The following is a 56536-nucleotide window of genomic DNA, read 5'->3' as shown; positions in this document are numbered from 1 at the left end:
CGCGCGCGTAAAGCTGCGGCTGGGTGCGGACGAGCTCGCGGTTCAGGTCGGTCACGATCACCGTCGCGCCGAGCGTGTTCACAGTGACGCCCGCCCCGCCGAACTCGAAGGCGCAGGCCGCGCCGAGATTGGCGAGCCCGGCCTTCGACGCACAATAGGCGCCCCGGTTCGCCATGCCGCGACCCGACAGGATCGAGCCCATGTTGATGATCCGCCCATAACCACGCTCGATCATCTTCGGAGCCACCGCGCGGATCGCGTGGAAAGCACCCATCACATTGACCTCCACGACGCGCGCGAAATCCTCGGGCGCGACGTCGAGCAGAGATTGCGGGTTGGTGATGCCCGCATTGTTGAACAGGATGTCGATGCGGCCCATGTCGCTGGCGATCTGCGCCGCAGCCTCGACCATCGCTGCGGGATCGGAGACGTCGGCCTCGACGATCATGGCCCGGCGCCCGGTCGCCTCTACCGCTGCAGCGGCCGCTTCGAGCTTGACGCGATTGCGGGCAACGAGCGCGATGTCCGCGCCCGCCTCGGCCATCGCCAGAGCGCCCGCTGCACCAAGGCCGCCGCCGCCGCCGGTGACGACCGCAACCTGGCCGGTCAGGGCGAAGCGCTCGATTCCTTTCACGCCGCCCGATCCATATCGCCGCCGCGAAGTTCGATCAGCGCAGCGATACGCGCTCGCAGATAGGCATATTGGCCGGCCATAAGGGCGTCATCGGTCGCCGTAAGCTGGTCGGCCAGCGCCAGCATCTCGGCCAGCAGCGCGTCCTCGTCCATCGCAGGCGCCATCTTGTCTCTCCTACAGCCGGTAACCGTCCTGCCGCTCGTCGCTCCAGCGCCGCGCCTTGTAGGCGAAGCCCTGAAACTCAGCGCGCGGGACCTCGCACACGTCCATCCAGACGTTGCTGCGTTCCTTGATCGCGGCGCGGACCGACTGGACCAGTCGACCGCGTTCGTCGGCCGACAGGCCGGCATGATGTTCGGCCACAGCGATCTTCACCTCGATCTCGGTCTTGCCGTCGCGCGTGTAGACCCGGCCCTTATATTCGCCGACCTGGGGGTGCGCGAAGACGGCGGCATCGATCATCGACGGCCAGACATTGTTGCCGCGGATCTTCATCATGTCGTCGAAGCGGCCGATCGTGCCGCACTCGATCGCGTTCCAGGCGCCGCCACCGGCTTCCTGCCACGGCACGAAGCGCGCTGCGTCGCCGGTACGGAACCGAACCGTGGGGCTGCCCTGAACCGACAGGTTCGTGACCACCATCTCGCCCTGCTCGCCCGGCGCCACGGGCTCGCCGGTCGTCGGGTCGACGATCTCGATCAGATGCTCCCACTCGAACAGCCGGATCAGCCCGCGTGCGCCCTTTTCGTCGACCACGCCCGCCGAACAGGTGGAACCGCCGAACCCGTTGAGCTGGGTGCTGCCATAGCCTTCCTGCAGCCGGCAGCCCCAATAGTCCTCGATCTTGGCGGCCCATTCGGTGGGGTAGCCCTCGGCTGCGATGAACAGGCCGTGCATGTCGGGAAAGGCTTCGCGCGGCACGATGCCGCGTGCGACCAGCGCCTCGGTCAACGTGTGGAGATAGTTGGTCGACGCATAGATGAAGTGGACCCCGCCCAGCTTCAGCATCAGGTCGATCTTGGCATCGGTCGACAGATTGCCGCCGACATGAAAGCCCGTCGCGCCGACGATGCGCAAGGCCTCGCCCGGCCCCCAACCGCCGGTCGTCATGCCGCCGGCAGGCACGCAATTCAGCGCGGTGTCGCCCTTGCGCAGGCCCGCCATGAACCAGGGCAGCGCATGAAGATAGCCGAGCATATGGATGTCGCGCTGGGTGCGGCCATAGATTTCCTGACCCTGCCCCGACGTTCCGCTGGTCATGCTGATGTGGACGACCTCGTCGCGGTCCACGCCCAGGCGCGTTCCGAACGGCGGCGCCGACTGCTGGTCCTTGAGGAAGTCGGCCTTGGCGGAGGTCGGGAAGGCCTTGCGGAAATGGTCGAGGCTGGAAATCCGGCCGTCGACGATCCCGCCTTCCGCCATCTTAGCGCGGTAGAAATCGCTCTTCGCGTGGAGCCTTTCACAGAGCGCCCGAACCTTGCGCAGCTGAAAGGCTTCCAACTCTTCGCGTGACATGCCCACGAAGCGCTTCAGCAGCGGGGACGCGGCGAAGGGATCGGCGATGGCAGGCGACGCCATGGCTCAGCCTCCGACGGGACGGAAGGCCGGGAGTGTGATCTCCGCCGTCGCCCGATTGAAGACGATCTCCACCGGGAGATCGGCGCACATCTCCTCCGGTGCGATGCCGAAGATGTTGCCAGTCATCCGGCAACCTTCGTCGAGCGTCACCAGGGCGACGATATAGGGGACCTCATCGGCATAGATGTCGCGCGGGACCGGGTGGCGCACGACGATCCAGCTGAACACCTTCCCCTTGCCGCTCACCTCGACCCATTCGGGCCGCTCGAGCGAGCCGGGGCAGAAGGTGACGGGCGGGAACAGATGCTCGCCGGTCGAGGCGCAGCGTTGCAGCATCAGGCGCCCCTCGCGCATGCCGTCCCAGAAGGGCGTGCTTTCGGGATCGGGAACCGGCAGGGGCTTGGCATAGGCGGTGTCGGACATGTCAGTTCCTCAGGATCATGGCGCTGCCGCAGGTCATCGCGCCCGCGGTGGTGAGGGCGATCTCCGCCCCCTCGATCTGGCGTTCGCCGGCGGTGCCGCGCAGTTGCTCGACCGCCTCGATCACATGGTTGAAGCCGTGGATATAGGCTTCGGACAGGAGGCCTCCATGAGTGTTCACGGGGAGTTCGCCATCGCGCGCGATGCGCCCACCCATGACGAAGGGACCGCCCTCGCCTTCCTTGCAGAAGCCGAGCCCTTCGAGCGCCATCAACACGCTGTAGGTGAAGCAGTCGTAGATCTCGGCGACGTCGACGTCCTTCGGGCCGATGCCCGCGCTGGCCCACAGATCGTCGGCCAGATATTTGAAGCAATTGTGCGAGTGGCTCGGCCAGCGGATCGCATCGAACAGGTCGTCGCCCTGGCTAGGCCCGCCGCCATAGGCGCCGCCCATGATATAGACCGGCTTCTGCGGCAGATCGCGGGCATGCTCCGCCGAGGTGATCACGACCGCGCAGGCGCCGTCGCTTTCGAGGCAGATATCGTACATGCGGAACGGATCGACGATCATCCGCGAGTTGAAATAATCGTCCTTGGTCATCGGCGTGCGCTGCATCGCGCGCTCATTGAGCAGCGCGTTGGCGCGAAAGGTGGTCGCGATCTCGGCCCAATGCTCTTCGGTCGTGCCGTAATCGATCATGTGGCGACGCGCCCACATCGCCATCGCCTGCGGATAGGTGATCCAGCCGAGCGGCGCGGTATATTGGGTCACGCCATAGGCCGACATGTCGCGCCCGCCGCCCAGGCGGAAGCCCGAACGGCCGTTCATCGCGCGGAAGCACACGACATTCTTCGCGAGCCCAGCCTCGATCGCGGCGGTTGCCGCGAGGGTGATGAGGTTCGCGCCATTGCCGCCAGCGGCATAGTCGACCGCATAGCCGGCATTGACGATGCCCATCTCGGTTGCGACGCCAATCGCCGGGGCGCTGTCATTGAAGTTGAAGCTGACGATCCCGTCGATGTCGCCGACGGTCAGCCCCGCATCCTCGATCGCCTTCAGGCAGGCCTCGGTGGCGAGGCTGCGCACGGTGCGGCCGGAGAATTTGCTGTATTCGGTGTTGCCGATACCGGCGATCGCATATTTGTCGCGCAGCTTGTACATGGTCAGCTTTCCTTGGGCGCGCCGAACCGCGGCGCGCGCTTTTCCTTGAAGGCGATGAGGCCTTCGGTGGCGTCGGGCTCGGTCGTCGCATAGCGATGGACGAAGGCGATCTCCTCGCGCAGCCCCTCCTCATAGGGCGTGTCGAGCGTCATGTTCGCGAGCCGCTTGGCGCCGGCCAGGCCGACCGGGCTCTTCTTTTCCATGCCCGCAATCCACTGCCTTGCCTCGGCGATAAGATCGGCGTCGGCCACGACCTTGGTGACGAGCCCCCAGGCCATTGAGGTCGGAGCGTCGAGCAATTCGCCCGTCAGCATCAGATGCTTGGCGCGGAGCAGGCCGATCGCGCGCGGCAGCCGTTGCGAGCCGCCCGCACCCGGCAGCTGACCGAAGTTGAGATGGCCGTCACCGATCCGCGCGCTCTCGCCCGCGATCGCCATGTCGCAGGCAAGCAGCAACTCGATCCCGCCGGCGACGCAGACGCCGTTGACCGCCGCGATCCAGATCGCGCGCGCTTTTTCGATGCCGACGAGCATGTCGTAGAAATCGTCGAGAAAGGCCTGGAATTCGGCGGGCTCGCGATAAAGGCGGATATAGCCATCAAGGTCGCCCCCGGCCGAGAAGCTGCGACCGGCACCCGTCAACAGAACGAAGTCGATGCCCTCGCGGGTCTCGATCTCGGCGACGGCGCGTTTCAGCTCCTTCACCGTCGACCAGTCGAGCGGATTGAGCTTCTCCGCCCGCGACAGCGTCAGCAGCGCGGTGCGGCCTTCATAGGCGAGCGTCAGATTATCGTAGCTCATGCCGGCACCGCCCAGCGCTTCTTCGCATCATCGGTCAGCGCGCCCTTGGCGACCTTGCCGCCCGAGGAGCGGGGCAGCTCGTCCATCAGGACGAGATATTCGGGAAACCACTCGCGCGACACGCCGCGCTCGGCGAGATGCGCGGTCAACTGATCGAGCGTCAGTTCCTGACCTGCCCTCGGGACCACATAGACGCAGACGCGCTCGCCGAAGACGGGATCGGGGGCGGGCACTGCGGCAACGAGCGCCACGGCGGGATGGGTCGCGACCTCCGCCTCGATTGCGGGCGCCGACAGATTCTTGCCGCCCCGGATGATGAACTCGGACGTACGGCCGATGACCCGGAGATAGCCGTCCGCATCGACGTCGACGATGTCACCCATCAGCATCCACCCATCAGCGGTGAACAGCTTGGCATTGGCCTCGTCATCGTCCCAATAGCCGAGGCAGGTGGCAGGCCCCCGGCAGGCGGGCTGGCCGCTGCCTTCGACCTCTGCGCCCGTGGCCGGGTCGAACAGGCGCACCTCCATCTCGTCGATGATGCGGCCTGCCGTCTTCAGGCGATGCTCGCGACTGTCGCTTGCGGTCGTGCGGCTGAGAGCGCCGGTCTCGTTCGAGCCGTAGAATTGCAGGACGGCCGCGCCGGTCACCTCCTCGAACTCGGCGGCTCGCTTATAGGGCACCGCCTCGCCCCCGGTGAACATCGAGCGCAGCGACGACAGATCGCGTGGGCGCTCGGCCTGTTCGTTGAGCAGCATGATGAACTGGGTCGACACGCAGCACAGCACCGTGACGCGCTCGCGCTCGATCAGGTCGAGTGCCAGCCCAGCATCGAAGCGGGGCAGCACCACCGTCGGCACGCCCAGCGCCGTCGGAGAAAAATGCGCGGTCCACAGGCCGAAACCGAAGGGCGCCGGCACCGCACCCATGAAGACCTCGTCCTCGCCGAAGCGCCCGGCCTCGGCGGCCAGCTTGTGGAAATAGAACCAGCGATTCTGCGTGTGCATCACGCATTTGGGCATCCCGGTGGTGCCCGAGGTCGAGTTGATCAGGAACAGCGCATCGGGATCGCCTTCAGGGAATGCCGCGCTGTCAACCGGAGCCACCCCGCTCCATTCGGGATGGGCGATCAGCTCTGGCACCACCAGCCATTGCGACAGAGGCGCTCCCTGCCCGCGCACCGCCGCGACCAGATCGGCGATCGACTGATCGCGCATCCGATCATGCGCGATCAGCAGACCGGCACCGGTACGCTTGAGCAGATGCGCGATTTCCGCAACGCCTGCGCGGGCACCGATCCCGACCGCGACCATGCCGGCGCGCTCGACGCCGAGCAAAGCAGCGTGGACCGCCGGGCCATCGGGCAGAATGACGGCGATGCGGGAACCAGGCAGCAGGCCGCGCGCCAGGATCTCGGCCGCGATGCGGTTGCCCGCCTGATGATAGTGGAACCAGCTGAAGCGGCCCTCGGGCGTGACATAGGCGTCGGCGTCGGGCTTCGCCTGCGCCAGCTCGGCGACCCGGCGCGACAGGGTCAGGTCGCCCCACCAGCCAGCGGCGCGATAGCGCGCAGCGGCCTCCGGATCGGCGCGCCCGCTGCGGGCGACCTCAAGCGGCTTCACAGCAATCCCTCCTGCCCCTCGTCGACTTTAAATTAGGTATCATTGCCATGATGCGGGCCGTCAACCGGCCAGATTCGCTCCTGTCCATCGACCCTGGGCGCGCAATCTCCGTCGCGCTGGCCGGGCGGGTTCCGGGAACGAACGATGCTTTGCGATCGGCCGGTCCGGCGGAGGGTACAACCCCCGCCAGGCCCAGCCGAACATCGTCAGGCAGCCGCCAGCTTCGGGCGGGTCTCGACCTTCTCTGCAGCCGGAAATTTGTACAGCTTCTCGGCATTGCCATGCAGGATCGCGGCCTTGGTCGGCCCCGGCACGCCGGCCATCGAGGCCTGGATCGTGCGCCAGCTATAGGGATAATCCGCGCTGATGTGCGGATAGTCGGTCGACCACAGCACCCGCTCCGGGTTCATGTAGCTGAGATTGTCGAGACCGAAGCTGTCGGTCATGTAGCCGAAGTAGAAATGCTCATCGATATATTCGGACGGCAGGCGCTTCAGGCCGAACTGGCTGACCTTCTCGAGACGCTGGTAGTTGTTGTCGATCTGCTCCTTCACATAGGGCACCCAGCCGAAGTCGACCTCGGCAAAGGCGACCTTCAGGTTCGGGAAGCGATCGAACACGCCGTTGAAGATGAACTCGATGCAGCGGTTGGGCGCGTCGAAGAAGCGGCCATAGCCCGGCAGCTTCGCCTTGTGCGGCGACGGCTTGTAGATGCCCAGCGCAACGTGAATGTTGAAGCAGACGTCACGCTCGTGGATCGCCGCCCAGAGATAGTCATGCTCGTCGGTCATGACGGTGGTGCCGGTCGGATAGGCCTGCGACATCACCGAGCGCATGCCAGGACGACCCAGCACCCGGTCCATCTCCTCGACCGCGACCTTCACGCCACCGCGGTTTGGGATATAGACCAGACCGCAGAAGCGGCTCGGGTCATAGGCCACATATTCGGAGACCCAGTCATTATAGGCGCGGACAAGGGCGAGGTGGAATTCCTCGTCCTCGACCAGCGCGATCGCGGCCTGGATCGAGGGGGTCGGGTACATCACTTCGGCGGTAACGCCGTCGCGATCCTGCTCCTTGATGCGCTCGGCCGGATCCCAGCCGCCCTTGCGCATATCCTCGAAGCGCATCCACGCCTTCACTTCCTCGGGCGGCAGGCCGGCACAGGCGTTCCAGCCGAAATTGCGCGGGCCGTCCAGCCCTTCGAAAATCCAGCCGTCACCTTCCGGAAAACTCTCCATACGAGGCGCGCGGTCTTTGAATTTCGAGGCCACGCGCTTCGTGAACAGGTCGCCCGGCTCATTGAAGTGACTGTCCGCCGAAATCAGCCTGCTGCTACCCAAAGGCATCGATTCATCTCCTGTATTAGCTATCTTATATAAGATAGAAAAAATTGATCTGAGTCAACCGCGCCCGCCCTTCGCGTATCGGCATCGCAGCGAGCTAGATTCCGCGCGCGCTCCCCCGGAAAGCGAGCGTCCAGGCGCCGATGAAGGCAGCCACCAGGATGAGCGCCGCCCCCACCGCGACGAAGGTCGCATGGATCCCCAGATTGAGACGGATCGGTGCGGTGAGGATCGGGTTGAGAAAATGGCCGAGGAACAGCGAGGACTGCACCAGCCCGATCGCCGAACTGCGTTGCGAGGGGCTGACCTTGTCGAGGAAACGGTTGAGGAAGAAGGGCATCGTCCAGCCCGCACCGATCCCCTCGATCACCACGCAGAGCAGGATCAGCTCATAGGTCGGAACCAGCCCCGCCCCGATGAAACCGCTGCCCATCAGGATCGCGGCCGCGACCAGCGTCCAGGCGCCGAGCCGCGCATAGACGAAGCCGAAACCGAAGGCGGCGACGATCGACACCGCTGAGCTGAGCGCCGGCACCCGCGACACCAGCACCGCGCTGGTGATGCCATTGTCGCGCAGCAGGAATGGCATCTGGAAGGAGGGCATGGTGTGGCCGATCGACATGACGAGCGACAGCAGCAGGAGCGGCCAGAGCTGCCAGACCGAAAAGCTCTCCCCGCCCTTCGGCGCGCGCTCGAGGTGGATCGGGCGGTCGAAAGCCACGAAGGCGAGCAGCAGCATGAAGCCGGGAAGCAGGAACATGATGCCGGGCGCGCGCCAGCCATAATGCTGTGCCAGCCAGCCGCCGAGCAGCATGGTCGACACCGTACCGATCGAGGAGATTGCCTGGCGATAGCCGATCAGCTTCGACCGCAGCGCACCGCCGAACTGGGCGGCAAGAATGCTCGTCATCGCGACATCGGCGACGACCGCGCTGAAGCCCAGGACGAAGCGGCTGGCGAGCAGCAGATAATAATCCTGCACCACCAGCTGCATCAGGCCGGCGACGGTGCAGATGCCGAGCGAAAGGAACATCGTGTTGCGCAGATTGCGGTTCGATACGACGAGGCCTGCGAGCAGGCCGGAGAGGGCCATGCCGACCGGGGCCAGCGTCACGACGAACTGCGCGCTCAGCACATCGTCGCCCTGCCCGCCGAATTCCTTGGCGATCAGCTGGAGCGCGGGGACGACGGTGGTGAAGGCCAGGGCGGACTTGATGCCCCCCGTCAGCAGGATGAAGATGACGAGCGCACGTCGCCACGCCGGCAATTCGGTCGCGGGCGCCGTCGCCGGCGTATCACTCACTATGCCCCCGACCGCGGCCATGGCATCCCTCCTCATCCTCTATTTTCAGACGATAGCATCGCCGCATCCGGCGAGGCTTCGCTTTGGAGCATTCCTCCATTGCCGAGCCTGCATCATTGGCGAGCGGGCCGGCAAGCGGTTCGGCTTTGCCGGAAGCGTCAGCCCAGCGTCAGACCGCCATCGACGGTCCACACGGCGCCGGTCACGAACGATGCGGCGGGGCTGGCGAGGAAATGGACGACGCGCGCGATCTCGTCGACTTCGCCCGGCCGCATCAGCCCCTTGGTGAGCGGCCGGACATTCAGCGCGCCCGGCGGCATCAGCGCGATCTGCGCCTTGGCGGCCGGGGTCAGCACCGGGCCGGCCGCGATGGCGTTGACCCGGATTCCGACCGGCGCCAGCTCGATCGCCATGACGCGCGTCAGCGCCTCCAGCCCCGCCTTGGACGACGCATAGGCCGCCTTGCCGGCGGTCGAGTGGATCGCCTGCACCGACCCGATGCTGACGATCGCCCCGCCCCTGCCCGACGCCTGCATCCGCCGTGCCGCGAGCTGCGACAGCCGCGCGACGCCCTTCAGATTGACGTCGAGCAGCATGTCCCAATGGGCCTCTTCGAGATCGAGGATTCCGCCCGAGGGGAAGAGGCCCGCCGCATTGATCAATATGTCGATCGGCACTTCGCCGAGAGCGGTCGCGATGGCTGCCTCGACCCCCTGCCAGTCTGTGACGTCGGCAACGACACATCGGGCACCGTCGATCGCCGAAGCGGCAGTCGCGAGGGCATCGGCATTGCGGTCGAGCAAGACGACGCTCGCTCCCGCCTCCGCGAGGTGCATGGCGACGCCATGGCCGATGCCGGATGCGCCGCCCGTCACCAGTGCCGTCTTTCCGTCGAGGCGGCTTGCCTCCGCCAGCGACGCCGGAACGGCGCCCGATGAAGCCGTCAACTCATCCATCGCGCCCCGCTCCTCGCCATTGGGATCAGAATTCTATGCCGAGCGCCGCACCGAAATAGCGCGGGCGGCTATAGGTGCCGGCCATGATCGCGCCGAAATCCGACGCGAAGGTGATGAACCGGTTGTTCGACAGATTCTCGCCGAAAACCTGCGCCCGCATCTTCCGGCCGGCGGCCAGGAACTCCCAGATGATCCGGGCGCTGTAATTGGATTCCTTGCCGTACAGCGGAACCTGCGCGGTGTTCGGCGCCTGCGCGATCAGTGTGTAGGTCGGCGAATTGCTCTTCCCGTCATAGTCGCCCCGGATCGTAAAGGTGCCCGCATCGCCTGCGTCGACCTTGTACTGGCCGCCGACATGGTAGGTCCAGTGCGGGACATTGGCGAACTCGGCCTGCGACGCGACGTTGGTCGGCACGCCTGCGACGGCGAGGATGTAGCGCTTATATTTCGGCCGGACATGGCCGAGATTGGCGTCGAAGCGGAAATCGCCCAGCGCCACCACCGTTTCGACCTCGAAACCGCGATATTGCGCCTTGCCGGCATTGGTCAGCTGGTTGGTGTTGGTCTGGATGTTGTAGCCGTTGACCTGCAGGTCGTCATAATCGGTCTGAAAGGCCGACAGGTTGAGGCGCAGGCGGCGGTCGAACAGGTCGCTCTTGAGGCCTGCTTCATAGCTGATCGCCGTTTCGGGATCGAAGGGCAGCGCGCCGACTGTCGGGGCATTATAGCCGCCAGAGCGATAGGCGGACGAAGCGCGCCCATAGACCATGATCTGGGGCGTCAGCTGATAGCTGGCCGAGCCCAGCCAGCCGACATTGTCCCATTTGTCCTTGCGCGACTGAGACAGGGTCGTCGTCGTGGTCGTCGTCTGCACTGAACCCGAGTTGAGCGTCTTCTTGTCCTCGGTGTAGCGGATGCCGCCGACGATCTCGAGCCGGCCATCGGCGAAGGAGGGCTTCCAGCCGACCTGCGCGAAGCCCGCATAGGATTTGGAGTCGATCGAATAGCTGGTCGAGCGGTTGAGGCGAACCGCCACCGTCGGCGAGATTGGCGAGTTCAGGATCGTGGTGATCGTCTCGTCGACCTTCTCGTCATAATAATAGAAGCCGACCAGATAGTTGAACTCGCCGAGCGTACCGAGGAACTGCAGTTCCTGGGTGAACTGCTTCTGGTCGCCCGGATTGTTGGGGGTGACGTGTGCGGTCACGGGCTCCGGATTCTGGCCGGGCACCACCGGATTGGCGACGATACCGCGCGTCGAACCGCCGCCGATATTGCCGCGCAGATTCTGGTCGATGCGCTGATAGCCGGTGATCGACTTGATCGAGAGCGCGTCGCTCACGTCATAGTCGAGGGTGAAGGCGCCGCCATAGGTCTCGACCGCCGACTTGCCGTCGGTGCGCGGGTCGCGGACCGAGAAATCGCGCGGACCGACGCCGATCGGATAGGCCGGGCCGAAATTCTGCCCCGCATTGCCGAAATAGGCGCGGCCCACCGTCGATGCCGCCAGCGCCTCCCAGCCGGTGTAGGAGACGATCCTGTTGTAACGGCCGCGCAGATCGAGCGTCAGCGCGCCCATCTCGCCCCGGATCGCGCCACCGAAGCCATAGCTGTCGAGCGCCCCGCCCCACTTCGCCTTGGAATAGCCGGGCGCCTCGACCCAGCCGTCGCGGCTGTGCGTCTGGGCGGACAGCTTCACCGCGAAGGGCGAACTGCCGATGCGGCCCAGCTGGGCGATCGCCGAGGCGACGATCTCGTTGCGCGAACCATAGGAGAAGTCCGCCTTGAGCCCAGCTTCCTCGGTCGGGTTGCGGGTGTTGAGGACGATCGCGCCGCCGGTCGTGTTACGGCCGAACAAGGTGCCCTGCGGCCCGCGCAGCACCTCGACGCTCGCAACGTCGGGCAGATCGAAGGTGTTGCCGCTCGGGCGCGGGGTATAGACGCCGTCGACATAGACGCCCACCGCCGGCTCGACATAGAGCGCGGTCGACAGCGTGCCGATGCCGCGAATGTAGATCGCCGGCGCATTGCCGCTGCCGCTCGCCTGGGTAACGCGCAGGCTGGGCGCCAGCTGCGTCAGCCCCTCGATCCGGACGATGTTGAGCGTCTGCAGCTGCTGCGAGGAGATCGCGCTGACCGACAGCGGCGTCTTCTGCGCACTTTCGGAGACACGCCGAGCGGTAACGATGATGTCCTCGATCTGACCCGCCGTCAGCGGCTCGGCCACGTCGCCTGCGCTCTGTGCATAAGCCGGAACCGCCGCCACCAGCAGCGCCCCGACGGCCACACCCGCGCGAAAGAGATCGCGAGCCGCGATTTGCCTCAACATTCTGCATCCCCTCGGATTTATGATTTATGCGGGTTCTACGGCCACTTGCGATCAGAACAATTCTGAAACGGGCACGGCTGCCATGCAATATGGGCAAGTTTGGGCGGCAAAGCTCATTCTCCGGCTGCCGCCTCAAGCCCCCGCGCAATCAAATCCCCCACCCGGTCGATCTCCGCATTGGCCGCAGGCAGCAGATCTATCAGCGTCGCGAAGCCATGCGCCATGCCGTCATGGGTGCGCAGGCGGACACGGACGCCGGCCTGGCCGAGCGCCTCGGCATAGGCCCGACCTTCGTCGTGGAGCGGATCGCATTGGCCGAGGACGATGATCGCCTCGGGCAGTCCGGCGAAGGCCCCGGCCGTCAGGGGTGAGGCTTCGGGCTCTGCCCGGCGCCCAGCGGGCACATGATGGTCCCAGAACCAGGCCATGTCGGCCCGCGAGATGAAGTGGCCGCCTGCGCCGTAGAGCCCGTAAGATGGCCGGTCGAAATCGGGCGACAGGACCGGGTAGAGCAGCAGCTGCATCGCGATCGCCGGCCCGCCCCGCTCGCGGGCGCGCAGCGTCAGCGCCGCCGCGATATTGCCGCCCGCGCTGTCGCCCGCGACGACGATCGGCCGGCCCGTTTCGGCCAGAGCGGACAGAACCGTCCAGCCATCGTCGAGCGGCGCGGGATAAGGATGTTCGGGGGCCAGGCGGTAGTCGACGCTGACCACCTCCAGCCCGCTCGCCGCCGTGAGCTGCCGGCAGACCGGATCGAAGCCGTCGAGCGTGCCGAACACCCAGCCGCCGCCATGGAAATAGAGGATCATGCCGGGGCCGCGCGACGTCAGCGGCACATAGCGACGGGAAGCAACGCCCCCCAGCTCGACATTCTCGATCCGCGCGACCTTCGCGCCGCGATCCTTGGGCAGCGCCGCCTGCGACTGTGCGAAGGTCCGGCGTGCATCCTCGACGCTGCCTTCGGCGAAGCCCGGCAGGTTCAATGCCGCGCGGCGGTCGAGCATGGCCCGCATGTGCGGATGCAGCTCGGCTGGTGTGTCCCTCTCCATCGCGCAACAGGGCCTCGCCGGGCCGATCCGAGCAATTGCCGATTGGCGATGCCATTGATCGGGCTTTGATATTCGACGCTATGAAGGCACAGACCTATTCGCAACTGCAAAAGAATCCTGAGCGATTCCATGGGAGGGTGATGAGCGACCTATTGATCCAGCGCGAGGAAATGGACTTTCTTCTGTGGGAATGGCTCGGCCTCGGCGCCGTGCTGGCCCGCAGCGGCGCGGACGCGCTCGACCGGGAATCAGCCGATGCCATATTGGACTTGTCGGCCAAGCTCGCCGAAGACGCCTTCCTCAGCCATTACAAGCGGATCGACAGCGAGGAGCCGAGCCTCGGCCCTGATGGCGTGAAGGCGCACCCGGCGATCCGCGACGCGCTGCGGCAATATGCCGAACTGGGCCTCTTCTCCGCCAGCTTTCCGACCGAGCTGGGCGGGATGGCGCTGCCCAGCCTGCTCGCCAACGCCTCCTTCGCACAGTTCCTCGCGGCGAGCGTCTCGACCGCCGCCTATCCGATGCTGACCACGGCCAATGCCCGGCTGATCGCGGCCTTCGGATCGCCGTTGCAGATCGAGCAATTCGCCCTGCCGCAGATCGCCGGGCGCTGGTTCGGGACGATGTGCCTGTCCGAGCCGCAGGCCGGATCCAACCTGGCCGATGTCACGACGCGTGCCGTAGCCGATGGCGAGGACGGCTTCGGCCGCCGCTTCCGCCTGTCGGGACGGAAGATGTGGATTTCGGGCGGCGACCATGATCTGGCGGAGAATATCGTCCATCTGGTGCTGGCGAAGGTGCCCGACGAGGACGGCCGGCTGATCCCCGGCACGCGCGGCATATCGCTGTTCATTGTGCCCAAGATCCTGCCCTTGGGCGCCCGCAACGACATCGCCGTCGCCGGCCTCAACCACAAGATGGGCTATCGCGGCACCACCAACTGCCTGCTCAATTTCGGCGAGAATGAGGGCGCGATCGGCTGGATGGTCGGCGAGCCGGGCCAGGGCCTCCCGCAGATGTTCAAGATGATGAACGAGGCGCGCATCGGCGTCGGCCTGGGTGCTGCGGCACTCGGCTATCGCGGCTATCGCCATGCGCTGCGCTATGCGCAGGAGCGGGTGCAGGGACGTTCTCCCAGCGCCGGCAAGGGACATGAATCGCGCCCGATCGTCGAGCATCCCGACGTCCGCGACATGCTGCTCGCGGCCAAATGCTTCGGCGAGGGCGCGGTCGCCCTCACCCTCTATTGCTCTCGGCTCGTCGACGATGCCGAGCATGATCCGGCGGCCGACACGCTGCTCGGCCTGCTCACCCCGATCGCCAAGACCTGGGCCTCCGAATATGGGCTAATCGCCGACGACATCGCGATCCAGGTCCATGGCGGCTATGGCTATACGCGCGACTTCGACGTCGAGCAGCTGTGGCGCGACAACCGCCTGAACCCGATCCACGAGGGCACGACCGGCATCCAGGCGCTCGACCTGGTCAACCGCAAACTGCTGCGCGACCGCACCGCCTTCGGCCTGCTGCGCGAGCGGGTGACCGACTGCTGCGCCCGCGCCGCCTCCACGTCGCTGGCAGCGGAAAGCGAGATTCTGGCCGACGTTTTCGAACGGCTGGCGGAGACCCTCGACCTGATCGAGCCATGGGACGCGAGCCGCATCGCGGCGCATGCGACGCCGCTGCTGCGCGCCTTCGGCCATGCCGTCTCGGGCTGGCTGTGGCTCGACCGCGCACTGCTGTGCGAGGGCGACACCGGAACGCCATTCCGCGCGGGCAAGCTGTGGGCGTGCCGCTATTATTTCGAACGAGAGATACCGCGCATCGACGCCTGGCTTCGGCCGGTCGAGGCCGGCAGCGATCTGGTCGCCGTCGTGCCCGTCGAATGCCTTTGAGACAATAAGAAGAAGGGGGAGAGGATGAGCATCGATCTGAGCGGCCGCGTGGCCATTGTTACGGGGGCCGGCGGTGGCCTTGGCCGCGCCCATGCGCTGCTGCTGGCGAAGCGCGGCGCGCGCGTCGTCGTCAATGATCTCGGCGGTTCGCGCGACGGATCGGGCGGCGGCAACGCGATGGCCGAGGCCGTGGTCGAGGAGATCCGCGCCGCCGGCGGCGAGGCCTTCGCCAATGGCGCGAGCGTTACCGATGTCGATCAGGTCCAGGCGATGGTCGCCGAAACCGTGGAGCGCTGGGGCCGGGTCGATATTCTCGTCAACAATGCGGGCATCCTGCGCGACCGCACCTTTGCCAAGCTCGACCTCGCCGATTTCCGCGCCGTCGTCGAAGTCCACCTGATGGGATCGATCAACTGCACCAAGGCGGTGTGGGACCAGATGCGCAGCCAGGGCTATGGCCGCATCATGATGACGACCTCGTCGTCGGGTCTGTGGGGCAATTTCGGCCAGTCGCATTATGGCGCGGCCAAGCTGGGCCTCGTCGGCGCGATGAAGACGCTGTCGGAGGAAGGCGCGAAATACGACATCCGGGTCAACTGCCTCGCGCCCTCTGCCGCGACGCGGATGACCGCCGATATCATGGATGAGGCCGAACTGGCAGCGCTCGCCCCCGAGGCCGTCTCTCCCGCAATGCTCGTGCTGGTGTCGGAGCAGGCGCCCAACGGGATGATCCTGTGCGCAGGCGCCGGCAGCTTCGAATGCGCGCATATCACGATGACGCAAGGCGAATATATCGGGACCGGCGACGATGCGGCGGAACGCCTGCTGGCGAGCCTCGACCGGATCGCCGACCGGACCGACGAAATGGTGCCGCACACCGGTCTCGAACAGCCCCGCTTCGAACTCGCCCGCGCACTCGCCCAGACCGAACCGGCGCTGGCCAATGGCTGATCGCGGTCTCGGCGCGGTCCGCGAGGCGCATCGGTTCGACGAGGCGGCGCTGGCCGGATGGCTGGAAGACAATGTCCCCGGCTATGCGGGACCGCTGACGGTCAGCCAGTTTTCCGGCGGGCAGTCCAACCCGACCTACAAGCTGCACACACCGACGCGCGACTATGTGCTGCGCCGCAAGCCGCCCGGCACGCTGCTGAAGGGGGCCCATGCGGTCGAGCGCGAGCATCGCGTCATCAGCGCGCTGCATGCCGCCGGCTTCCCGACGCCGCAGACCCATGGCCTGTGCGAAGACCAGGCGGTGATCGGCACCGCCTTCTACGTGATGGACTTGGTCGAGGGCCGCAACTTCTGGGACACCGCCTTCCCCGGCGTATCCCGCGAGGAGCGCTCGGCGCTGTTCGATGCGATGAACGCGACGATCGCCGGCCTGCACAGCATCGACCCCGCAGCGGTCGGGCTAGACGACTATGGCCGGCCCGGCAATTATTTCGAGCGGCAGATCGGCCGCTGGTCGAAGCAATATCTCGACGACGCCGATGCCGGCCGCGTTCCGGCGATGGACCGGCTGATCGACTGGCTGCCGGCGAACATCCCGCCGGGCGACGAAGCGAGCATCGTCCATGGCGATTTCCGCTGCGACAATATGCTGTTCCACCTGACCGAACCGCGCGTCGTCGCGGTGCTCGACTGGGAATTGTCGACGCTCGGCCATCCGCTCGCCGACTTCGCCTATCATCTGATGGTCTATCGGATGCCCCCCGGCTTTTCGACCGGTCTGGCGGGCCTCAACCTGCCCGCGCTCAACATTCCGTCCGAGGCCGATTATGTCGCCGCCTATTGCCGCCGCACCGGGCGCGAGGGGATCGACCGGCTCGACTTCTATCTGGCGTTCAGCCTGTTCCGGCTCGCCGCCATCATCCACGGCATCAAGGGCCGGCTGATCCGGGGCACCGCGTCGTCCCCACAGGCAGCCGAGGCCGCCGCGCAACTCGACGACATCGCGGCGCTCGCGCTCGCCCAGACAGGACGCTGAGACATGGATTTCACCTTTTCCGAACGGCAGGTCGAGTGGCGCGACCGGGTGCGCACCTTCATGGCCGAGCATGTTCTGCCCGCCCAGCAACGCTATCACGCCGAGATCGCCGAGGGCCCGACGCGGTGGAAGCCCGTGCCCGTCATCGAGGAGCTCAAGCAGAAGGCGCGCGCGGCGGGCCTCTGGAACCTGTTCCTGCCGCCAGCGGACCATGACGAGGGCGACTATCGCGGCGCCGGGCTCTCCAATCTCGAATATGCACCCTGCGCCGAGGAGATGGGCCGCGTCACCTGGGCATCCGAAGTGTTCAACTGCTCGGCACCCGACACCGGCAATATGGAAGTGCTGCACCGCTACGGGACGCCCGAGCAGAAGCAGCGCTGGCTGCGGCCCTTGCTCGACGGCGAGATCCGCTCCGCCTTCGCGATGACCGAGCCCGCCGTCGCCAGTTCGGATGCGACCAACATCGCGACCCGGATCGAACGCGATGGCGATGAGTATGTGATCAACGGCCGCAAATGGTGGATCTCCGGCGCTGGCGATCCGCGCTGCAAGCTGCTGATCGTCCTGGGCGTCAGCGATCCCGATGCCGAGCGCCACCAGCGCCACAGCCAGATCTTCGTGCCGGTCGACGCGCCGGGCGTGACGATCGGCCGCGCGCTGCCGGTCTTCGGCTATGACGACGCGCCCCACGGCCATTGCGAAGTGATCTTCGTCAATGTGCGCGTGCCCGCCGCGAATATCGTGCTGGGCGAGGGACGCGGCTTCGAGGTCGCGCAGGGCCGCCTCGGGCCGGGCCGCATCCACCATTGCATGCGCTCGATCGGCCTTGCCGAAATGGCGCTCGACGCGATGGTCGCGCGGCTGATGAGCCGCGAGGCGTTCGGCAAGCGCATCGCCGACCAGTCGGTCTGGGAACAGCGCGTCGCCGAGGCGCGCACCGCGATCGAGATGACGCGTCTGCTCTGCCTGAAGGCCGCCGACATGATGGACAAGGTCGGCAACAAGGTCGCGCAGCTCGAGATCGCGATGATCAAGGTCGCCGGACCGCGCCTCGCGCTGCAGGTGATCGACGATGCGATCCAGGCGCATGGCGGCGCAGGGGTGTGCGACGACTTTCCGCTCGCCGCCGCCTATGCGCTGGCGCGGACGCTGCGCCTTGCCGACGGTCCGGACGAGGTCCACAACCGGGCGATCGCCCGCCTCGAATATCGGCGGGCCAGCGCACGCTGACCCGTCGCGGGGTCAGCCGGCAACGTCCATCGTCACGACGACCTTGCCGAGGGCTTTGCGGTCCATCACCCAGCGGATCGCCGCCGCGCCGTCCTCAAAGGCGAAGCGGCGGCTGATCTCGGGACGGATCGCACCGGCGCGATACCAGGCGAACAGCTGCTCCATGTTCGCGGCTTGGGTTTCCGGATCGGCCTTCATGAAGGCGCCCCAGAACACGCCGACGATCGCCGCCGACTTGACCAGCGGCAGGTTGAGCGGGATCGCCGGGATGGTACCCGCGGCAAAGCCGACGACCAGATAGCGGCCATTGGGTGCGATCGAGCGGAAGGCCTGCTCGGCCAGATCGCCGCCGACCGGATCATAGACCACGTCGGGCCCCTTGCCGCCGGTTGCGGCGCGCAGCTGCTCGCGGAAGTCGGGCCGGCTATAGTCGATCAGCGCGTCGGCGCCGTGCGACCGGGCAAGTTCCAGCTTCTCCGGGCTCGATGCGGCAGCGACGACCCGTGCCCCCATCGCCTTGGCGATCTCGATCGCGGCGATGCCGACGCCGCCGGCAGCGCCCAGCACCAGCACCGTCTCCCCCGGCTGCAAGGCGGCACGCTGGACGAAGGCGTGGATGCCGGTTGCATAGACCATGGTGAAGCCCGAGGCTTCGTCGAAGGGCATCTCGTCGGGAATGCGCACCGCCGCATCGGCATCGACCACGACCTTCTCGGCGAAGGAGCCCCAGAGGGTCATGGCGCAGACGCGGTCGCCGGGCGCGAAGCCCGTCACGCCCTCGCCCACCGCCTCGACCACCCCGGCCGCCTCGCCGCCCGGAGCAAAGGGAAGCTCGGGCTTGATCTGGTACATGTTGCGGATGATCAGGCTGTCGGGGAAATTGACCCCGGCCGCGCGTACGCCGATCAGGATCTGGCCGGCACCGGGCACCGGATCAGCGGTCTCACGCAGCACCAGATCCTCGGGCGGGCCATGACGTTCGCAGAGAAGAGCGCGCAAATATCTGTCCTTTCGGCTGTTCGCTCCCTTCCCCTAACGCCTTGCCATTCGCGTGGGAACGCTCGCCACGGATGGCGGTTGGTCAATCACCATCATGAACGCTCCGGCAAGGGACATGCGCGGGAAACGTACCATGTCCAGCGCCCAATCCCGACCGGAGGAAAGATGCCGCCCGAAACGAACGACCGCAAGGAGACCAGCATCCTGATGACCCAACCGTCCGAACGCCTGCTTGGCGGAGCCATGTTGCCCTATTGGTCGCTCGTCATCCCGATAGCCGGCCTGCTCGCCATCGGCCTCGGTCTGCCTGCGCTCGAATGGGGTGGCTCAGCCGCTGCAGCGACGATCATGATCGGCTGCGTCCTCGCCGCCGTCCACCAGGCCGAGGTCGTAGCGCACCGCGTGGGGGAGCCTTTCGGAACGCTTGTCCTGGCCATAGCCGTCACGGTGATCGAAGTGTCGCTTATCGTGTCGTTGATGATCTCGGGCGGCGGCGAGGTTGCGACGCTTGCACGAGATACGGTGTTCGCGGCGATCATGATCATCCTCAACGGCATCGTGGGCGTCTGTCTGCTGAGCGGCGGCGTGCGCCATCATGAGCAGCAATTCGTCCTCCAGGGCGTCAATGCGGCGCTCTGCGTGCTGTCGGCCATGGCGGTGCTGGTGCTGGTGCTGCCCAATTTCACGTCGAGCGTCCCCGGCCCGGTCTATTCGCCATCGCAGCTCGCCTTCACCGCGATCGTGTCGCTCATTCTCTATTGCACGTTTGTCCTGATCCAGACGGTGCGCCACCGCGACTATTTCCTGCCGGCGGGCGCCGAGCATCTTCCCGAAGAGGTTCACGCCGCGCCGCCTGGCAATGTGCAGGCATGGCTCGCCTTCGCGCTGCTCGTCGTGGCGCTCGTCGGCGTGGTGCTGCTGGCCAAGCAGCTGTCGCCGACACTCGAAGCCGCGGTACTCGGCGCCGGCCTTCCCCTCACGCTGGTCGGCATCATGATCGCTGCACTGGTGCTGGGGCCGGAGAGCCTCGCGGCGGTCAAGGCCGCCCGGCGCAATCGGCTGCAGACGAGCCTCAACCTGGCGCTGGGCTCGGCGCTCGCGACCATCGGGCTCACCATCCCGACCGTAGCGGTTCTGTCGATCGTTATGGACTGGAAGCTGTCACTCGGGATCGATGCGAAATCGATGACCCTTCTCGGACTGTCGCTGATCGTGTCGGCGCTGTCGCTCGGCACCGGCCGGACCACCATCCTTCCCGGCATGGTCCATATCGTGATCTTCCTGGCCTATCTGTTCACGACGATCGTGCCTTGACCCCCGCGACCCGGCTGAGATCTCGCAGCCGGGCGGTGTTCAGCGGCCGCATGACCGACAGCGCGGTGAACCAGCGCTGGCCGAGCAGCGCCTGTTCGCGATCTTCCTTGGCCAATGCCAGCACCTCGTGCCGGTGGCGCTCGATCATCTCGGCCAGCCGCGCCGCGCCGGCGCGCGAGAGCTTGACCAGTTCGGCCGAGAAGCTCGTATCGGGATCGGCGAAGTCCAGCTCCATGAACTGGGGCTTCATATAGGTCTCGAACATGCCCCGCAGCGGCGTCTTCATGAAGCTCGCGGCCGGATCGACCCGCGACCGCACGCGCAGGCCAGGGCGTCGGTCGATCAGCGCCAGCCGCTCGAGCCGAACCAGCTTGGCCTCGACCAGCGCGGGATCGATCTCGAAATCCTCGGCGATCTCCTGTGGCGGAATGTCGGCGAGGATCGCTGAGAAGAAGAAGGCGAGCAGAACGTCGGAGGCGAGCTCGCGCTCCTGCGCGAGGGTGAGTTCGCGCACCAGCTCGGTCTGGCCCTGCTCGGCTTCGCGCGCCAGTTCGGCGAAGGTCAGGCCGCACAGGGCGAGCAATGCCTCGAGCCGGGGCAGCGTGAGGCCGCGCCCGGCCTTCCACCGCTTGACCGTTGCCTCGCCCACGCCGAGTTCGGCAGCGATGCGCGGCGCGGTCCAGCCGCCGGCCCGCAGCCTTTTGCGCAAAACCGCCAGTAGCGCGTCGCTTGCATGTCCGGATCGCATTTCGATCCGATAGGTGTCGTATATCGATCCGATCTGCAAGCTATGCCTTGCAACGACTCTCGATTGGAGGCTCCCTGCTCAGTCTGACGAGAGGCCGAAGACGCCCCGTCCGGCGCAAGCGAGGAGAGGCTTATGACCGACATGCTGATCAGGAACGGGACCGTGGTCGACGGAACCGGCGGCCCGTCCTATCCGGCCGACGTCCGCGTCCGCAACGGGCTGATCGCCGAGATCGGTTCAGACCTGCAACCGCAGGGCGAACGCGTGTTCGACGCGACAGGGTGCAAGGTCACGCCGGGCTTCATCGAGGCGCACACCCATTATGACGGCAGCATGTGGTGGCAGCCCGATCTTGATCCCCTGCCCGGCTACGGCACGACGACGATGATCATGGGCAATTGCGGCTTCAGCGCCGCCCCGCTCCATCCCGACAAGGCGATTCAGCGCGAAATGATCGGGATCTTCTCCTTCTTCGAGGACATTCCCGAGCAGCTGTTCCTCAAGCATATGCCGTGGGACTGGCTGAAATGGTCGGAATATAAGGCCGCGATGGAGCGGCAGGTCCGCGTTCCGATCAACTATGCCACCTATGTCGGCCATATCGCGCTGCGGCTCGCCGTGATGGGCATGGACGCGTGGACCCGAAAGGCCACCCCGCAAGAAATTGCCGCCATGGCGGACCTGCTCGACGACGCTCTCGCGGCCGGGGCGCTCGGCCTTTCGTGCAACCTGATGGACCATGACGGTTCGGACCGTCCGGTGCCGACCCTGTCGGCCTGCGACGACGAACTGACCGCGCTGTTCGACGTGATCGAACGCTATCCCGCCGCGACCTATCAGGTCATCGTCGACGTCTTCATGCGGATGACCGGCCCGCAGAGCATGGATCGGCTCGAACGGCTGCTGAAAGGCCGCTCGATCCGGTTGCAGGTCGCAGGCGGACTGCCTCTGCTCGAATTCCAGAAAAAGATCCGCGAGCCGATGGAGGCCCGGATGCTGGCGATGCAGGAAGCGGGAATCGACGTCTGGCCGACGGCCGCGCACGTCCCGATCACCAGCGTGATCGGCCTGATCAAGTCGCTGCTGTTCGCCCAGTCGAACGACTATGTCTGGCATGAGGTCGTCCTTGCCGAGACGCATGAGGAGAAGGCCCGGCTGCTCGCCGATCCGGACTGGCGCGCCCGCGCCCGCGACAGCTGGGACAACAAGATCTGGAAACAGTCGGCGCTGGCCAATCCGCAGAACCTGCTGCTGATCGACAGCGAGAACGGGACCGGACCGATCAATATCAGCCTCCAGGCCTATGCCGACGGACGCGGTCTTCACGCTTCCGACGCGCTGGCCGACTGGATGCTCGCCAACGGCACGCGTTCGACCATCCACATGGCGCCCTGGCCCAAGGATGAGGACCGGCTGATCGAGCTGCTCCACGACCCGCGTTCGGTCGGAAATATTTCGGATGCCGGTGCGCATCTCCAGATGCTGTGCGGCGGGGGCGAGAACGCCCTGCTGCTCACCCATTATGCGCGCGACGCCAAGCTGATCTCGCTCGAACAGGCGGTCCACGTCCTGACGGGCAAGCTCGCCGGCTATTTCAACCTGCACGACCGCGGCACGATCGAGGTGGGCAAGCGCGCCGATATCGTGGTTTTCGACCTCGACGAGATCCAGCGGCGGCAGATGGAGAAGGTCTATGACCTCGACGACGGCAAGGGCGGCCTGACCTGGCGCTTCAGCCGGAAGGCGATGCCCACCCGCCTGACGCTGGTCAATGGCGTACCGACCTTCGAGGGCGGCGCCTATACCGGCGCGGTGCCGGGCGAATTCGTGGCGCCGAGGGTCGAGGCGCGCGATTTGGTGGCCGAACCGGCCGAGTAAATGCAGACGAATTGGGGAGAGAGACCATGGAAGCGAAGATAAGCTCGGACGAGATGGCCTATTTCAATCAGGGCAATGTGACGCTGACCACCGCCAGTTCGGTGCTGATCAGTTCGTCGCCCTATCTGAACCACCCCATCCTGCCGCAGATGGTGGCGCAGGAGATGCTGCGCCGGAATGGCCCCGACGTTTCGCCGACCGCCTATATCCCCGAAGTCGCGCAGATCTTTCACCAGCTGGAGAATGTCGGGCGGATCGTCGAGCTGTTCGAGATGGAGAAGGCACGGCTGCCGAAGTTCCGCGAATGGCTGGAGAAGCGCAGCCTCGCCAATTTCCGCCTCGCCGACGTGGCGCATTGCGCGCCGGGCACGCTGGGCGCGGCCATCCACCATTTCATGGCGACGAGCGGCTATGAGCTGGAATTCATGTTCAAGGAGATCCCGGTCGTCAACGACTATACCTTCTATCTCCGCCAGACCGCCGTCACCCATGACATCGAGCATATCGTGACCGGTTTCGGCCCCAATCATGGCGGCGAGATCGCGCTGATCGAGGCCAATCTCCAGTCAAAGTCGCGCTATTTCTGCGCCGAACTGGCGGCCTTCTTCAACCGCTTCCCGATCTATCTGAAGGCGAAGACGATGCTGAAGGACGTGCTCTTCTACCCGGATGCGCATGTCCTGGTGCAGGAGGCGCAGGTCCAGGGCCAGCGCCAGGGGCTCAACTGGAAATATCCGCTGATGCTGGCCGACTGGCGCGCGATGATCGACATGCCGCTGACCGAGGTGCAGGCCGAACTGGGCATCACCCCCGTTCCGGAGCCGGGCCTGTGGCAGGACACCACCGATCTCGCGATCGACCCGCGCCAGGATCTGGCGCAGGCCGCCGAATAGCCCTCTCGCCGGGGAACGGAGCGGGACCCCGTTCCCCGGATTTTTTCAGAGCTGCTTCTCGCGCCTTTTGGTGCTGCCGCTGCTGCGCTGAAGGATCATGCTGAAACAGGCGCCTCCGCCCACCGTCGCATAGCTGGCCGTGCCGCCATGGACCTGCGCGATGGCAAGGACCACGGCGAGGCCGAGGCCGCTGCCCTTGGTCGGCCGGTCGACCTCCATATAGCGCCGAAACGGCTCGAACGCATAAGGAACGAAATCGTCGGGCAGGCCCGGCCCGTCGTCGATCACGTCGATCCGCGCGAGGGTGCGGTCGAGCGTCAGGCGGACCCGCACCGTGCAGGGCCGGGCATGGCGCTGCGCATTTTCCATCAGCGCCATCAGCGCCTGCCGGACTCGCGCGGCATCGACGTCGCACTGCCCCTCGTCCAGTTGCGTCTCGACGCGGAAGCCGACCGCTTCCATCCCCGGCAGCATCAGCCGGACGACACCGCGTATTTCCTCCGCCAGATCGGTCGGCAGCAGCCGCGCGTCGAGACGGCCGCCGTCGAACAGGCTCACCGTCCGCAGATCCTCGATCAGGCGGGTCAGCGCCTCGACCTGCGCGACCAGCGAGCGGAGCAGCGGCGGATTGGGATGGAAGACCCCGTCCGCCAGCCCCTGCAACCGCCCGCTCAATATCGTCACGGGTGTGCGCAGTTCGTGCGCGATCGCGGCGTTCCAGCGGGTGACTGCCTGCGACGCCGCATCGAGGCGCTCGGCGAGCAGGTTGAAGTCGTCGACCAGCATCGCCGCCTCGAGCAGCGAGCGGTCGCCCGCTTCGGCCCGCGCGACAAGATCACCGTCGGCGATGCGCCGGGCCGCACGCGCGACCGAGACGAGCGGGGCAACGATTCGGCGCGCCAGCCGCCGCGCGACGATCACCGTGATAATGCCGGCCGCTGTGCAGAGGCCTAAAATCACGGCCCATTCGAGCCGGGTGGGAAACCATTGGGTCGCTGTGGACAGAAGTTCTGGCGCCGTGCGGACGAGGATACCATAGAAGACGTAGAGGCCGACGATGGTCAGCACGACCGACGCAATGGTCGCCACCACCATCGACAGGACGATCTGTCCGCCGAGGCCAGTGAAGCGGAGCTTCACGCGAGGTCCGCCAGCCGGAAGCCGACGCCCCGCACATTGTTGACGAAACCCGGAGCCCCCGCATCTTCCAGCTTGCGCCGGAGCTTGCTGAGATGGGTGTCGACGGTGCGCTCGAGCGCTTCGCCACCCGGCAAGCAGGCATCGACCAGTTCGCCCCGCGAAAAGGCCCGCTTCGGGGCTCGCGCCATGTGCGACAATATGCGGAACTCGGTCAGCGTCAGGGGAAGAATGACGCCGTCATCGGAGCCGTCCGGGGTGACCGACGCAATATGGCTTTCCAGATCGACGGTGATGGCGCCGACCCGCAACAGGCTGCCGGCCGAACCGGCCGAACGGCGGAGAACCGCACGCGCACGCGCCGCCACTTCTACCGCGTTGAACGGCTTCACGACATAATCGTCGGCACCGATGCGTAGCGCCTGAAGCTTGTCGATGTCCTGATCGAGCGCGGTCAGCATGATCACTGGGGTGGTACCGCGCCGGCGCAATTCGGCAAGCACCTCCCATCCATCCATACGCGGCATCTGGACGTCGAGCATGACAAGATCAGGCTTGAGCGCCATATGGATATCGAGCGCCGTCCGCCCATCTCCGGCGCGCACCGTGCGAAAGCCTTCCCGTTCGAGATAGGCCGAAATGACCTCGGCGATTTCAGGCTCGTCCTCGGCCACCAGGATCAGCGCATTGTTCACGGTCTTACTCTCTCCCCTGCCGCCGTCCTACCCGAAAGGACAGGGGAACCGCCATGGCGCTCCACAGTTTCTCCACACTTCGCCCACACGGCATCGACGAAGCCGATGCATTGGCCGCTGTCATAACTGGATCACTGTGGATTTTATCGATGCACCACCTCTTCGGACGTCAACGCTCGCTCTTGGCTCTCGGCACCGCTTCGCTGCTCGTGCTGACCGCCTGCGGAGCCCAGCAGCCGCCTCCGCCGCCGACGCCTGAAGTCTCGGTCATCACGGTCGCGCCGGCGGCGGTGCAGATCGCCGACGAGCTGCCCGGCCGGGTCGTAGCCTATCGCGTCGCCGAAATCCGCCCGCAGGTGAGCGGGATCATCCAGCGGCGTCTGTTCGAGCAGGGCAGCGAGGTCCGCGAGGGCCAGCCGCTGTTCCAGATCAACCCGGCCCCCTTCCGCGCCGATGCCGGCAGCGCCGCCGCCGCCGTAAAGCGTGCGGAAGCGACCCTCGCCCGGGCGCGGACGCAGGAACAGCGCCTGGCAACGCTCGCCCGCAGCGATGCCATCAGCGGCCAGGACTATGACGACGCGGTGGCAGCCCGCGCTCAGGCGGCCGCCGACCTCGCCCAGACCCGCGCCGAACTCGACCGGCGGCGCGTGGATCTCGGCTTCGCCACGATCCGTTCGCCGATCAGCGGCCGCATCGACCAGGCGGTGCTGACCGAAGGCGGCCTCGCGAGCACCAGCGACACCAATCCGCTCGCCACCGTCCAGCAGATCGACCGCGTCTATGTCGACGTGCGCCAGCCGGCGACGCGCCTAGAAGCGCTGCGCGCGGCTGCCCGCAAGGGCGCGGCCAATCAGGGCGCGCCGGTCGACATCGTCATCGGCGAAGGCCGCGTCCATGGCGTGAAGGGACGGCTGCTCTTTTCCGGCATCAGCGTCGATCCCGGCACCGGCGAGGTGATCGCCCGCGTCGAGGTGCCCAATGCCGACCGCACCCTGCTGCCCGGCATGTTCGTCCGCGCGCGGCTGCCGCGCCTCGCCCAGTCCGACGCGATCATGGTCCCGCTCCAGGCGATCGCGCATATGGGCGACCAGACGTCGGTCAACATCGTCGACGCCAAGGGCAAGGTTCAGACCCGCAATGTCGTGCTCGGCGACGAGAAGGACGGCAAGGTCATCGTCGAAAGCGGGCTGAAACCCGGCGACGTCGTGATGGTCGAGGGACAGGACCGCGTCCAGCCGGGCGCGACGGTGAAACCGATGCCGTGGCGCAACGCCGCTCCGGCCCGCTGAGGTAGAGCCCCATGTCCCGCTTCTTCATCGACCGCCCGGTCTTCGCCTGGGTGCTTGCGATCGGCATCATCCTGATGGGCCTGATCGCCGTCCCGAACCTGCCGATCGAGCGCTATCCCTCGATCGCTCCGCCCAGCATCAGCATCTACGCTTCCTATCCGGGCGCCACCCCGAAGACGATGAACGACAGCGTCGTCGGGCTGATCGAGCGCGAACTGTCGAGCGTCAAGAACCTGCTCTATTTCGAAAGCTCGACCGACACCTCGGGCGCCGCGCAGATCACCGCGACTTTCCAGCCGGGGACCAACCCCGAACTGGCCCAGGTCGACGTGCAGAACCGCCTGAAGACGGCCGAGCCGCGCCTGCCGCAGATCGTCCGCCAGACCGGCGTCACGGTGGAGGCGGCCTCGTCGGGCTTCCTGATGATGGTCAGCATCCAGTCGAACAATCCCAATGCGGATGCCGGCATGCTGGGCGACTATGCCGCGCGCAACGTATCCGAGGAGCTCAAGCGCATCCCCGGCGTCGGTCGCGTCCAGCTGTTCAGTTCCGAACGCGGCATGCGCGTGTGGGTCGATCCGGCCAAGCTGCTCAGCTACAAGCTGACCATGGGCGACGTGACCGATGCGATCGCCAGCCAGAACGTCCAGATCGCCCCCGGTTCGGTCGGTGCCGAGCCCACGGTCGGCGAGCAGCGCGTGACCATCCCGCTGACGGTCGACGGCCAGCTGCAGACGCCGGAAGAGTTCAGCCAGATCGTGCTGCGCGCGAACAGCGACGGTTCGACCGTCCTGCTTGGCGACGTCGCGCGGATCGAACTGGCGGCGGCAACCTTCGCCAGCAGCAGTCGGGTCAACGGCAAGCCCAATGCGATCCTCGCCGTCCAGCTATCGCCGGGCGCCAACGCCGTGCGCACATCGTCGGCCGTCAAGGAACGGATGGACGAGCTGTCCAAGTCGATGCCGCCGGGCGTGTCGTACAAGATCCCGTTCGACACCGCGCCCTTCGTCTCGATCTCGATCGAGAAGGTGGTCGAGACCCTCGCCGAGGCGATGATCCTCGTCTTCCTGGTGATGTTCCTGTTCCTGCAGAAGGTCCGCTACACGCTGATCCCGGCGATCGTCGCCCCGATCGCGCTGCTCGGCACCTTCGCGGTGATGTCGATCACCGGCTTCTCGATCAACGTGCTCACCATGTTCGGCATGGTGCTGGCGATCGGCATCATCGTCGACGACGCCATCGTCGTCGTCGAGAATGTCGAACGGTTGATGACCGAAGAGGGCCTGTCGCCGCGCGACGCAACCCGCAAGGCGATGTGGGAGATCAGCGGCGCGATCGTCGGCATCACGCTGGTGCTCACCGCCGTGTTCATCCCGATGGCGCTGTCGAGCGGATCGGTCGGCGCGATCTATCGCCAGTTCACCGTCGCTATGGCGGTGTCGATCCTCTTTTCCGCCTTCCTTGCGCTGACATTGACGCCCGCGCTCTGCGCCACGCTGCTGAAGCCGGTGACGGGCCATGAGGAGAAGAAGGGCTTTCTCGGCTGGTTCGACCGCAAATTCGCGGCGATGACCAAGGGCTATGAGAATTGGGTCACCCGCCTGCTCAAGCGGTCGGGCCGGATGATGGCGGCCTTCGCCGTGATCGTCGCGCTGCTGGCGCTCGGCTTCTACAAGCTCCCCTCCTCCTTCCTGCCCGAAGAGGATCAGGGCTTCTTCATCTCCGCCTTCCAGATGCCGGCGGACTCGACCACGCTGCGGACATCCGAAGCAACCGCCGTTCTGGAGAAGCATAACCAGAGCCGCGAGGCGGTGCGCGACACGGTGGTCGTCCAGGGCTTCGGCTTCTCGGGCTCGGGCTCGAACGCGGCGCTCGTGTTCACCGTCCTGAAGGACTGGGGCGACCGCAGCGGGGTTTCGGCCGCCGACGAGGTGGGCGCCGCCAACCAGGCGACCTCGCAGATCCGCGAAGGCATGGTGATGAGCCTGCTGCCCCCGTCGATCGACGGGCTCGGCAACTCCTCGGGCTTCTCACTGCGCCTTCAGGACCGCGCCAATCGCGGGCAGGAAGCGCTGATGGCCGCCCAGGGCCAGCTGCTCGGCCTCGCCGCGCAAAGCAAGGTCGTCGCCGGCGTCTATCCGGAAGGCCTGCCGCCCGGCAGCAGCGTCAAGCTGCAGATCGACCGGCAGAAGGCGCGCATCATGGGCGTCGCCTTCCCCGACATCGCCTCGACGCTGAGCACCGCCATGGGCTCCACCTATGTCAACGACTTCCCCAACAAGGGGCGTCTCCAGCAGGTGATCGTCCAGGCCGAGGCGAAGTCGCGGATGAGCATCGACGACGTGCTCAACCTCTATGTCCGCAACGCCGACGGCGAACCCGTGCGGCTGGGCGAGCTGGTGTCGACCAGGTGGGAGCTGATGCCGCTCCAGCTGGTGCGCTACAATGGCTATCCGGCAATCCGCATCGCCGGACAGGCTGCCCCCGGCCAGTCGACCGGTGCGGCCATGCGCGAGATGGAGCGGCTCGCCGCCCAGCTTCCGCCGGGCTTCGCGGTCGAATGGACCGGCCAGTCGCTGCAGGAAAAGCAGTCGGGCGATGAAGCGGTCCTGCTCCTGGGCCTCTCGATGCTGATCGTGTTCCTCGTGCTCGCGGCGCTGTACGAAAGCTGGGCGATCCCGCTGTCGGTCATGCTCGTCGTGCCGCTCGGCCTGATCGGCGCGCTGGCGGCGGTGTTCATCGCGGGGATGCCCAACGACGTCTTCTTCAAGGTGGGCATGATCACGATCATCGGCCTGTCCGCGAAGAATGCGATCCTGATCGTCGAGTTCGCCAAGGCGGCGCGCGACGAGGGCATGTCGACGGTGGAGGCGACGATCCACGCCGCGCGCCTGCGCCTGCGCCCGATCGTGATGACCAGCCTCGCCTTCACCCTGGGCGTCATGCCGCTGATGCTCGCCACCGGCGCGAGCAAGGAGACGCAGCGCGCGATCGGCACCGGCGTGTTCGGCGGCATGATCAGCGCGACGCTGCTCGCCATCTTCTTCGTCCCCATCTTCTTCGTGGTGGTGATGAAGCTGGTCGAACGGCTGCGCGGTCGTGCCAAGACCAAGGACGAGAACAAGAGCGCCGGCGAAGATCCGGCGCTGGAGAATGGACATGCGTAAACTCGCCCTGATCGGGCTGCTGATGACCAGCGCCTGCTCGATGAACCCGCGCCTCGACGTGCCCCCGCCCCCGGTGCAGCAGAGCTTTCCGCAGGCGTCGCCCGAGGAGGCCGCCAGCGCGGCCGCGATCGACTGGCGGACGATGTTCCGCGACCCGCGCCTCCAGGCGCTGATCGAGCTGGCATTGGAGAATAACCGCGACCTGCGCGTGTCGACCCTCAATGTCGAGGCGGCGCGGGCGCAGTTCCGGGTCGCCCGCGCGGCGCAGTTGCCCCAGGTCGATGCCAATGGCTCCTATACGCGGCAGCGCATTCCGACCGCCGCAGCTGCCGCCGGCGTCGGAGGTGCGATCCCCGGCAATGGCAACGCGCCGAGCGGCTTCGAATTCCAGCAATATTCGGCCAATGCCGCGCTCACGAGCTTCGAGCTCGACCTGTTCGGCAAGCTCCGCTCGCAGAGTCAGGCCGCGTTCGAACGCTATCTGGCGACCGACGAAGGCCAGAAGGCGGCGCGCATCTCGCTGATCGGGTCGGTGGTCGACGCCTATCTGGCCGAGCGGCTGGCCGACGAGCAATCGCGCCTGATCGAGCGCACGCTGGTCGACTGGCGCGCCTCGCTCGACATCGCCCGGCGCCGGCACGAGGCGCGACAGGCGAGCGGACTCGACCTCGCCCAGGCCGAGGGGCAGGCGCAGCAGGCCGAGGCCGATCTGGCGGCGGCGCAGCGCAGCCTGTCGCAGGCGACCAACGCGCTGCAATTGCTGGTCGGCAGCCCGATCCCGGCGGACCTGCCCGCACCGATGGCGCTGATGGACCAGCCGATCATCACCCAGCTGCCCGCCGGGCTGCCGTCCGACCTCATCGCCAACCGGCCCGACATCCGCCAGGCCGAGCATGAGCTGGTCGCCGCCAATGCCGATGTCGGCGCGGCGCGCGCGGCCTTCTTCCCCAGCCTGTCGATCACCGGTCTCTTCGGCTTCACCAGCCTGTCCTTCGACCAGCTGTTCAAGGGCGACAACCGCACCTGGTCCTTCACCCCGCAGATCACCCAGCCGATCTTCCGGGGCGGCAGCCTGCGCGCGCAGCTCAACGTCGCCAAGATCCAGAAGCAGATCGCGGTCGCCAATTATGAAAAGGCGATCCAGTCGGCCTTCCGCGAAGTCGCCGACGGGCTGGCCGGCCGTGCCACCTTCGCGCGGCAGCAGGACGCCCAGCGCAAGGCGCGCGACGCGGCGGTCAAGCGCGCCGAACTGTCGGCGCTGCGCTACCGCGCGGGCGTGGACGGCCGGCTCGAACTGCTCGACGCCCAGCGGAGCCGCTATGCCGCCGAACAGACGCTGCTCGACCTGCGGCGGCAGGAATTGTCGAGCGCGGCCGGCCTCTATCGTGCGCTGGGCGGTGGTGCGGAGCCGAAACGCCCCTGACGCCCCGCTCTTCCCGCCATTGACGCCTGAATATACGAACCATATACGGTTCGTATATTCAGATGCGAGGCGGATATGGGCATCGTCAAGATCGACGACGAACTGCACGAAGAGATACGGCTGGCCAGCACGGTGATGTGCCGGTCGATCAACGCGCAGGCCGAATTCTGGATGAAGATCGGGCGGCTGGCCGAGGCCAATCCGACCCTGTCCTTCAACGACATCGTGCGGATGCAGATGAGCGCCGCCGCGCAGAAGCCACCGGCAGCGGCGGACATTGGCCGCGCCGAGGCCGCCTGACATGGTGAAGACCCCCGACGAACTCGCGCTGATGCGCATCTCCGGCCGGCTGCTCGCCTCGGTGTTCGAGATGCTCGACACGGTCGATCTGGCGGGCCTGTCGACCATGGCGGTCAACGACATGGTCGAGCGCTTCATCGTCGACGACCTCGCCGCCCGACCGGCGAGCAAGGGGCAATATGGCTTCGCCTATGTGCTCAACTGCTCGATCAACGAGGTGGTGTGCCACGGCGTGCCGAGCGCGACTGAGTTCGTGCGCGACGGCGACATCGTCAATTTCGACATCACGCTGGAAAAGAACGGCTTCATCGCCGATTCCAGCAAGACCTATCTGGTCGGCGACGTCCCCGCCGCTGCCCGCCGCCTCGCGAAGGTGGCGCAGGAAGCGATGTGGAAGGGCATCGCCCGCGTCCGCCCCGGCGCCCATCTCGGCGACATTGGTGCTGCGATCGAGGGCCATGCGCGCAAGAACGGCTATTCGGTCGTCCGCGAATATTGCGGCCACGGCATCGGCCGCGAGATGCACGAGGAACCCCAGATCCTGAACTTCGGCCGCCCCGGCAGCGGCCCCCAGATGCGCGAAGGCATGGTCTTCACGATCGAGCCGATGCTCAACCAGGGCAGCCGCACTGTGGCGACCCGCGACGACGGCTGGACCGTGGTGACGACCGACGGCAAGCTGTCGGCCCAGTTCGAACATACGGTCGCGGTGACCGCGACCGGCGTCGAGGTGCTGACGCTGCGCAAGGACGAGCGAGGGAGATTGGCGCAGGCGGCTTAGGGGCCGGACTCATAGATATCCGCTTTCGACCAGTTGCAGACTCGCCCAACGACAATAAAATTTTAGAAATGCGCTTACGGAGGAGATCAAGTGGACAAGCATCGAAAATCCCAATTAGTGGAACGAATGCTATTCGCTATGCTGCTGGCCGCGATGGGTGCTGCGGGATCTTTCTATGAGCGATTTCGGACTGAAGTCCCGGGTTGGCAACTGGTCGCTCTGATAATTGCGGGCATGTGCGCTTCTTACGGTGCCTATCGCCTCGCGCTCCAAAAGCTCACATCCTAGATATTGGACCGCACCCTTTGGGTGAGACGCGATAATTAGGGACAGCGTGTTGCTGCCAGATCCAAGGGCTGCTGCGCAGCAGCCCTTGGCGCCGTTTCTTCATACTCATCGGGCGATCGGTAGGCCAAGGCGGAATGGAGCCGCTGGCGGTTGTAGATCTGTTCGATGAACGAACCGATGCGGGCCGAGGCGTCGGCCAGGTCGCGGTACTCAGCGCCGATGACCTCTTCCTGCTTGAGCGTCTTCATGAAGCTCTCGGCCATAGCATTGTCGTAGGGGCATCCGGCTCGGCTCATGCTGGGCACTATGCCGGCAGCCTCCAGTCGGGCGATGTAATCGCCGCAGGCATATTGGACGCCGCGATCGGAATGGTGAACCAATGCTCCCGGCAGGACAGGGCGCCGTTCCAGCGCCATCGCCAGCGCATCGAGCGCAAGCTCGGCGCGGAGGTGGTCGGCCATCGCCCACCCGACCACCTTGCGGCTGAAGGCGTCGAGGATGACTGCCAGATAGACGAACGCCTCGGCCAAACGGACATAGGTGATGTCGGCCACCCACAGCTGGTCGACATCCATCGGCTCGATGCGGCGGGCCAGGTTCGGCCATATTCGCCAGCTGTGGCGCGCGTCGGTCGTCGCTGGTCGGAACAGAGGTTTCCTCAGGCACAGCAGATTATCCTCGCGCATCAGCCGCAACACCCGCTTGTGGTTGACCTGCCAGCCTTCGCGCCTCAGCAGCGCCGCGATCCGACGATAACCATAATGGCGATGCCCAAGGCACAGCCGCTGAACATGATCGCGCAGCGCCGTCTCTTCCTGCCGGGGAGAATGATCCTGCCAGCGCCGATAGAAGGCCGCACGGCTCACATCGGCCAACCGGCACAGCTGCTCCACCGACAGCGGCGATCCCGAGCCTTGCAGACCCGTCATCGCCTGGATCTCGGCGATGACACCGTCGCGCCAGCGCCGTCGCTCGGCTGGCGTGACGCCTCGATACGCTGCAAGGCACCCTTGAAAAAATCCAGCGCCACCTGCTGCTCGCCGACCTTGCGCTCCAGCTCGGCTATCTGTCGGCGCGCCTCGGCAAGATCACGCGCCCGCCCAGCAGGCCCCCGTGCCAGCGCCATCTCGGCATGCTCGACCCGGTTCGGCCGACCGGGACCATCCCGAAGCGCTTCCTCACCGCCGTCGCGAACCGCGTCCCGCCAGCGGTACAAGATCGTCCGCTTGATCCCCAACTCCCGAGCCAATGCCGTACCGCTCTCGCCAGCCAGCATCCGCCGGACCACCTCAAGCTTGAACGCCCGCCCAAATCTTCGTCGAACCACTTTGGACATATACCCCTCCCAAAAAGGGCTGTCCCTAATTTCTCTGTCTCAATCCAGGGGGGCAATCCAATAGCAGAGAAATCAGGGAAATTGGGGACAGTATATCTATTTCTGCTGTGCGTCGGCGACACCCTTCGAAACTCCACCACATTCACCGCCAGCTCTCTGCGTCAGTACATTCGCCTAAAATAGTAGGCCGTCTCCGATTTGCCCGGCAATATCGGCCGCGTCGGCAGCGTCGGCCCGGCCGGCGGCACGGCGGACAATCCGCACTGAGTTTGGGCAGAGGGCGTGGGGCACGCCGCTCTCTTGTAGACATCGCTCTGCCCCTCCCCTCCACCGTCCTGCGGACGGTCCCCCTCCCCGTTCCGGGGAGGAACTTGGGCGGCGTGGCGCGAAATATCCTCCCCGGAACGGGGAGGGGGACCATGCGGAGCATGGTGGAGGGGAAGGGAATTGCGGTGACGGAATTGCGGTGACGCTGCATTCATTCCGCCGCCATCCGTTACCGACGCTTATTCCATAGCTGTAACCGCTGCAGCCCGCCGAGAAGATCGGATGTGGTAACATCGTCGCGGTTATCGATACCGAGGAGCATGGCCGCTGCCCAGCGGATGGCGTCGTCGTCGGGTTCCTCATGAAGCATGGTCTTCAGATAACCCAGAGACCGGAGATCGCGCCGCCGGGCGAGGCCGATGATTGCTTCGTAGCGTACGTCCCCATCGTCATCGGCCAAGCGCGCGTTCAGGGCTTCACGAATTTCGTCGGTGTCGGCTTCACTCAACTGGCCGATGCCCAAGGTCGCCCAGTTGCGGACGTCCGGATCGACATCGCTCATGAGCTTCAGCAACGCGTGCTGCGAAGCGGACGTGTCGACCGTTCCCAAAGCCTGTGCGACGGCAAGGCGAATGCCACCGTCGGCATGATCCGCGAAGGGAAGGATGTGCGGCGTGGCCCGCTCCTCGTCGATGTGCTGGAGCGAGTATATCGCGGCGGACATAACCGGCAGAGCTTCGTCTTCAAGCAACGGCAGTACCGCTGCGAAGCCCTCATCCGGAAAGCTGCGATCCGGGATACCGAGTTGTCCGAGGATGTCCGCAGCACGAGCGCGGTGTTTCGGATCTGGGGAGCAGATCAGGAGCAACGCCCGATCGAGCACATCCCTCGATCCGCGATAATGCAAGGCCGCGATCGCGTCCCATGCCGCTTCGTCGTCTGACCGGCAGGCTGCCTCGAACAGCTCTGCCACAGAGCGAGGATCATCCGCAGGTCGGTTCATCGCGTAACCACGGATTTGGAGCTCCCCCTCAACATTTCACCGCCCGACCCCGATCAGTCCGCTTGGCCAGCAGGATGATGGCCGAGCCCGGCCCTTATGGTTAGCGGTTCATTAAAAAGTCGATGCTAGCACCGGGGCATTTCCAATGTCCCATGAAGGGCTCGACGTGGCCGAATCCGCGCCTTTTCCATATCTTGCCATCCCTCCTGAGGCGCGCTGGCGGAACAGCGTTTCCGGGCGACAGCCAGGCGACATCGATCCCCATTTCGACACGAAGCTCCAGATCGACGCGACCGACAGGATCGCGTCGGCGGGAAGCTGCTTCGCCCAGCGCCTGTCGGCCTCGCTGCAGTCGGAAGGCTATAATTATTTCGTCACCGAACAGGGGCCTCCATTGCTTTCGCCAAAGCGTAAGCAGGAGCTCGGCTACGGCATGTATTCCGCGCGCTACGGCAATATCTACAGCGCGCTGCAGCTGTTGCAGCTCTTTCGCCGCGCCTTCGGCCATTATGCGCCGGTCGAGCCGCTGTGGCGACTGCCCGGCGGGGACTATGTCGATCCGTTCAGGCCCTCCGTCCAGCCGGGCGGTTTCCGCAGCGAAGAGGAGTGCCTGTGGGACCGCGAGACGCATCTGGCAGCCGTCCGACGGATGTTCGAGGAGGTCGACATATTCGCCTTCACCCTCGGCCTTACCGAAATCTGGCACAGCTCTGTCGATGGCGCCGTTTTTCCGTCCTGCCCCGGATCGGTCCTCGGCGGTGACTTCGATCCCGAACGACATAGCTTTCACAATTGCCGGGTCGATGAGGTTGTCGGCCATCTCGACGCCTTCGTCACCGAACTGGCGGCGGTCAACCCGAAGGCGCGGATGATCCTGACCGTCTCGCCCGTGCCGCTGCTTGCCACGTTCGAGCCACGCCACGTGCTGCAGTCGACGATCTATTCCAAATCGGTGCTCCGCGTCGCTTGTGAGGAGATCGTGCAGCGCCATTCGCATGTGCACTATTTCGCATCCTATGAAATCGTGACGGCCAGCGGCGACAGCAAGCAGTATTTCCTCGACGATCACCGCTCGGTTTCGGATGCAGCGGTCGCGCATGTTCTGGAATCCTTCCACCGCCAGTTCATGGGGCAGGTGCCAAAGGCGGTGCGCGGCGCGATCGAACCGACGGATAATCCGCCGCCGAGCGCCAAGCCCATGTGTGACGAAGATCTCGTCATGGCGGCACTGGCCGACCAGATGGCGGGACGGTGAGCCGGATGGGTATCGAACTGCTGGGAGCCGCTTCTCCGATCCACATGATCGGGGAGAGCCATAGTATCGTTTTCGGCAATCTTCTTTTCCGGCCGGTCTGGTCCAAGGATCCCTATCTGTGCCGGACCCGCTTTCTGCCGACCTTGCTGGCGGCGGACTATGCGGTGGGCGACGACATCGACAATGGCTATATCGACGCGCTTATCGCCGAGGGTATCTTCGACGCATCACTGCGACCGGCCTTCATGCATTGCGAGCCATCGGCCGCCTATATCGCGGGCCAGCCGCTCATCGCGCCGCCGATGATATTGTTCGCCGGCGACCTCGACATCCACAAGATGTTTCTCGACTTCACCGACCGGTGCGATTTCATCCTGCCCGACGACCCCGGCTATGGCGTCGACAAATCGAAGACCATGCTCGCCCATGCCGAGGTGGTCGATCATGTCCTGGCCCTTCTCACACCGTTCCTGCAGACCGTCGAACAGCTGCAGGCGGCAGGCTTTGGCCGCCTGATGATCCACTGCCTGCCTCCGCGCACTGCGGACGATGAGCGCGCAGCACGGTGGACGCGGTTCGTCTTTTCCGCAGCGGTGAGGGCGAAGATCACGATCGTCGCCAATCGTCTTTTGGAGGAGTTCTGCTCCCACGCCGACATCGCATTCATCGACACATGGCCGGAATTGACCGAAGGGGGCTATCTCAAGCCTGAGTTCGATCTCGATGGTTGTCACGTCAACCGGGCAGCCGCACAGATCTCACTCGAAAAGATCGCGGACGTTCTCATCGACCGAACGGCGCATAACGCCAATATGAGCCGCTATAGCCAGGCCCATCTGCAGGCCGATCGGCGTCCGGTCAGCGACACGGCCGACGCTCATGCGGACCAATGGCAGCGCGACGGTGCCGTGAAGGGGCGGCTGGACGGTGAGGCGGTAGAAGCCATCCGCCAGCAGCTCATCTTCGACCTTTCCAACGAAAACAGGCATGCACGCCCCGACTGGGTGGGACAGCCTCGCGCCGGCAGGACGGACATCATGCTGGCCGAGCCATCGGAACGGCTTCTTGGCGACGCTGCAGGAACATTGTCTCAGGACGACGTCGGAGCGATCCTCCATGCCGGCTCGGATCGCGAACTCACGATAAGCTGCTTCAGGCCGGTCCGATATGGGCCGGCTGCGGAAGACATGGCGCCCCTCCCCTCGCCGGTCCGGACGCGTCGCGCGGTGATCTTTCTGACGAAGAGCGACCGGCTTTCCGTCGAAACCCTCGAAGGCACCACCATCGCAACCACCGCCTTCGAAGCGGGCAGCATCCTCGTTTACGATCCGCAACGGGTGCGACTGAGGCTGGAGCCCGGGTCGGACAGTGTCGACCTGGTGGAGGTCGCCCTGATGCCACGTCACCCCGAGCATCCCTTCCGCGTGATATGGGCTGGGCTATGCGACTGGCCGGCCGACCCCTTCCATTACTCGGTGTCGGGCATGCCAGCTTTCCCGCCGTTCCGTCACGAGATCGTGAGGGAGAGGTCAAAAGGCTAGACGGTTACCGACAGAAGAGCGGTCCGGCGCATCGTCTCGATCACTGCGTCGAGGCTGACGACGTGGTAGCCGTCGCCATGCATCGCCAGATAGGCGGCGGTGATCGCCTTGATCGCGCCCAACCTATTGCATTCGATGCAGGGCAGCTGGACCGGCCGCGCAGGAATAGCAGGTCACCCGTCGATCGGATGCGCCGGCCCGGCGCCACTATCATCCCGGCGTGGGAACCGAATTTCCGTTCATGCGTGTTGCAACCAGCAGGGGCCTCGTCGGTTATGGTCCGTGACGCTGCCGTATCGAAACCGGTCGGCAAGCCTTGGGGGGCCAGTTGTTGAAGCCGTTGTCTTTCGTCGCCGCTCTGCTGACCACCGCTGCGTCGACCCTTTCCTATGCGCAACCTGCACAGACGCCGCTCGACGATAGCGCGTTCGAGGCCGCGCTGCCTCCGCTCGAAGAGACGGCTGCTCCCGCCGCGACGGAAGAGAGTGCCCCGGCCACCCCCGCCGCCGAACCGGCCGCACTCGCCCCCGAGCCCGAACTCGAACAGCCCCTGCCGCCGCTGAGCGCGGCCCCGGTCGATCCGCCCGCCATTGCGGTCACCGACGAGAAGGCGCGGGAACTGCCCTATGATGTCCGCATCGAAGGGCTGAAGGAGGTCGGCCTCGAAGACGAGTTTCGCGATCTGTCGGCGCTGCTGTCCGACGGACGCAAGGCGGAGAATGCCGCCCAGGTCGGCGCGCGCGCCGAGGAGGATGTGCTGCTGGCCGAACGGCTGCTCCGCTCGCGCGGCTATTATGACGGGGTTGCCACCATATCGGTCGACACCCTGCCCAACGCGCGCAACCGCCTGACCGCCACGCTGACCGCGACGCCGGGAACGCGCTATATGTTCGGTCGCATCACGGTGACCGGCGCCGTCGAGGAGCCGATGAAGCTCGCGGTCGACGCGCTCGACCTGAAGAGCGGCGCCCCGATCGTCGCCGCCGAAGTCGAGGCCGCCGAGGCCAATGTCTCGCTGCGCCTGCCCGAAAATGGCTATCCCTTCGTCAAGGTCGGGCAGCGCGACATCCTGCTCGACGACCGCGACCACAGCGGCGATTACACGCTGCCGCTCGAATCCGGCCCCAAGGCGCGCTTCGGCGGGATCATGACCGCCGGCGATCCGGTGTTCGACGCAGGCCATATCGAGGTGATCCAGCGTTTCGACCGGGGCGACCTCTATGACAGCCGCCAGGTCGACGATCTGCGCCAGGCGCTGATCGCCACCAGCCTGCTCTCCACCGTCGCGATCGAACCGGTCCGCACCGGCACCGTCGCAGCGGACGGGACCGAGACGGTCGACCTGCTCGTCCGCCAGAGCGAAGGCCCCCGGCGGCAGCTGGCGGCGAGCGCGGGTTATGGCACCGGCGAAGGCGTCAAGCTGACCGGCTCCTGGACCCACCGCAATCTCTTCCCGCCCGAAGGCGCGCTGACCGTCGAGGGCGTCGCCGGCACGCAGCAGCAGAGCCTGTCGACCGCCTTCCGCCGATCGAATGCCGGGCAGCGCGACCGGGTCTTCGCGCTGGGGGCCAGCGTCGCGCGACAGGATTTCGAAGCCTATAATGCGCAGACCGTCAGCCTGACCGGTAGCCTGTCGCGCGCCAGCACCCCGATCTTCCAGAAGAAATGGACCTGGAGCATCGGCGGCGAACTGACCGCATCGCGCGAGACCCGCTTCAACCCGGCCGATGGCGAGCGCCCGCGCAGCACCTACTTCATCGTCGCCGCCCCCGGCCAGCTCGGCTATGACGGATCGGACAGCCTGCTCGATCCGACGCGCGGTTTCCGGATCACGGGCCGGCTGAGCCCCGAGGCGCAGAAGCGCAACAATGGCGGCTATGACGCCTATGCGCGGATGCTGCTCGAAGGCAGCGCATATTATCCGGTGATGGACTCGCTGGTGCTGGCCGGGCGCGCCCGCGTCGGATCGATCGTCGGCGCGACCCGCGACACCATCGCTCCGTCGCGGCGCTATTATGCCGGGGGCGGCGGATCGGTGCGCGGCTTCGGCTTCCAGCAGCTCGGCCCCAAGGACGCCAATGGCGATCCGGTCGGCGGCCGCAGCCTGACCGAGTTTGCGCTGGAGGCGCGCTACCGCTTCGGCGACTATGGCATCGTGCCCTTTTTCGACGCCGGCCGCGTCGGCCAGGGCTCCACGCCCTCGCTGTCGGGGATGCGCTACGGCGCCGGTATCGGCGGGCGCTATTACACCAATTTCGGGCCGATGCGGATCGACATCGCCACCCCGATCAACCGCCGCAAGGGCGAGTCCAAGATCGCGCTCTATATCTCGATCGGGCAGGCCTTCTGATGGCGGAGATCGACACCACCGCCCGCGCCGGTCGCCCCCTCTGGCAGCATATCGCACTATGGACGGCGGGGACGGTCGCCGGCCTGTTCCTGCTCCTCCTCCTCGGCATCGCCGGCCTCGACACGAGCGGAGGGCGCCGCCTGCTCGCGGACCGGCTGGCCGGCTTCGAGACCGCCTCGGGCCTGCGCCTGTCCGCCGACCGGATCGACGGGTCGATCTATGGCCGCATGATCCTGAAAGGCGTGCGCGTGCATGATGCGCGCGGGACCTTCCTCAGCGCCGACCGCATGGTCCTCGACTGGCGCCCCTTCGCCTATCTCACCTCGAGCAAGGTCGACATACGCGAACTGACCTCGCCCGAGGTCCGCTGGCTGCGGCTGCCCGAACTGAAGCCGGTGCCCAGCGATCCCGATGCACCGCTGCTGCCCGATATCGACGTGGCGCTCGGGCGGCTGGCGATCGACCGGCTGGTCATCGCCCCGGCGATCACCGGCAAGGCGCATGTCGTGCGCCTGTCCGGCAAGGTGGACATCGCCGATGGCCGCGCCGTCCTGGCCGCAGATGCCGCCGCTCTGACCGGCAAGGGCCTCGCGGGGGGCGACAGACTGCGCCTCCGGCTCGATGCCGTGCCCGCGGCCAACCGGCTGTTGATCGACGGCCGCATGGAGGCGCCGGCCGGCGGGCTGATCGACGGTTTCACCGGTCTCGGTAAGCCGCTGTCCGCGACCCTCGCCGGCAATGGCGACTGGAACGCGTGGAACGGCACGCTCAGCGCCCTCAGTGGAGCGGAACGGCTGGCCGACCTGACCGTCACCGCCCGATCCGGCCTGTTCGCAACCAGGGGCGCGCTGCGGCCGGGCACCGTCTTCACCGGGCCGATCGCAGGGCTGACCTCGCCCCAGCTGACGGTCGACGCCTCCGCGAAGCTTGCCGAGCGCAGCGCCACGCTCGATGCCAAGATCGCTTCGGACGCGCTCAAGGCGACAGCGACCGGCAAGGTCGATCTCGCCAACAACCGCTTCACCACGCTGCGCGTCAACGCCTCGCTGCTGCGGGCGCGCGCGATCGCGGAGAATCTGGCGGGCGACGACGTCTTCGCCGACGCCACCCTCGACGGGCCTTTCGCCACCCCGACCATCGCCTATGCGATCAGGGCGAAGCGGCTCGCCTTCGGCACGCTGGGGATCGACGGGCTGGTCGCCGAGGGCAAGGCGCAGGTCGATGCCGATCGGATCCGTATCCCGCTCCACGCCACCGCGCGCCGGGTGACCGGGCTGAACGCGGCGGTCGGCGGGCTGCTCGTCGACCTAAGGGCGGACGGCGACCTCGCCTGGTCGAACGGACGGCTGCTGTCCGACAATCTGCGCCTGCGGTCGAACACGCTCGACGCCACCGCGATCATCATCGCCGATCCCGCCAAGGGCATCTACACCGGCGCGCTCAAGGGCCGCGTCAACGACTATCAGGTCGACGGTCTTGGCCGGATCGCGCTGGTGACCGATGCCGCGCTGGTGCCGGGGCGCGCGGGCGGCTTCGGCATTCGTGGCGGCTTCCGCATGACAACGCGGCGCATCGACAACGAAACGCTGCGCGATGCGCTCGGCGGCCCGGCGATCGTCACCGGCCAGTTCGGCTTCGACGGCCGGATCGCCCGGCTGACCCGTTTCGCCGTGCGCTCGCCAGGCTTCCAGCTGGGCGGTGCGGTCGGCAGCTATGATATCGAAAATGGCCGGATCATGTTCCGCGCCTCGGGCCGCTCGCGCGACTATGGCCCGCTGGTGGTCGATGCCAGTGGCACGCTCGATCGCCCGCTGGTGCGCCTGCGCGCCGCCCGGCCCGGCCTCGGCGTGGATCTGCGCGATCTCGTCGCCGAACTGCGCGGCGTGCCGCAGGGCTATGCGGTCAAGGCGCGCGGTGCGACCGCCTATGGCCCGCTGACTGCCGATCTGTTGATCCGCCAGGGCCGTGGCCCGCTCGCGATCGACGTCAGAAACGCGACCTTCGCGGGCGTCGATTTCAAGGGCAATCTCATCCAGACACGCAGCGGACCGTTCGACGGCCGCCTGACGCTGGCGGGATCGGGGCTGTCGGGCGGGCTGCAGCTGTCCGCCGCCGGATCGGACCAGCGCGTCGTCGCCGATGTCACGGCGTCCGCCGCCCGCATCCCCGGCGACGTGCCGATCCTGATCGGTCAGGGCAGCCTGAAGGGCGAGGTCGTCCTCCGCCCCAAAAGCCCGACCGCCCAGGGCCGCTTCGCGCTCGCCGACGTTCGGCAGGGCGAGACGATGGTCAAGCGTGCGCAGGGCCGCATCGATTATCGCGACGGCTCCGGAACGGCCGCGCTGGTGGCCCAGGGCCGCAGCGGGGCGGACTTCGACGTCGCGGCGCAGGCCCGGTTCGCCCCGAACCGGATCGTCGCGAATGCGAAGGGCCGCGTCGCCAACGTCGCCTTCCGCTTCGCCGAGCCGGTGAGGATCGACCGGCAGGGGCAGGACTGGATCCTGTCGCCCGCGCGCCTGGTGGTGCCGCAGGGCGAGGTTCGCCTGGCGGGCCGCTATGGGCGCGAAAGCCGCCTGGAGGCGCGTCTCGCCAATTTCGACATCGGCATCGCACAGGCCTTCATGCCCGGCCTCGGCCTTGGTGGCCGCGCCAGCGGCACGCTCGATTATGGGAGCGCACCCGGCCAGGCGACGCCGACCGTCAAGGCACGGCTCGACATCGCACGCTTCACCCGGACCTCGGCCTATGTCGTGTCCGAGCCGGTCGATCTGGCGCTGCTGGCGAAGCTCGACGCCTCAGGTGGCGACATGCGTGGCATCGTCCGGCGCGGAGGTAGCATCGTCGGCCGGTTCGTCACGCGGCTCGCCCCGCTGGGTGCCGGCGCGACCTTGCAGGACCGGCTGATGCAGGCGCCCCTGTCGGGCGGCATTCGCTACAACGGTCCTGCCGACGTGCCCTGGACGCTGACCGGCATCGCGGGGCAGGAACTGAGCGGGCCGATCGCGATCGCCGCCGATTTCGGCGGGCGGCTCGACAATCCGACGCTCACCGGCATCGCCCGTGCGAAGACGCTGCGCTACGAGAATAGCAGCTACGGCACCGTCATCTCCAACATCGCACTCGACGGCCGCTTCACCCAGTCGGAGTTCCTGCTCAACACGCTCACCGGTCGTGCGGGCGACGGCACGGTGAGTGCTTCGGGCCGGGTCGGCCTCGCCGCGACCGAGGGTTTCCCGATCCAGCTGAAGGCCACGCTCGCCCGCACGCGCCTGGCCAAGAGCGATGCGCTGGGCGCGGTCGCCTCCGGCACTCTCGAAATCACCAATGGACCCGGCGGCGGGCTGATCAAGGGCGACCTGCGCATCCCCGAGGCGCGCTACCGCATCATCCGGCAGGGCGCCGCCGAGGTCGCGGAGCTGACCGGCGTGCGCCGTCGTGGCGACGAACCGCTCAAGCCGGGCGGAAGCGACGCTGGCCCCGCGCCGAGCAACTGGAAGCTCGACATCCACATCCGCGCCGACAACCAGATCTTCGTCAGCGGCATGGGTCTGGAAGCCGAATGGGCGACCGACATGCGTGTGACGGGGACGGCGGGCGATCCCCGCGTGGTCGGCCGCCTGTCGGTGGTGCGCGGCACCTATTCCTTCGCGGGGCGGCGCTTCGACCTCGATGAGCAGGGCGAAGTCCGCTTCGATGGCGGCCAGCTCACCAATCCGGAACTCGATCTGTCGGCCGATACGTCGGTCGAGGGCGTCACCGCCCGGATCGTCATCGGCGGGCGGGCGATGGCGCCACAGGTCAGCTTCACCTCCACCCCCACTTTGCCGCAGGACGAGGTGCTCTCGCGTCTGCTGTTCGGCGAGAGCGTCACCTCTCTGTCCCCGACCCAGGCGATCCAGCTGGCGGCGGCGCTCAACTCGCTGCGGGGATCGGGCGGCGGGCTCAATCCGCTGGGCAAGCTGCGCTCGGCCTCGGGCATCGATAGGTTGCGCGTGCTGGGTGCGGACAAGACCGCCGGGCGGGGCACAGCGCTCGCGGCCGGGCAATATATCTCCAACGATATCTATGTGGAGGTGATCACCGATGCGCGCGGCTTCACCGCGACCCAGCTGGAGATCTCGCTGTCGAAGACGCTCAGCCTGCTCAGCCAGACCAGCTCCTTCGGTGGGTCGAACGCCAGCATCCGCTACTCGAAGGATTATTGAGGCTGGAGCGGAGCATCGATCCTCCCCGTCATCCCACCGCGCATCTTCGGCGACATCCGTGCGGGGCGGACGCGCATCGCCATCAATTCATCCAAGGTCGGGTGCAATTTCGGCGGCGTCCCGTGGCGCGGGCCATGCTCTCCAAATGAGGATAGATACAAAGTGGTCTGCCCCAGACACTATATGGCGTGTAATCATCGATCACAGCCAAACCAGGCACAGCTGTGCAGGCAATTGACATTTTAATAATAATCGCTATTTTCGAAAAGGCTCAACGTCGCCTGCGACGAATCTACTGCCTGATACGCAGATTTTCCTTTCACGCGCTTCAAGCTCGACAGCCATGTGGCTGGCGATAATCTTGCCTGTGAAGGACAATATCATGCCGATCGGCACCGTAAAATTTTTCAACGAGACCAAGGGCTATGGCTTTATCGAGCCCGAGGACAATAGCGGCGACAGCTTCGTCCACATCAGCGCCGTCGAGCGCGCCGGAATGATCACCCTCAAGCAGGGTCAGCGCCTCAGCTATGCGATCGAAGCCGATCAGCGCGGCCGGGCGTCAGCGGTCAATCTCGAAGCAGCCTGATCGATCGACGATCGCGGGAGGGATCGGCTGCGTCCGATATCTCCCGCAACGGCCCGAAGGCCAGGCGGACCTATTGGCTGCCACATCCCTTCTACCCCAATTACATAAGAACTGGCGCAAAGCGCCGCGGAAGCAGAATGTATTTCAAGACTCAAAAAGACGTGAATACCCACAATTACAGAACCCAACCCCAGCGTCAGCGCCTGTCCCCCCTGCCGGGAGCGAGCCTGTCGCGAGCAGATTTGAAGCGTCTCGTCGCCGACATGGTCGACTGAGGGCCTGACTAGGAGAACCATCATGCCGTCCAACAGCGACCTGTGCACCACCCGGGCCGACGAATGCGCCCAGCAGGCCGAACAGAGCGTGCTGGCCGAGGTCAAGGAACAGTTTCTCCGGTCCGAACGCGCCTGGCGCGGGCTGGCCGTCCGCCATTCCGCCCAGGAGGCCCGCTCCACGCGGCGTCTTCAGAATGCGGCAGAGGGCGTGAAGCAAAGCGCGGACATCGACGGTTGACCGCGACCAGCGATCGCTATCGGGTCGAGCCCCGCGCCGTGCAGCTTGCAAGACAGCTGCACGATCGTTGGGGACTGGATTCGGTAGGGCAAGCCCATTTCCAGTTTCTGGAAGCGACCCGCCTGGGCAAGATCGCCCGGGCGGATCTTTATCATGCCGTCTGGTCGGTGCTCCAGCACAGCCACCGCGTCTCCGCGACCTACAGTCCGGCGCACGCCTGAACCCGGCATAGACGCCGAGACGCTGTGGACACCATCGCCGCTCAGGACTCCGACGAGCCTGCCGACTGCCGCAGCAAATCCCGCAGGTCCGACGAGCGCAGATGCCTGCCGTCGCCCGTCTGGACAATCAGTCGCCAGATTTCCTCCGGGTCCTCCTGCGCGACCAGCCCCATCATCTCACGCAGCGACCCTTCCGCGATCTTCTGCGGTGCGCGGCGCCCTCCCCGCATCGTGTTGCCACCGACGGTGCGCCACAGGCTCGCGGGCTCATCCTGTGCGGCACTCATATGCGGATAATCATGATGGAATCGTCCTGACGAAGCGATGCGGTGATGCGCGGGAAGCAAACAAGAAGGCGGTGCGGCACTCCTGCCCGGAGCGTCAGAGAAACACGCTCCGCCCCGAACCGCGAAGGCCAGTGCGGACATGGTCGATCAGCTCCGCGTAAAGTCTCGCCAGGCCAAGATGCGCCGCGCGCGCTTCCCCGCACAAGGCGGCAGCTGCCTTCATCAACGAAAGCTGGTGCCGAGCGAAAAGATAGTTGCGATCCATGGTGCGTCCCTCGTTGCAGCGGGAGCACGTTGGTCTCTCTGTCACCGGATGCCGCAGAACGTCCAGATGATGAACCGACCTTAGCATGGTTGGGGAATTGCGGAAACCAGCACGCGATGAACCGCTTGCGGTGCCGGCCATATAGAAAAAGATACAAATATATCTCACGTATCACTGCTGATACATGTATATCATGATCGAGTCGAAATCGCAGGATTGGCTGGTCCTGCTCCACCAGCTGCCGACCCGCCCGCCCTATCTGCGGGTCAAGGTCTGGCGCCGTCTTCAGGCGATCGGCGCGGTCGCGATCAAGACCGCAGCCCACATCCTGCCCCGCAGCGAGGCCAATGAAGCGGCCTTGCGGTCGCTGATCGACGACATCGTCGCCGGCGGCGGCGAGGCAGTCCTGATCGACGGGCGGCTGATCGGCGGGCAGACCGACGCGGAAGCCAGCGCGCTGTTCGATGCGGCCCGTGACGCCGATTATGACGATATCGTCGCCACCGCGCGACGGCTGATCGAAACGGGCCCCGCGAGCGGCGGCGAGATCAACCGGCTGCGCAAGCGGCTCGACGAAACCGTAGCGCTCGATTTCTTCGGGGCCCATGGCCGGCAGAAGGCCGAGGCGGCGATTGCCGAAATCGACCGGCTTCGCCACGCCCATCCCGATGTCCGCCGCGCCGATGTGGCGCCCGCCGTCTCCCGCAATTCCCTGCGCGGGCGGGTCTGGGTCACGCGCGGCGGCGTCCATGTCGACCGGATCGCCTGCGCCTGGTTGATCCGCCGCTTCATCGACCCCGACGCGACCTTCCGTTTCGTCGATCGGCGCTCCCACAGCCCGGAGAATGGCGAACTTCGCTTCGACATGACCGATGCCGAGTTCACCCACGAAGACGACCGGTGCAGTTTCGAGACGCTGCTGCTGCGTGCCGGACCAGCCGACGATCCCGCGCTGGCGGCGATCGCCGAGATGATCCACGAACTCGATATCGGCGACGGCAAATTCGACCGTCCCGAAGCCTCGGGCCTCGGCGCCATGCTGGCCGGCATCTGCGCCTCCACCGACGACGACATGCTGCGCATTGCGCGCGGCAGCGAGACGCTCGACCAGTTCCATGCCTTTTTCAGCTCGAGGACATCCGCCCGATGAGTGAGACCGCTCCTTTCACATCCGGCTCCCCGACGCCCCCGGCCCGCGATCACGGCATAGGTTTCGGGGAAGCCGTTCGCGTCTGGGCGCGCATCGCCGCGCTCAGCTTCGGCGGACCGGCCGGCCAGATCGCTGTCATGCATCGCATCCTGGTCGAGGAAAAGAAGTGGATCGGCGAGGAGCGTTTTCTCCACGCGCTCAACTATTGCATGCTGCTGCCGGGGCCCGAGGCGCAACAGCTGGCCGCCTATATCGGCTGGCTGCTGCACAGGACAAAGGGCGGGCTCGTCGCCGGCGCGCTGTTCGTGCTGCCGGGCTTCCTCGCCATCCTCGCGCTGAGCTTCGTCTATGTTCTGCTCGGCCAGACGCCGATGGTGGACGGCTTGTTTTTCGGCCTCAAGGCCGCTGTGCTCGCAGTCGTCGTCCAGGCCGTCATCAGGGTCGGATCGCGCGCACTGCGCAATGGCGTCATGCGCGGGATCGCGGCCGCCGCCTTCGTGGCGATCTTCTTCCTGGGCGCGCCCTTTCCGCTGATCGTTCTGCTGGCGGGATTGAGCGGCTATCTGGGCGGCCGCGTGGGGCTTCCGGCGTTCAAGGGCGGCGGCGGTCATGGCAGCGGCGGCGGCACGATCATCCATGACGCGGACACCGCGCTCGGCGAGGGGCTGCCCGATCATGCACGGCCGAACCTCGGCTGGTCGCTGAAGATATCGTCCGCCTTTCTCTTTCTGTGGCTCGCCCCGGTCGCCGCGCTGCTGCTGATCGCCGGCCCCGCCAACCCCTTCACTCAGATCGCGACCTTCTTCAGCCAGATGGCGGTGGTAACCTTCGGCGGCGCCTATGCCGTGCTCGCTTATGTCGCGCAGGAAGCGGTCGGCACCTATGGCTGGTTGCAGCCGGGCGAGATGCTCAACGGCCTGGGCCTTGCCGAAACGACGCCGGGTCCGTTGATCATGGTGGTCCAGTTCGTCGGCTTCCTCGCCGCCTATCGCGGATCGACCGGCCTGCCTCCGCTGGCGGCGGCGACGCTGGGAGCGATCCTGACAACCTGGGTGACCTTCGTCCCCTGCTTCCTGTGGATTTTCGCGGGCGCGCCCTTCGTCGAGCGGCTGCGCGGCAACAAGGCCCTGTCGGCGGCACTCAGCGCGATCACCGCCGCGGTCGTCGGCGTGATCCTGAACCTCGCCTTGTGGTTCGCGATCCACACGCTGTTCGGTCAGGTCCGCCGCATCGCCGCCGGCCCCCTATCCTTCGACGCTCCGGAGCCGGCAAGTCTCGACCTGCCCGCCCTCATCCTCGCGACGCTGGCGGCGCTTGCGGTGTTCCGCTTCAAGATTGGAATGATCCCGGTGCTGCTCGGCTCGGCCGGCCTTGGGGCGGCGTATATGCTGTTGGGGTGAACGGGATCGATCGACACTAAACCGCTCGGACGGGAAGATGCCCGCCCTGCAGGACCTCGTCGCTAAGGCGCATGGGCCAATTGCCGCCGCGGCGCCAACCGCAGCTGACGCGGAAATAACACCGATGTGTGAAGATGGTGCCCAGGGACGGGATCGAACCGCCGACACTGCGATTTTCAGTCGCATGCTCTACCAACTGAGCTACCTGGGCACTCGTTGGAGGCGTGCCTATAGAGGTGGGTAACAGGTCCTGTCCAGCCCGCTTTTCGCCTTTTTTATTCGGGGTCGATATCGGCAGGCGGGCCGGGGATTCGATAGCCGTCGTCGAGCCAGCGCAGCAGGTCCCGGTCACGGCATCCCTGGCTGCAGAAAGGCTCATATTCGGGCCGGGCCGGCTTGCTACAGCCGGGGCATTCATGGATTTTCCGCGTCGACATGGCCGCCGGATATGACGAGGCGCGCGTCGGGGCGCAAGGCAATCGGTGCGCCGATGCGCCGCGCGAGTTCGGCCTGCCAGTCGGCACGGGCAGCAATGCGCTCGATCACGGCCGGATGGGCGCTGATGCTGCGTGTGCCTGCACCCGGCGTCCGCTCGCCCCGGCGCAGCAGTGCGCGCGCCGCGGCGCCCACGCCATCCCCCTGAAGCCGTTCTGGCAGCGAAGCGCGCCGGCGTGGGCGAACGATCTGCAGGAAACCGAAGCCGTTGACCGCCGTGCGCTCGAAAGGCTGTGGCAGGATCGCATCGACCGCGTCGGCCGCCGCCTGGCGCGCCGCCTTGCTGCCGGCAGTGGGAAGGTCGATCCCGATCGAGCCTTCGATGCCATGGCGGACAATCATCGCCGCCGCAGCCGTGGCGCCGGCGACGGCGAGCGCCGCCGGATCGAGCCACCCGTCCACGTCGATCAGGCTCATCGCCGGGGTGAGCGAGAGGCGCAGGCCGCCGCCGTCGAAGGCGACCTCGCCGCTGCGCGCTTCTTCGAGCAGTTCGGACCAGCCCGCCGCTTCCAGCGCATCGGGTTCATGCGCGCCGGGCCGCCGGATGGGAATGCCCGTCGCCTCGATCCGCTCGAGCAGGGTCGGGCCGATCGTCGGCGCGGACTCGGACGATGCCTGTCGCGCCAGCGCGAGCTTGGCCCGCCCCGGTTCGGGCAGGGCCGCCCTGCGGATTTCGGCCAGCAGCGTGCCGCCTTCGGTAACGCCACGCGGGAGCGGTTCGATCAGCGCCTCTGCGCCGTCGTCGAGGCGCACGAGCCCGCGACGTCCGGGAACGGTGATCCGGGTCAGGCGGGCCCTGGCAACGGTGCCGGCGGTGGGTCCGTCATCATCGGCTTCGATCTCGGCGGACAGGATGACGCCATCCTCGATCAGCGCGGCGCGCGCCTCACCGATCCCGTCCTCGTAGATCCACTCAGCCATCCGTCGACGGCAGCAGCCCGGCCGAGGCGAGCAAGGCACGCGTCTCGAACAGCGGCAGGCCCATCACCCCCGAATGGCTGCCCGACAGCATCCCGACCCAGCTTTCGGCATAGCCCTGGATCGCATAGCCGCCGGCCTTGCCCTGCCACTCGCCGCCAGACAGATAGGCCTCGATCTCGGCTTCGGTCAGCCGCTTGAACTTGACGATGCTGGTCGAGATCCGATGCCGCGCCTTGCCGATGCCGTCGATGAGGGTCACCGCCGAATGGACGCGGTGCCGCCGTCCCGACAGCAGGCGCAGGCAGGTGCGCGCCTCCTCGGCGGTTTCGGTCTTGGGCAGGATGCGCCGTCCGGCAGCCACGACGGTGTCGGCGCCCAGGACGCATGCGCCCGCGTGCCGCGCAGCGACCACGGCCGCCTTCTCCGCCGCCATACGCGCAGCGTAGCGCGCCGGCTGCTCGTCGCGGCGCGGCGTTTCGTCGATATCGGCGGGATCGATCGCGGATGGCTCGATTCCGAGCCTGCGGATCAGCTCGGCCCGTCGGGGACTGGCCGAGGCGAGAATGAGCAGGGACAAGGCCCCTGCCCTTATTTGAAGCGGTAGGTGATACGACCCTTGGTCAGGTCATAGGGGGTCAGCTCGACCAGCACCTCGTCGCCGACGAGCACGCGGATGCGGTTCTTGCGCATCTTGCCGGCCGTGTGACCCAGGATTTCATGGTCGTTTTCGAGCCGGACACGGAACATGGCGTTGGGCAGAAGTTCCACGACCTGCCCGCGCATTTCCAGCAATTCTTCTTTCGCCAAACCAGTGCCTCACAAAGATGATCGGAGTTTGGGCGTCGCCATACGCGCTTGACCGCCAAAAGGAAAGCGGCGCTTGAAGACAGGCTTGAAGCGCGGCTTGACTGCCTCAAAGGAGAGATGCGGTAGCGGCAATTGCGCAGACCGGTCCATTTCTCTAGCGGCTGCATCGGGAAGACACCAAAGGGAGGAGAATCGCATGACCGAGGACGAGATCAAGGACGGCTTCCGCCATGCGATGCGGCGCCTTGCCACGACGATCGCGCTGATCACCACCGGTCGCGACGAGAGCTGGTCGGGCATGGCCGCGACCGCCGTCATGTCGGTCTGTGCCGAGCCCCCCACACTGCTGACCGCCGTAAACCGCACCGCCAGCATCCACCCGGTGCTGAGCCAGTCGGAGCGTTTCTGCGTCAACCTGCTCGCCGATCGCCACCGCGATCTGGTCGGCATCTTCAGCGGCCAGAAGAAGGGCCTCGCCCGCTTCGAAACCGGCGACTGGACCGCGGGGCCCGATGGCATTCCGGTCCTCGGCGACGCGCTCGCCAGCCTGGTCTGCCGCACGACGCAGCGGATCGACGTCGGCACCCACACCCTGTTCCTCGGCGAGGTCGAGGAGGTGGTGAACCATGACGAGATCAGCCCGCTGGTCTGGGTCGACGGCACCTTCGCCAGCGCCGCGCGCTGACCGCATGCCTCAGATGCGAAGCGGCGCTTAGGCCAGCCGCGCAGCGCTTATCACAGCCGCTTCGCCTCCAGGATCTTCACCGGCTGCTTGATCAGCTGGCCCTTCATCGAACCCGAGCCGCCCGGCCAGGTCTTCTCCGCGAGGATCTTGCGCAACATGGGCATGCCTTTGACCACCTTCCCGAACACCGCATAGCCGGGATCGCCCGCCTTGGCGTCCATCGCCGGAGCGGGCCCCACCAGGATGAAGAACTCGCCCATCGCGCTGCCCGGTTCGCGCCGCGCCATCGAGATGGCGCCATCGACATGGCGCAGCCCGGTCTTGCTGGTCGGCTCGTGCGCGATCGGCGGCAGCGAGCGGCGCATGTCGCGATGGACCCCGCCCTGGACGAACCCCCGGCCCGGATTGCCCACCGCGCGCGCCGCGCGGTAGAAGGTCGTGCCGTCGAAGAAATGCTTGTCGACATAGGCCAGGAAGTTCTTCGCGGTGATCGGCGCGCGCTTCGTATCCACCGCGACGACGAAGCTGCCCGCCGTGGTCTTGACCGCGACGCGGACGATGCCGGGAGCGGCCTGCAGCGGCGACGCCAGCAATGGGGTGAACAGCAGCACGGCGGCGACTTGGAGGAGCGATCGACGAATCATGCTTTGAGCTTAACGGGTCGGGTGATCGGGTCCATCGCGGAAAGAGGGTAAACGCCGAGGTTAATACTGGCTTCACCATATCGACTTGCGATAGACAGTCCGACGAAGCGTTGGAGTAAGTTCATGACCGCGAAGCGCGCCCTGTTCGGCATCGCCCTGCTCATCCTGACACCGGGGACGGCATCGGCCATGGTCCCCGACGCCGATGGCGAGATGCGGCAATATGTCCGCGCCCGGCTGGCCGATGCGGACGGCATGCCCGAAGCCGCAGCCAACAGCTATGCCAAGCTGCTCCAGGCCTCCCCCACCGACCGGCGCCTCGCGCTGCGCACCTATCGGCAGGCGCTGACGGCGGGCAATTTCAAGCTGGCCGGACAGGCCGCGCGCCAGCTGGACAGCCTCGCCGCCCTGCCCACCGACGGCAGCCTCATGCTCTTTTCCGAAGCCGTCGCCGTGCGCGACTGGCGTCTGGCGGACCAGATCGTTACCCGGATCGACCGGGAACAGGTGTTCGGTTTCCTCGTGCCGGTGATGCGCGGCTGGGTCGCCTTCGGCCGGGGCTCGTCCGACGCCGCACGACTGGCGGCGCCCGCCGGCGGGTCGCAGCTGGCCAATGCCTATTCGCGCGACCATCATATCCTGATCGAACTGGCGATGGGGCGGAACGAGGCGCTCTCCGACATCCGCAAGCTGGCAGCTGCCAATGACAGCCGGTCGCTGCGCCTCCAGCTGGCGGCCGGGGCCCTGTTCGCGAAGCGCGGTGAGATCGAGAAGGCACAGGCCGCGCTTGAGGGCCGCGCGCCCGAACTGGCCCGCGCCCGCGCCCAGCTCGACGCTGGCCGACCTATTCCCGGCGCGGTCGACACCGCCGAGCGCGGCCTGTCCGATCTGTTCGCGCAGCTGGCGATCGACGTGAAGGGCGACGGCCGCTCGCCCATCTCGCTCCAGCTCGCCCGCATGGCCTGCCATATGGCGCCCAGCAATGCCGCCGCGATCATCGCCACCGCCGATCTGCTGTCGGGTAATGGCTACAACGAGTCCGCGCTGAAGCTGACCCTTCAGGTGCCGGCCGACAATCCGCTCTATGAGGTCGCCCGCCAGCAGCGCAGCGGCATATTGATGCAGATGGGCGACCGTCAGGCCGCGCTTGGTGATGCGGAAAAGGCGGCGGCCCGCCCCGATGCGCCGAGCAACGCCTTCGTCGAACTCGGCGGCATCTTGTCCGACCTCGAACGCCATGAGGAAGCTGCCAGGGCCTATCAGAAGGCGATCGACAAGGACCAGGTCGAGGGGGTCAAGAGCTGGGTCCATCTGTTCCTGAAGGCCGGCGCGCTTGACCGGTCGGGCGATTGGGACGGCGCCAAGGCCCTGCTGCAACAGGCCAATGCGATCGCTCCCGGCCAGGCGATGATCCTCAACTATCTCGGCTATGGCATGCTCGACCGGGGCGAAAATCTGGCCGAGGCGCAGACCTATATCGAACGCGCCAGCGGCCTCGATCCCAATGATGCGGCGATCGCGGACTCGCTCGGCTGGCTCTATTACAAGCGCGGCAATTATCGCGGCGCCATCCCCGCGCTCGAACGGGCGGTGGCGGGTGATCCCGGCCAGTCGGTGATGAACGAGCATCTCGGCGACGCCTATTGGGCGGTCGGACGCCGGATCGAGGCGCGCTATTCGTGGCGCGCCGCGCTCGTCCAGGCCGACAAGGCGAGTGCCGACCGCATCAACCGCAAGCTTTCGGACGGACCGGGCGAGACGCTGTCCGCCAACGATCGCTGATCGCGCCAGCGCGCTCGCCCGATCGCACCGCCATGACCGACAGCGAGATCGCCTTCGCGAAGATCAACCTCGCGCTCCACGTCCGTCGCCGGCGCGAGGATGGCTATCATGAGTTGGAGACGATCTTCGCCTTCGCCCGGCATGGCGACCTGGTCAGCATCGCCGAGGGGCCGCCCCGCCTGACGATCGACGGCCCCTTCGCCGACATACTGCGCGGTGAGGACCCGGAGGACAATCTGGTGATGCGCGCCGCGCGCGGCCTCTACCGCCTGGCCGGTGCCGGAACCCCGCCCGCCATCCACCTCGACAAGCGCCTGCCCGTCGCCGCCGGCATCGGGGGCGGCTCGGCCGACGCCGCCGCCGTTCTGCGCCTCCTCTGCCGCCGGCTGGGCCTGTCCACCGACGCGCCCGAGGTGCTGGCGCTGGCCGCCGAACTGGGCGCCGACGTCCCCGCCTGCCTGATGTCTCAAAGCGTGCGCGGCGACGCGCGCGGTGACGTGCTCGCGCCCGTGGACGGCAGCGGCCTCTGCGACATGCCCCTGCTGCTGGTCAACCCCGGCGTGCCGCTGTCGACGGGGCCGGTGTTCAAGGCCTGGGACGGCGTGGACCACGGCCCCCTCGCCTCCGGCGACCCGCTCGAAGCCGCACTGGCCGGCCGCAACGACCTGGAGCCCCCCGCCCTTCGGCTCTGCCCGGTCATCGGCGACGTGATCGAGCGCTTGGCGGCACAGCCGGGCTGCACTCTGGCGCGCATGTCGGGCTCGGGCGCGACCTGCTTTGCGTTGTTCGAGAATAGCGAGCAGCGCGACACGGCGAGCGAAGTGATCGGCGTGAAACAGTCAGGCTGGTGGAGACTGGCAAGCGGCCTGCGGTAAGCGGCGGCCCTTCTCTCTTTCTTTCTAATTATTGCACTGTCACCGCGATTTTTAAGGGCGGAAAGATCATGGGTAATAAAAGAAAATGGGTAACCGCAGCATTATTACTCTGTCTTTGCAGCTGCAGCCGCCAGAATTCCGCCCCGGTCTTGCATAAATGTTATAAATCGAGAAATTTAGTAATAAAATTTGATCAAAGTATGTTGAAAACGCAGGATGGTTATATAGAAAACTATGAAATTGTTAAACGAAAAGTAGGTTGGGTTATTTCATCTTCCTTAGATGTTGAAAGAAATTATTCAGGTGGGTTCAAGTTTGTTAAGTCAAAAATTGGAAATTATGACTGGATTATAGATAATAACATGCAAACATTTAAAGTAATATCCAAGGAGAGGGATGTGTTGATTTTTCAGAAATGCCAACTTGAACAAAATTAAATAAATCTCCGATACGAACCAGTATTTATTGCGATCCACTCGCCGCCTTCGGCAGCGGTTGCTCTGCCACCTGAAAACTGGATTGTTTGAGATCGAGTTTTTGGCCTCAGGTTTCCTTGGCTGGGCAAGGAGGCGTGGCATGAAGGCATCGAAGTTTACGGAGGCGCAGAAGGCGTTCGTCATCAAGCAGAGCGAGGAAGGAATACCGGTGGCGGAGGTCTGCTGTAAGGCGGGGATCAGCCAGGCGACCTACTTCAACTGGAAGAAGAAGTACGCAGGACG

The 56536-nt window shown here is 66.2% G+C and carries 52 protein-coding genes, 1 tRNA gene and 1 pseudogene (1 of these 54 cut by a window edge); 26 read left to right on the top strand and 28 right to left on the bottom strand.

What is annotated here, in order from left to right; genetic code table 11:
* The 12 genes from ACNI3R_RS15165 to ACNI3R_RS15110 form a co-directional block, all read right to left on the bottom strand.
* Positions 1-634, bottom strand: partial view of an SDR family NAD(P)-dependent oxidoreductase gene (locus tag ACNI3R_RS15165; protein ID WP_426184806.1) — the 5' portion only. Its footprint begins 137 nt before the window's first position; only the first 634 of its 771 coding nucleotides appear in the window; its start codon is at positions 632-634; the stop codon falls past the left edge of the window.
* Complete coding sequence (locus ACNI3R_RS15160; RefSeq protein ID WP_426184804.1) at positions 631-798, bottom strand: hypothetical protein; 168 nt, start codon at positions 796-798, stop codon at positions 631-633. Before ACNI3R_RS15160 ends, ACNI3R_RS15165 begins: the two co-directional genes overlap by 4 nt.
* A 10-nt stretch (positions 799-808) precedes the next feature.
* Positions 809-2212: a phenylacetate--CoA ligase family protein gene (locus ACNI3R_RS15155; protein WP_426184802.1), complete on the bottom strand. Its 1404-nt coding sequence runs from the start codon at positions 2210-2212 to the stop codon at positions 809-811.
* Positions 2213-2215: 3 nt separating this feature from the next.
* Entirely contained in the window at positions 2216-2635 is a 420-nt protein-coding gene (locus ACNI3R_RS15150) for a Zn-ribbon domain-containing OB-fold protein (protein ID WP_426184800.1), read from the bottom strand.
* Between the two features lies 1 nt (position 2636).
* The gene (locus ACNI3R_RS15145) at positions 2637-3794 is read right to left on the bottom strand and encodes a thiolase C-terminal domain-containing protein (protein ID WP_426184798.1); all 1158 of its coding nucleotides are present in this window, start codon (positions 3792-3794) and stop codon (positions 2637-2639) included.
* Positions 3795-3796: 2 nt separating this feature from the next.
* Positions 3797-4594, bottom strand: a complete 798-nt coding sequence (locus ACNI3R_RS15140; protein WP_426184796.1) for an enoyl-CoA hydratase/isomerase family protein — start codon at positions 4592-4594, stop codon at positions 3797-3799.
* Entirely contained in the window at positions 4591-6216 is a 1626-nt protein-coding gene (locus ACNI3R_RS15135) for a class I adenylate-forming enzyme family protein (RefSeq protein ID WP_426184794.1), read from the bottom strand. The genes ACNI3R_RS15140 and ACNI3R_RS15135 overlap by 4 nt, the downstream gene beginning before the upstream one ends.
* A gap of 206 nt (positions 6217-6422) precedes the next feature.
* The gene (locus ACNI3R_RS15130) at positions 6423-7565 is read right to left on the bottom strand and encodes an amidohydrolase family protein (RefSeq protein ID WP_426184792.1); all 1143 of its coding nucleotides are present in this window, start codon (positions 7563-7565) and stop codon (positions 6423-6425) included.
* A 94-nt stretch (positions 7566-7659) separates the two neighbouring features.
* The gene (locus ACNI3R_RS15125) at positions 7660-8886 is read right to left on the bottom strand and encodes an MFS transporter (protein ID WP_426184790.1); all 1227 of its coding nucleotides are present in this window, start codon (positions 8884-8886) and stop codon (positions 7660-7662) included.
* A gap of 137 nt (positions 8887-9023) precedes the next feature.
* Positions 9024-9821: an SDR family NAD(P)-dependent oxidoreductase gene (locus ACNI3R_RS15120; RefSeq protein WP_426184788.1), complete on the bottom strand. Its 798-nt coding sequence runs from the start codon at positions 9819-9821 to the stop codon at positions 9024-9026.
* A 25-nt stretch (positions 9822-9846) separates the two neighbouring features.
* On the bottom strand, positions 9847-12150 hold the full coding sequence (locus tag ACNI3R_RS15115; protein ID WP_426184786.1) for a TonB-dependent receptor: 2304 nt from the start codon (positions 12148-12150) through the stop codon (positions 9847-9849).
* A 113-nt stretch (positions 12151-12263) separates the two neighbouring features.
* On the bottom strand, positions 12264-13163 hold the full coding sequence (locus ACNI3R_RS15110; protein ID WP_426184784.1) for an alpha/beta hydrolase: 900 nt from the start codon (positions 13161-13163) through the stop codon (positions 12264-12266).
* A gap of 176 nt (positions 13164-13339) precedes the next feature.
* Here ACNI3R_RS15110 and ACNI3R_RS15105 point away from each other — a divergent pair, with 176 nt between their 5' ends.
* Genes ACNI3R_RS15105 through ACNI3R_RS15090 form a run of 4 tightly spaced genes read left to right on the top strand, consistent with a single transcriptional unit; the run spans position 13340 to position 18314 of the window.
* Positions 13340-15094 carry an acyl-CoA dehydrogenase gene (locus tag ACNI3R_RS15105; RefSeq protein WP_426184782.1) on the top strand — a complete coding sequence of 585 codons (1755 nt, stop codon included), beginning with the start codon at positions 13340-13342 and terminating at the stop codon, positions 15092-15094.
* A 24-nt stretch (positions 15095-15118) separates the two neighbouring features.
* Positions 15119-16045, top strand: coding sequence for an SDR family NAD(P)-dependent oxidoreductase (locus ACNI3R_RS15100; protein ID WP_426184780.1), 927 nt, complete (start codon positions 15119-15121; stop codon positions 16043-16045).
* Complete coding sequence (locus ACNI3R_RS15095; RefSeq protein ID WP_426184778.1) at positions 16038-17081, top strand: phosphotransferase; 1044 nt, start codon at positions 16038-16040, stop codon at positions 17079-17081. The genes ACNI3R_RS15100 and ACNI3R_RS15095 overlap by 8 nt, the downstream gene beginning before the upstream one ends.
* Before the next feature lie 3 nt (positions 17082-17084).
* The gene (locus ACNI3R_RS15090) at positions 17085-18314 is read left to right on the top strand and encodes an acyl-CoA dehydrogenase family protein (RefSeq protein ID WP_426184776.1); all 1230 of its coding nucleotides are present in this window, start codon (positions 17085-17087) and stop codon (positions 18312-18314) included.
* A gap of 12 nt (positions 18315-18326) precedes the next feature.
* Here ACNI3R_RS15090 and ACNI3R_RS15085 read toward each other — a convergent pair whose 3' ends face one another.
* Positions 18327-19313, bottom strand: a complete 987-nt coding sequence (locus ACNI3R_RS15085; RefSeq protein ID WP_426184774.1) for an NADPH:quinone oxidoreductase family protein — start codon at positions 19311-19313, stop codon at positions 18327-18329.
* A 165-nt stretch (positions 19314-19478) separates the two neighbouring features.
* Between ACNI3R_RS15085 and ACNI3R_RS15080 the strand changes: the two genes are divergently transcribed.
* On the top strand, positions 19479-20627 hold the full coding sequence (locus ACNI3R_RS15080) for a calcium:cation antiporter (protein WP_426184772.1): 1149 nt from the start codon (positions 19479-19481) through the stop codon (positions 20625-20627).
* On the opposite strand, the gene ACNI3R_RS15075 is transcribed toward ACNI3R_RS15080, so the two are convergent.
* Positions 20608-21375: a helix-turn-helix domain-containing protein gene (locus tag ACNI3R_RS15075; RefSeq protein WP_426184770.1), complete on the bottom strand. Its 768-nt coding sequence runs from the start codon at positions 21373-21375 to the stop codon at positions 20608-20610. The genes ACNI3R_RS15080 and ACNI3R_RS15075 overlap by 20 nt on opposite strands.
* 132 nt (positions 21376-21507) lie before the next feature.
* Here ACNI3R_RS15075 and ACNI3R_RS15070 point away from each other — a divergent pair, with 132 nt between their 5' ends.
* Positions 21508-23253, top strand: a complete 1746-nt coding sequence (locus tag ACNI3R_RS15070; RefSeq protein ID WP_426184768.1) for an N-acyl-D-amino-acid deacylase family protein — start codon at positions 21508-21510, stop codon at positions 23251-23253.
* Positions 23254-23279: 26 nt separating this feature from the next.
* Entirely contained in the window at positions 23280-24146 is an 867-nt protein-coding gene (locus tag ACNI3R_RS15065) for a hypothetical protein (RefSeq protein ID WP_426184766.1), read from the top strand.
* 45 nt (positions 24147-24191) lie between these two features.
* On the opposite strand, the gene ACNI3R_RS15060 is transcribed toward ACNI3R_RS15065, so the two are convergent.
* Together ACNI3R_RS15060 and ACNI3R_RS15055 are read right to left on the bottom strand one after the other, a co-directional pair.
* The gene (locus ACNI3R_RS15060; protein ID WP_426184764.1) at positions 24192-25286 is read right to left on the bottom strand and encodes an ATP-binding protein; all 1095 of its coding nucleotides are present in this window, start codon (positions 25284-25286) and stop codon (positions 24192-24194) included.
* On the bottom strand, positions 25283-25978 hold the full coding sequence (locus tag ACNI3R_RS15055; protein ID WP_426184762.1) for a response regulator transcription factor: 696 nt from the start codon (positions 25976-25978) through the stop codon (positions 25283-25285). Before ACNI3R_RS15055 ends, ACNI3R_RS15060 begins: the two co-directional genes overlap by 4 nt.
* A 149-nt stretch (positions 25979-26127) precedes the next feature.
* Between ACNI3R_RS15055 and ACNI3R_RS15050 the strand changes: the two genes are divergently transcribed.
* The 5 genes from ACNI3R_RS15050 to map all read left to right on the top strand — a co-directional run bounded on the left by ACNI3R_RS15050 (position 26128) and on the right by map (position 32938).
* Positions 26128-27267, top strand: coding sequence for an efflux RND transporter periplasmic adaptor subunit (locus ACNI3R_RS15050; protein WP_426184760.1), 1140 nt, complete (start codon positions 26128-26130; stop codon positions 27265-27267).
* 11 nt (positions 27268-27278) lie between these two features.
* Complete coding sequence (locus tag ACNI3R_RS15045; RefSeq protein WP_426184758.1) at positions 27279-30434, top strand: multidrug efflux RND transporter permease subunit; 3156 nt, start codon at positions 27279-27281, stop codon at positions 30432-30434.
* On the top strand, positions 30427-31857 hold the full coding sequence (locus ACNI3R_RS15040) for an efflux transporter outer membrane subunit (RefSeq protein ID WP_426184756.1): 1431 nt from the start codon (positions 30427-30429) through the stop codon (positions 31855-31857). The genes ACNI3R_RS15045 and ACNI3R_RS15040 overlap by 8 nt, the downstream gene beginning before the upstream one ends.
* Positions 31858-31932: 75 nt before the next feature.
* Positions 31933-32157 carry a ParD-like family protein gene (locus tag ACNI3R_RS15035; protein ID WP_426184754.1) on the top strand — a complete coding sequence of 75 codons (225 nt, stop codon included), beginning with the start codon at positions 31933-31935 and terminating at the stop codon, positions 32155-32157.
* Position 32158: 1 nt separating this feature from the next.
* Positions 32159-32938, top strand: coding sequence for a type I methionyl aminopeptidase (gene map / locus ACNI3R_RS15030; RefSeq protein WP_426184752.1), 780 nt, complete (start codon positions 32159-32161; stop codon positions 32936-32938).
* A gap of 323 nt (positions 32939-33261) precedes the next feature.
* Here the strand turns inward: map and ACNI3R_RS15025 are convergent, their stop codons facing one another.
* From ACNI3R_RS15025 to ACNI3R_RS15015, 3 genes are all read right to left on the bottom strand, one after another.
* The gene (locus ACNI3R_RS15025) at positions 33262-34155 is read right to left on the bottom strand and encodes an IS3 family transposase (RefSeq protein ID WP_426184750.1); all 894 of its coding nucleotides are present in this window, start codon (positions 34153-34155) and stop codon (positions 33262-33264) included.
* Entirely contained in the window at positions 34152-34562 is a 411-nt protein-coding gene (locus ACNI3R_RS15020) for a transposase (protein WP_426184748.1), read from the bottom strand. Before ACNI3R_RS15020 ends, ACNI3R_RS15025 begins: the two co-directional genes overlap by 4 nt.
* Positions 34563-35058: 496 nt before the next feature.
* Entirely contained in the window at positions 35059-35802 is a 744-nt protein-coding gene (locus tag ACNI3R_RS15015; RefSeq protein ID WP_426184746.1) for a HEAT repeat domain-containing protein, read from the bottom strand.
* Positions 35803-35977: 175 nt separating this feature from the next.
* On the opposite strand from ACNI3R_RS15015, the gene ACNI3R_RS15010 reads away from it, so the two are divergent.
* Together ACNI3R_RS15010 and ACNI3R_RS15005 are read left to right on the top strand one after the other, a co-directional pair.
* A complete protein-coding gene (locus tag ACNI3R_RS15010) occupies positions 35978-37087 on the top strand; it encodes a GSCFA domain-containing protein (protein ID WP_426184744.1) in 1110 nt (369 codons plus the stop codon).
* The gene (locus tag ACNI3R_RS15005; protein WP_426184742.1) at positions 37084-38628 is read left to right on the top strand and encodes a hypothetical protein; all 1545 of its coding nucleotides are present in this window, start codon (positions 37084-37086) and stop codon (positions 38626-38628) included. The genes ACNI3R_RS15010 and ACNI3R_RS15005 overlap by 4 nt, the downstream gene beginning before the upstream one ends.
* 20 nt (positions 38629-38648) lie before the next feature.
* Here the strand turns inward: ACNI3R_RS15005 and ACNI3R_RS15000 are convergent.
* Positions 38649-38780 (bottom strand): annotated as a pseudogene (locus tag ACNI3R_RS15000) (L-serine ammonia-lyase, iron-sulfur-dependent, subunit alpha); the annotation flags it as partial.
* A 179-nt stretch (positions 38781-38959) separates the two neighbouring features.
* Between ACNI3R_RS15000 and ACNI3R_RS14995 the strand changes: the two are divergent.
* The 5 genes from ACNI3R_RS14995 to ACNI3R_RS14975 all read left to right on the top strand — a co-directional run bounded on the left by ACNI3R_RS14995 (position 38960) and on the right by ACNI3R_RS14975 (position 46506).
* Positions 38960-40978, top strand: coding sequence for an autotransporter assembly complex protein TamA (locus ACNI3R_RS14995; RefSeq protein ID WP_426184740.1), 2019 nt, complete (start codon positions 38960-38962; stop codon positions 40976-40978).
* A complete protein-coding gene (locus ACNI3R_RS14990; protein WP_426184738.1) occupies positions 40978-45183 on the top strand; it encodes a translocation/assembly module TamB domain-containing protein in 4206 nt (1401 codons plus the stop codon). Before ACNI3R_RS14995 ends, ACNI3R_RS14990 begins: the two co-directional genes overlap by 1 nt.
* Before the next feature lie 382 nt (positions 45184-45565).
* Positions 45566-45772: a cold-shock protein gene (locus ACNI3R_RS14985; RefSeq protein WP_296625158.1), complete on the top strand. Its 207-nt coding sequence runs from the start codon at positions 45566-45568 to the stop codon at positions 45770-45772.
* 297 nt (positions 45773-46069) lie between these two features.
* Positions 46070-46285, top strand: coding sequence for a hypothetical protein (locus ACNI3R_RS14980; protein ID WP_426184736.1), 216 nt, complete (start codon positions 46070-46072; stop codon positions 46283-46285).
* Positions 46282-46506, top strand: coding sequence for a hypothetical protein (locus tag ACNI3R_RS14975; RefSeq protein ID WP_426184734.1), 225 nt, complete (start codon positions 46282-46284; stop codon positions 46504-46506). The genes ACNI3R_RS14980 and ACNI3R_RS14975 overlap by 4 nt, the downstream gene beginning before the upstream one ends.
* A 41-nt stretch (positions 46507-46547) precedes the next feature.
* Here ACNI3R_RS14975 and ACNI3R_RS14970 read toward each other — a convergent pair whose 3' ends face one another.
* Both ACNI3R_RS14970 and ACNI3R_RS14965 read right to left on the bottom strand, forming a co-directional pair.
* Positions 46548-46793: a hypothetical protein gene (locus ACNI3R_RS14970; protein ID WP_426184732.1), complete on the bottom strand. Its 246-nt coding sequence runs from the start codon at positions 46791-46793 to the stop codon at positions 46548-46550.
* A 94-nt stretch (positions 46794-46887) separates the two neighbouring features.
* On the bottom strand, positions 46888-47058 hold the full coding sequence (locus ACNI3R_RS14965; protein WP_426184730.1) for a hypothetical protein: 171 nt from the start codon (positions 47056-47058) through the stop codon (positions 46888-46890).
* Positions 47059-47251: 193 nt separating this feature from the next.
* Here ACNI3R_RS14965 and ACNI3R_RS14960 point away from each other — a divergent pair, with 193 nt between their 5' ends.
* Positions 47252-48208, top strand: a complete 957-nt coding sequence (locus ACNI3R_RS14960; protein ID WP_426184728.1) for a chromate resistance protein ChrB domain-containing protein — start codon at positions 47252-47254, stop codon at positions 48206-48208.
* Positions 48205-49608: a chromate efflux transporter gene (gene chrA / locus ACNI3R_RS14955; protein WP_426184726.1), complete on the top strand. Its 1404-nt coding sequence runs from the start codon at positions 48205-48207 to the stop codon at positions 49606-49608. The genes ACNI3R_RS14960 and chrA overlap by 4 nt, the downstream gene beginning before the upstream one ends.
* 135 nt (positions 49609-49743) lie before the next feature.
* Here the strand turns inward: chrA and ACNI3R_RS14950 are convergent.
* The 5 genes from ACNI3R_RS14950 to infA all read right to left on the bottom strand — a co-directional run bounded on the left by ACNI3R_RS14950 (position 49744) and on the right by infA (position 51831).
* Positions 49744-49819: transfer RNA gene (locus tag ACNI3R_RS14950), tRNA-Phe, on the bottom strand.
* Between the two features lie 64 nt (positions 49820-49883).
* Positions 49884-50045 carry a DNA gyrase inhibitor YacG gene (locus ACNI3R_RS14945; RefSeq protein ID WP_426184724.1) on the bottom strand — a complete coding sequence of 54 codons (162 nt, stop codon included), beginning with the start codon at positions 50043-50045 and terminating at the stop codon, positions 49884-49886.
* Positions 50023-51024 carry a ribonuclease gene (locus tag ACNI3R_RS14940; protein ID WP_426184722.1) on the bottom strand — a complete coding sequence of 334 codons (1002 nt, stop codon included), beginning with the start codon at positions 51022-51024 and terminating at the stop codon, positions 50023-50025. The genes ACNI3R_RS14945 and ACNI3R_RS14940 overlap by 23 nt, the downstream gene beginning before the upstream one ends.
* Positions 51017-51601, bottom strand: a complete 585-nt coding sequence (locus ACNI3R_RS14935) for a Maf family protein (RefSeq protein WP_426184720.1) — start codon at positions 51599-51601, stop codon at positions 51017-51019. Before ACNI3R_RS14935 ends, ACNI3R_RS14940 begins: the two co-directional genes overlap by 8 nt.
* Positions 51602-51612: 11 nt before the next feature.
* Entirely contained in the window at positions 51613-51831 is a 219-nt protein-coding gene (infA, locus tag ACNI3R_RS14930; RefSeq protein WP_003049127.1) for a translation initiation factor IF-1, read from the bottom strand.
* Between the two features lie 196 nt (positions 51832-52027).
* Between infA and ACNI3R_RS14925 the strand changes: the two genes are divergently transcribed.
* Positions 52028-52516 carry a flavin reductase family protein gene (locus tag ACNI3R_RS14925; protein ID WP_426184714.1) on the top strand — a complete coding sequence of 163 codons (489 nt, stop codon included), beginning with the start codon at positions 52028-52030 and terminating at the stop codon, positions 52514-52516.
* 50 nt (positions 52517-52566) lie between these two features.
* On the opposite strand, the gene ACNI3R_RS14920 is transcribed toward ACNI3R_RS14925, so the two are convergent.
* Positions 52567-53160, bottom strand: a complete 594-nt coding sequence (locus tag ACNI3R_RS14920) for a peptidylprolyl isomerase (protein WP_426184712.1) — start codon at positions 53158-53160, stop codon at positions 52567-52569.
* A 123-nt stretch (positions 53161-53283) separates the two neighbouring features.
* Between ACNI3R_RS14920 and ACNI3R_RS14915 the strand changes: the two genes are divergently transcribed.
* The 4 genes from ACNI3R_RS14915 to ACNI3R_RS14900 form a co-directional block, all read left to right on the top strand.
* Positions 53284-54942 carry a tetratricopeptide repeat protein gene (locus tag ACNI3R_RS14915; protein ID WP_426184710.1) on the top strand — a complete coding sequence of 553 codons (1659 nt, stop codon included), beginning with the start codon at positions 53284-53286 and terminating at the stop codon, positions 54940-54942.
* Between the two features lie 32 nt (positions 54943-54974).
* The gene (locus ACNI3R_RS14910) at positions 54975-55817 is read left to right on the top strand and encodes a 4-(cytidine 5'-diphospho)-2-C-methyl-D-erythritol kinase (protein WP_426184708.1); all 843 of its coding nucleotides are present in this window, start codon (positions 54975-54977) and stop codon (positions 55815-55817) included.
* Positions 55790-56254: a hypothetical protein gene (locus ACNI3R_RS14905; RefSeq protein WP_426184706.1), complete on the top strand. Its 465-nt coding sequence runs from the start codon at positions 55790-55792 to the stop codon at positions 56252-56254. The genes ACNI3R_RS14910 and ACNI3R_RS14905 overlap by 28 nt, the downstream gene beginning before the upstream one ends.
* A 139-nt stretch (positions 56255-56393) precedes the next feature.
* On the top strand, positions 56394-56536 hold a 143-nt coding region (locus ACNI3R_RS14900; protein WP_426185125.1), incomplete at its 3' end, for a transposase.

Origin of the sequence: Rhizorhabdus antheiae, from assembly GCF_049889055.1 — a bacterium.
Lineage (GTDB): Bacteria > Pseudomonadota > Alphaproteobacteria > Sphingomonadales > Sphingomonadaceae > Rhizorhabdus.
The sequence above is the reverse complement of the archived record's forward strand: the minus strand, read 5'-3'. Positions and strand labels throughout refer to the sequence as shown.

Bases quoted from the DNA above. Each gene is read 5' to 3' on its own strand.
- ACNI3R_RS15150 (WP_426184800.1), bottom strand. From the start codon at position 2,635: ATGTCCGACACCGCCTATGCCAAGCCCCTGCCGGTTCCCGATCCCGAA.
- ACNI3R_RS15145 (WP_426184798.1), bottom strand. From the start codon at position 3,794: ATGTACAAGCTGCGCGACAAATATGCGATCGCCGGTATCGGCAACACC.
- ACNI3R_RS15065 (WP_426184766.1), top strand. From the start codon at position 23,280: ATGGAAGCGAAGATAAGCTCGGACGAGATGGCCTATTTCAATCAGGGC.
- ACNI3R_RS15130 (WP_426184792.1), bottom strand. From the start codon at position 7,565: ATGCCTTTGGGTAGCAGCAGGCTGATTTCGGCGGACAGTCACTTCAAT.
- ACNI3R_RS14990 (WP_426184738.1), top strand. From the start codon at position 40,978: ATGGCGGAGATCGACACCACCGCCCGCGCCGGTCGCCCCCTCTGGCAG.
- ACNI3R_RS15140 (WP_426184796.1), bottom strand. From the start codon at position 4,594: ATGAGCTACGATAATCTGACGCTCGCCTATGAAGGCCGCACCGCGCTG.
- ACNI3R_RS15095 (WP_426184778.1), top strand. From the start codon at position 16,038: ATGGCTGATCGCGGTCTCGGCGCGGTCCGCGAGGCGCATCGGTTCGAC.
- ACNI3R_RS14980 (WP_426184736.1), top strand. From the start codon at position 46,070: ATGCCGTCCAACAGCGACCTGTGCACCACCCGGGCCGACGAATGCGCC.
- ACNI3R_RS15090 (WP_426184776.1), top strand. From the start codon at position 17,085: ATGGATTTCACCTTTTCCGAACGGCAGGTCGAGTGGCGCGACCGGGTG.
- ACNI3R_RS14940 (WP_426184722.1), bottom strand. From the start codon at position 51,024: ATGGCTGAGTGGATCTACGAGGACGGGATCGGTGAGGCGCGCGCCGCG.
- ACNI3R_RS15155 (WP_426184802.1), bottom strand. From the start codon at position 2,212: ATGGCGTCGCCTGCCATCGCCGATCCCTTCGCCGCGTCCCCGCTGCTG.
- ACNI3R_RS14960 (WP_426184728.1), top strand. From the start codon at position 47,252: ATGATCGAGTCGAAATCGCAGGATTGGCTGGTCCTGCTCCACCAGCTG.
- ACNI3R_RS14945 (WP_426184724.1), bottom strand. From the start codon at position 50,045: ATGTCGACGCGGAAAATCCATGAATGCCCCGGCTGTAGCAAGCCGGCC.
- ACNI3R_RS14925 (WP_426184714.1), top strand. From the start codon at position 52,028: ATGACCGAGGACGAGATCAAGGACGGCTTCCGCCATGCGATGCGGCGC.
- ACNI3R_RS15075 (WP_426184770.1), bottom strand. From the start codon at position 21,375: ATGCGATCCGGACATGCAAGCGACGCGCTACTGGCGGTTTTGCGCAAA.
- chrA (WP_426184726.1), top strand. From the start codon at position 48,205: ATGAGTGAGACCGCTCCTTTCACATCCGGCTCCCCGACGCCCCCGGCC.
- ACNI3R_RS15125 (WP_426184790.1), bottom strand. From the start codon at position 8,886: ATGGCCGCGGTCGGGGGCATAGTGAGTGATACGCCGGCGACGGCGCCC.
- ACNI3R_RS15050 (WP_426184760.1), top strand. From the start codon at position 26,128: ATGCACCACCTCTTCGGACGTCAACGCTCGCTCTTGGCTCTCGGCACC.
- ACNI3R_RS15080 (WP_426184772.1), top strand. From the start codon at position 19,479: ATGCCGCCCGAAACGAACGACCGCAAGGAGACCAGCATCCTGATGACC.
- ACNI3R_RS15105 (WP_426184782.1), top strand. From the start codon at position 13,340: ATGAGCGACCTATTGATCCAGCGCGAGGAAATGGACTTTCTTCTGTGG.
- ACNI3R_RS15070 (WP_426184768.1), top strand. From the start codon at position 21,508: ATGACCGACATGCTGATCAGGAACGGGACCGTGGTCGACGGAACCGGC.
- ACNI3R_RS15160 (WP_426184804.1), bottom strand. From the start codon at position 798: ATGGCGCCTGCGATGGACGAGGACGCGCTGCTGGCCGAGATGCTGGCG.
- ACNI3R_RS15020 (WP_426184748.1), bottom strand. From the start codon at position 34,562: ATGTCCAAAGTGGTTCGACGAAGATTTGGGCGGGCGTTCAAGCTTGAG.
- ACNI3R_RS15100 (WP_426184780.1), top strand. From the start codon at position 15,119: ATGAGCATCGATCTGAGCGGCCGCGTGGCCATTGTTACGGGGGCCGGC.
- ACNI3R_RS15115 (WP_426184786.1), bottom strand. From the start codon at position 12,150: ATGTTGAGGCAAATCGCGGCTCGCGATCTCTTTCGCGCGGGTGTGGCC.
- ACNI3R_RS14920 (WP_426184712.1), bottom strand. From the start codon at position 53,160: ATGATTCGTCGATCGCTCCTCCAAGTCGCCGCCGTGCTGCTGTTCACC.
- ACNI3R_RS15040 (WP_426184756.1), top strand. From the start codon at position 30,427: ATGCGTAAACTCGCCCTGATCGGGCTGCTGATGACCAGCGCCTGCTCG.
- ACNI3R_RS14965 (WP_426184730.1), bottom strand. From the start codon at position 47,058: ATGGATCGCAACTATCTTTTCGCTCGGCACCAGCTTTCGTTGATGAAG.
- ACNI3R_RS14910 (WP_426184708.1), top strand. From the start codon at position 54,975: ATGACCGACAGCGAGATCGCCTTCGCGAAGATCAACCTCGCGCTCCAC.
- map (WP_426184752.1), top strand. From the start codon at position 32,159: ATGGTGAAGACCCCCGACGAACTCGCGCTGATGCGCATCTCCGGCCGG.
- ACNI3R_RS15025 (WP_426184750.1), bottom strand. From the start codon at position 34,155: ATGACGGGTCTGCAAGGCTCGGGATCGCCGCTGTCGGTGGAGCAGCTG.
- ACNI3R_RS15045 (WP_426184758.1), top strand. From the start codon at position 27,279: ATGTCCCGCTTCTTCATCGACCGCCCGGTCTTCGCCTGGGTGCTTGCG.
- ACNI3R_RS14915 (WP_426184710.1), top strand. From the start codon at position 53,284: ATGACCGCGAAGCGCGCCCTGTTCGGCATCGCCCTGCTCATCCTGACA.
- ACNI3R_RS15120 (WP_426184788.1), bottom strand. From the start codon at position 9,821: ATGGATGAGTTGACGGCTTCATCGGGCGCCGTTCCGGCGTCGCTGGCG.
- ACNI3R_RS15035 (WP_426184754.1), top strand. From the start codon at position 31,933: ATGGGCATCGTCAAGATCGACGACGAACTGCACGAAGAGATACGGCTG.
- ACNI3R_RS15110 (WP_426184784.1), bottom strand. From the start codon at position 13,163: ATGCGGGCCATGCTCGACCGCCGCGCGGCATTGAACCTGCCGGGCTTC.
- ACNI3R_RS14985 (WP_296625158.1), top strand. From the start codon at position 45,566: ATGCCGATCGGCACCGTAAAATTTTTCAACGAGACCAAGGGCTATGGC.
- ACNI3R_RS14970 (WP_426184732.1), bottom strand. From the start codon at position 46,793: ATGAGTGCCGCACAGGATGAGCCCGCGAGCCTGTGGCGCACCGTCGGT.
- ACNI3R_RS15010 (WP_426184744.1), top strand. From the start codon at position 35,978: ATGTCCCATGAAGGGCTCGACGTGGCCGAATCCGCGCCTTTTCCATAT.